Annotated in this window: 44 protein-coding genes, 11 tRNA genes, 2 rRNA genes, 1 pseudogene, 1 riboswitch and 1 other annotated feature; of the genes and pseudogenes, 25 read left to right on the forward strand and 33 right to left on the reverse strand. The window is 40.3% G+C overall.

Features of this window, described 5'->3' with window-relative positions; genetic code table 11:
• The first annotated feature begins 154 nt into the window (after positions 1-154).
• From G6554_RS17900 to G6554_RS17910, 4 genes and pseudogenes are all read left to right on the forward strand, one after another.
• Positions 155-337: an SE1832 family protein gene (locus tag G6554_RS17900; RefSeq protein WP_166244343.1), complete on the forward strand. Its 183-nt coding sequence runs from the start codon at positions 155-157 to the stop codon at positions 335-337.
• Between the two features lie 65 nt (positions 338-402).
• Positions 403-696, forward strand: coding sequence for an RNA polymerase alpha subunit C-terminal domain-containing protein (locus tag G6554_RS17905; RefSeq protein ID WP_166244345.1), 294 nt, complete (start codon positions 403-405; stop codon positions 694-696).
• A 19-nt stretch (positions 697-715) separates the two neighbouring features.
• Positions 716-805, forward strand: a pseudogene (locus G6554_RS26365) (DUF6530 family protein); the annotation flags it as partial.
• Positions 806-859: 54 nt separating this feature from the next.
• Complete coding sequence (locus G6554_RS17910) at positions 860-1,219, forward strand: GIY-YIG nuclease family protein (protein ID WP_166244423.1); 360 nt, start codon at positions 860-862, stop codon at positions 1,217-1,219.
• Between the two features lie 52 nt (positions 1,220-1,271).
• Here the strand turns inward: G6554_RS17910 and G6554_RS17915 are convergent, their stop codons facing one another.
• A complete protein-coding gene (locus G6554_RS17915) occupies positions 1,272-2,519 on the reverse strand; it encodes a GGDEF domain-containing protein (RefSeq protein ID WP_166244347.1) in 1,248 nt (415 codons plus the stop codon).
• Positions 2,520-2,734: 215 nt separating this feature from the next.
• Between G6554_RS17915 and yedE the strand changes: the two genes are divergently transcribed.
• Positions 2,735-3,964 (forward strand): selenium metabolism membrane protein YedE/FdhT, encoded by a 1,230-nt coding sequence (gene yedE, locus G6554_RS17920; RefSeq protein ID WP_166244349.1) that lies wholly within the window; start codon positions 2,735-2,737, stop codon positions 3,962-3,964.
• Positions 3,965-4,033: 69 nt separating this feature from the next.
• Positions 4,034-4,213 carry a sulfurtransferase TusA family protein gene (locus G6554_RS17925; protein WP_308110987.1) on the forward strand — a complete coding sequence of 60 codons (180 nt, stop codon included), beginning with the start codon at positions 4,034-4,036 and terminating at the stop codon, positions 4,211-4,213.
• 81 nt (positions 4,214-4,294) lie between these two features.
• Here the strand turns inward: G6554_RS17925 and G6554_RS17930 are convergent, their stop codons facing one another.
• Positions 4,295-4,459 (reverse strand): hypothetical protein, encoded by a 165-nt coding sequence (locus G6554_RS17930; protein ID WP_166244351.1) that lies wholly within the window; start codon positions 4,457-4,459, stop codon positions 4,295-4,297.
• 409 nt (positions 4,460-4,868) lie between these two features.
• On the opposite strand from G6554_RS17930, the gene G6554_RS17935 reads away from it, so the two are divergent.
• On the forward strand, positions 4,869-6,311 hold the full coding sequence (locus G6554_RS17935; protein WP_481747925.1) for a L,D-transpeptidase: 1,443 nt from the start codon (positions 4,869-4,871) through the stop codon (positions 6,309-6,311).
• A 688-nt stretch (positions 6,312-6,999) separates the two neighbouring features.
• Here the strand turns inward: G6554_RS17935 and G6554_RS17940 are convergent.
• The gene (locus G6554_RS17940; protein WP_166244355.1) at positions 7,000-7,641 is read right to left on the reverse strand and encodes an FMN-dependent NADH-azoreductase; all 642 of its coding nucleotides are present in this window, start codon (positions 7,639-7,641) and stop codon (positions 7,000-7,002) included.
• Between the two features lie 85 nt (positions 7,642-7,726).
• Here G6554_RS17940 and G6554_RS17945 point away from each other — a divergent pair, with 85 nt between their 5' ends.
• Complete coding sequence (locus G6554_RS17945) at positions 7,727-8,662, forward strand: helix-turn-helix transcriptional regulator (protein WP_166244357.1); 936 nt, start codon at positions 7,727-7,729, stop codon at positions 8,660-8,662.
• A gap of 235 nt (positions 8,663-8,897) precedes the next feature.
• Here the strand turns inward: G6554_RS17945 and G6554_RS17950 are convergent, their stop codons facing one another.
• From G6554_RS17950 to G6554_RS17970, 5 genes are all read right to left on the reverse strand, one after another.
• On the reverse strand, positions 8,898-9,536 hold the full coding sequence (locus tag G6554_RS17950; RefSeq protein WP_166244360.1) for a hypothetical protein: 639 nt from the start codon (positions 9,534-9,536) through the stop codon (positions 8,898-8,900).
• Between the two features lie 27 nt (positions 9,537-9,563).
• Complete coding sequence (locus tag G6554_RS17955; RefSeq protein WP_166244362.1) at positions 9,564-9,953, reverse strand: hypothetical protein; 390 nt, start codon at positions 9,951-9,953, stop codon at positions 9,564-9,566.
• A 114-nt stretch (positions 9,954-10,067) separates the two neighbouring features.
• A complete protein-coding gene (locus G6554_RS17960) occupies positions 10,068-10,937 on the reverse strand; it encodes a cation diffusion facilitator family transporter (protein ID WP_166244364.1) in 870 nt (289 codons plus the stop codon).
• A gap of 174 nt (positions 10,938-11,111) precedes the next feature.
• On the reverse strand, positions 11,112-11,522 hold the full coding sequence (locus G6554_RS17965; protein WP_166244366.1) for a MarR family transcriptional regulator: 411 nt from the start codon (positions 11,520-11,522) through the stop codon (positions 11,112-11,114).
• 86 nt (positions 11,523-11,608) lie between these two features.
• The gene (locus G6554_RS17970; protein WP_166244369.1) at positions 11,609-12,343 is read right to left on the reverse strand and encodes an SDR family NAD(P)-dependent oxidoreductase; all 735 of its coding nucleotides are present in this window, start codon (positions 12,341-12,343) and stop codon (positions 11,609-11,611) included.
• Positions 12,344-12,630: 287 nt separating this feature from the next.
• On the opposite strand from G6554_RS17970, the gene G6554_RS17975 reads away from it, so the two are divergent.
• Complete coding sequence (locus tag G6554_RS17975) at positions 12,631-13,425, forward strand: GNAT family N-acetyltransferase (RefSeq protein WP_166244372.1); 795 nt, start codon at positions 12,631-12,633, stop codon at positions 13,423-13,425.
• A gap of 84 nt (positions 13,426-13,509) precedes the next feature.
• Here the strand turns inward: G6554_RS17975 and G6554_RS17980 are convergent, their stop codons facing one another.
• Positions 13,510-14,850 carry a sodium-dependent transporter gene (locus G6554_RS17980; protein ID WP_166244374.1) on the reverse strand — a complete coding sequence of 447 codons (1,341 nt, stop codon included), beginning with the start codon at positions 14,848-14,850 and terminating at the stop codon, positions 13,510-13,512.
• Between the two features lie 58 nt (positions 14,851-14,908).
• Positions 14,909-15,129 (reverse strand) — a binding site (T-box leader).
• A 232-nt stretch (positions 15,130-15,361) separates the two neighbouring features.
• Here G6554_RS17980 and G6554_RS17985 point away from each other — a divergent pair.
• Complete coding sequence (locus G6554_RS17985; protein ID WP_166244425.1) at positions 15,362-16,651, forward strand: NCS2 family permease; 1,290 nt, start codon at positions 15,362-15,364, stop codon at positions 16,649-16,651.
• 44 nt (positions 16,652-16,695) lie between these two features.
• Here G6554_RS17985 and add read toward each other — a convergent pair whose 3' ends face one another.
• The 3 genes from add to G6554_RS18000 all read right to left on the reverse strand — a co-directional run bounded on the left by add (position 16,696) and on the right by G6554_RS18000 (position 20,009).
• On the reverse strand, positions 16,696-17,691 hold the full coding sequence (add, locus tag G6554_RS17990; RefSeq protein WP_166244376.1) for an adenosine deaminase: 996 nt from the start codon (positions 17,689-17,691) through the stop codon (positions 16,696-16,698).
• Between the two features lie 68 nt (positions 17,692-17,759).
• Positions 17,760-17,860: riboswitch (purine riboswitch) on the reverse strand.
• 36 nt (positions 17,861-17,896) lie between these two features.
• Positions 17,897-19,474, reverse strand: a complete 1,578-nt coding sequence (locus G6554_RS17995; protein WP_166244378.1) for a Na+/H+ antiporter — start codon at positions 19,472-19,474, stop codon at positions 17,897-17,899.
• 244 nt (positions 19,475-19,718) lie between these two features.
• Complete coding sequence (locus G6554_RS18000; protein ID WP_242637755.1) at positions 19,719-20,009, reverse strand: SRPBCC family protein; 291 nt, start codon at positions 20,007-20,009, stop codon at positions 19,719-19,721.
• 213 nt (positions 20,010-20,222) lie between these two features.
• Between G6554_RS18000 and G6554_RS18005 the strand changes: the two genes are divergently transcribed.
• From G6554_RS18005 to G6554_RS18015, 3 genes are all read left to right on the forward strand, one after another.
• Positions 20,223-22,259: a Na+/H+ antiporter gene (locus tag G6554_RS18005; RefSeq protein ID WP_166244380.1), complete on the forward strand. Its 2,037-nt coding sequence runs from the start codon at positions 20,223-20,225 to the stop codon at positions 22,257-22,259.
• Between the two features lie 141 nt (positions 22,260-22,400).
• Complete coding sequence (locus G6554_RS18010) at positions 22,401-23,483, forward strand: branched-chain amino acid aminotransferase (RefSeq protein ID WP_166244382.1); 1,083 nt, start codon at positions 22,401-22,403, stop codon at positions 23,481-23,483.
• Positions 23,484-23,637: 154 nt separating this feature from the next.
• The gene (locus tag G6554_RS18015) at positions 23,638-23,919 is read left to right on the forward strand and encodes a YggT family protein (protein ID WP_347564325.1); all 282 of its coding nucleotides are present in this window, start codon (positions 23,638-23,640) and stop codon (positions 23,917-23,919) included.
• Positions 23,920-23,959: 40 nt separating this feature from the next.
• Here G6554_RS18015 and G6554_RS18020 read toward each other — a convergent pair whose 3' ends face one another.
• The 6 genes from G6554_RS18020 to G6554_RS18045 all read right to left on the reverse strand — a co-directional run bounded on the left by G6554_RS18020 (position 23,960) and on the right by G6554_RS18045 (position 32,061).
• Positions 23,960-24,925 (reverse strand): quinone oxidoreductase family protein, encoded by a 966-nt coding sequence (locus G6554_RS18020; RefSeq protein ID WP_166244384.1) that lies wholly within the window; start codon positions 24,923-24,925, stop codon positions 23,960-23,962.
• 475 nt (positions 24,926-25,400) lie between these two features.
• Complete coding sequence (argH, locus tag G6554_RS18025; protein ID WP_166244386.1) at positions 25,401-26,891, reverse strand: argininosuccinate lyase; 1,491 nt, start codon at positions 26,889-26,891, stop codon at positions 25,401-25,403.
• A 70-nt stretch (positions 26,892-26,961) separates the two neighbouring features.
• Positions 26,962-28,653, reverse strand: a complete 1,692-nt coding sequence (locus G6554_RS18030) for an ABC transporter permease (protein ID WP_166244388.1) — start codon at positions 28,651-28,653, stop codon at positions 26,962-26,964.
• A complete protein-coding gene (locus tag G6554_RS18035) occupies positions 28,650-29,753 on the reverse strand; it encodes an ABC transporter ATP-binding protein (RefSeq protein ID WP_166244390.1) in 1,104 nt (367 codons plus the stop codon). The genes G6554_RS18030 and G6554_RS18035 overlap by 4 nt, the downstream gene beginning before the upstream one ends.
• Before the next feature lie 13 nt (positions 29,754-29,766).
• Positions 29,767-30,870: an extracellular solute-binding protein gene (locus G6554_RS18040; RefSeq protein WP_166244392.1), complete on the reverse strand. Its 1,104-nt coding sequence runs from the start codon at positions 30,868-30,870 to the stop codon at positions 29,767-29,769.
• Between the two features lie 15 nt (positions 30,871-30,885).
• Positions 30,886-32,061: an ROK family transcriptional regulator gene (locus G6554_RS18045; protein ID WP_166244394.1), complete on the reverse strand. Its 1,176-nt coding sequence runs from the start codon at positions 32,059-32,061 to the stop codon at positions 30,886-30,888.
• Positions 32,062-32,428: 367 nt separating this feature from the next.
• On the opposite strand from G6554_RS18045, the gene G6554_RS18050 reads away from it, so the two are divergent.
• From G6554_RS18050 to G6554_RS18065, 4 genes are all read left to right on the forward strand, one after another.
• Positions 32,429-34,933 (forward strand): NEW3 domain-containing protein, encoded by a 2,505-nt coding sequence (locus G6554_RS18050; RefSeq protein WP_347564326.1) that lies wholly within the window; start codon positions 32,429-32,431, stop codon positions 34,931-34,933.
• A 160-nt stretch (positions 34,934-35,093) separates the two neighbouring features.
• A complete protein-coding gene (locus tag G6554_RS18055) occupies positions 35,094-35,684 on the forward strand; it encodes a guanylate kinase (protein WP_166244398.1) in 591 nt (196 codons plus the stop codon).
• A gap of 281 nt (positions 35,685-35,965) precedes the next feature.
• Positions 35,966-36,349, forward strand: coding sequence for a MarR family winged helix-turn-helix transcriptional regulator (locus tag G6554_RS18060; protein ID WP_207342971.1), 384 nt, complete (start codon positions 35,966-35,968; stop codon positions 36,347-36,349).
• Positions 36,350-36,361: 12 nt separating this feature from the next.
• The gene (locus G6554_RS18065; RefSeq protein WP_166244400.1) at positions 36,362-37,570 is read left to right on the forward strand and encodes an MFS transporter; all 1,209 of its coding nucleotides are present in this window, start codon (positions 36,362-36,364) and stop codon (positions 37,568-37,570) included.
• Positions 37,571-37,620: 50 nt separating this feature from the next.
• On the opposite strand, the gene G6554_RS18070 is transcribed toward G6554_RS18065, so the two are convergent.
• Positions 37,621-38,442: a VOC family protein gene (locus G6554_RS18070; RefSeq protein ID WP_166244402.1), complete on the reverse strand. Its 822-nt coding sequence runs from the start codon at positions 38,440-38,442 to the stop codon at positions 37,621-37,623.
• Between the two features lie 116 nt (positions 38,443-38,558).
• Here G6554_RS18070 and G6554_RS18075 point away from each other — a divergent pair, with 116 nt between their 5' ends.
• On the forward strand, positions 38,559-38,753 hold the full coding sequence (locus tag G6554_RS18075; RefSeq protein WP_166244404.1) for a hypothetical protein: 195 nt from the start codon (positions 38,559-38,561) through the stop codon (positions 38,751-38,753).
• Positions 38,754-38,873: 120 nt separating this feature from the next.
• On the forward strand, positions 38,874-40,319 hold the full coding sequence (locus G6554_RS18080) for a DEAD/DEAH box helicase (protein ID WP_166244407.1): 1,446 nt from the start codon (positions 38,874-38,876) through the stop codon (positions 40,317-40,319).
• 55 nt (positions 40,320-40,374) lie between these two features.
• Here G6554_RS18080 and cudC read toward each other — a convergent pair whose 3' ends face one another.
• Positions 40,375-40,908, reverse strand: coding sequence for a choline uptake/conversion transcriptional regulator CudC (gene cudC / locus G6554_RS18085; RefSeq protein WP_166244409.1), 534 nt, complete (start codon positions 40,906-40,908; stop codon positions 40,375-40,377).
• 252 nt (positions 40,909-41,160) lie between these two features.
• Between cudC and G6554_RS18090 the strand changes: the two genes are divergently transcribed.
• The 6 genes from G6554_RS18090 (at position 41,161) to G6554_RS18115 (ending at position 47,845) form a co-directional block, all read left to right on the forward strand.
• Positions 41,161-42,450, forward strand: a complete 1,290-nt coding sequence (locus G6554_RS18090) for a quaternary amine ABC transporter ATP-binding protein (RefSeq protein WP_166244411.1) — start codon at positions 41,161-41,163, stop codon at positions 42,448-42,450.
• Positions 42,420-43,271 carry an ABC transporter permease gene (locus G6554_RS18095; protein WP_166244413.1) on the forward strand — a complete coding sequence of 284 codons (852 nt, stop codon included), beginning with the start codon at positions 42,420-42,422 and terminating at the stop codon, positions 43,269-43,271. The genes G6554_RS18090 and G6554_RS18095 overlap by 31 nt, the downstream gene beginning before the upstream one ends.
• Positions 43,271-44,173, forward strand: coding sequence for a glycine betaine ABC transporter substrate-binding protein (locus G6554_RS18100; protein WP_166244415.1), 903 nt, complete (start codon positions 43,271-43,273; stop codon positions 44,171-44,173). The genes G6554_RS18095 and G6554_RS18100 overlap by 1 nt, the downstream gene beginning before the upstream one ends.
• A gap of 123 nt (positions 44,174-44,296) precedes the next feature.
• Positions 44,297-45,259 (forward strand): LacI family DNA-binding transcriptional regulator, encoded by a 963-nt coding sequence (locus G6554_RS18105; protein ID WP_166244417.1) that lies wholly within the window; start codon positions 44,297-44,299, stop codon positions 45,257-45,259.
• 213 nt (positions 45,260-45,472) lie between these two features.
• A complete protein-coding gene (locus G6554_RS18110) occupies positions 45,473-46,267 on the forward strand; it encodes a Cof-type HAD-IIB family hydrolase (protein ID WP_166244419.1) in 795 nt (264 codons plus the stop codon).
• Between the two features lie 117 nt (positions 46,268-46,384).
• A complete protein-coding gene (locus G6554_RS18115) occupies positions 46,385-47,845 on the forward strand; it encodes a M20 family peptidase (RefSeq protein WP_166244421.1) in 1,461 nt (486 codons plus the stop codon).
• A gap of 82 nt (positions 47,846-47,927) precedes the next feature.
• Here the strand turns inward: G6554_RS18115 and G6554_RS18120 are convergent.
• From G6554_RS18120 to G6554_RS18180, 13 genes are all read right to left on the reverse strand, one after another.
• Positions 47,928-48,001: transfer RNA gene (locus G6554_RS18120), tRNA-Ile, on the reverse strand.
• 6 nt (positions 48,002-48,007) lie between these two features.
• Positions 48,008-48,081, reverse strand: a tRNA-Gly gene (locus G6554_RS18125).
• A 20-nt stretch (positions 48,082-48,101) separates the two neighbouring features.
• A tRNA-Gln gene (locus G6554_RS18130) sits at positions 48,102-48,176 on the reverse strand.
• A gap of 16 nt (positions 48,177-48,192) precedes the next feature.
• Positions 48,193-48,268 (reverse strand) — tRNA-His (locus G6554_RS18135).
• Between the two features lie 42 nt (positions 48,269-48,310).
• Positions 48,311-48,387: transfer RNA gene (locus tag G6554_RS18140), tRNA-Asp, on the reverse strand.
• Between the two features lie 3 nt (positions 48,388-48,390).
• A tRNA-Met gene (locus tag G6554_RS18145) sits at positions 48,391-48,464 on the reverse strand.
• Positions 48,465-48,484: 20 nt separating this feature from the next.
• A tRNA-Ser gene (locus G6554_RS18150) sits at positions 48,485-48,577 on the reverse strand.
• Positions 48,578-48,598: 21 nt separating this feature from the next.
• A tRNA-Met gene (locus G6554_RS18155) sits at positions 48,599-48,675 on the reverse strand.
• A gap of 31 nt (positions 48,676-48,706) precedes the next feature.
• Positions 48,707-48,783: transfer RNA gene (locus G6554_RS18160), tRNA-Pro, on the reverse strand.
• 7 nt (positions 48,784-48,790) lie between these two features.
• Positions 48,791-48,867 (reverse strand) — tRNA-Arg (locus tag G6554_RS18165).
• A 23-nt stretch (positions 48,868-48,890) separates the two neighbouring features.
• Positions 48,891-48,965 (reverse strand) — tRNA-Glu (locus G6554_RS18170).
• Positions 48,966-49,005: 40 nt separating this feature from the next.
• Positions 49,006-49,122 (reverse strand): 5S ribosomal RNA (gene rrf, locus G6554_RS18175).
• Positions 49,123-49,201: 79 nt separating this feature from the next.
• Positions 49,202-49,378 (reverse strand): 23S ribosomal RNA (locus G6554_RS18180); the annotation flags it as partial.

Consider the following 49,378-nt stretch of genomic DNA (forward strand, 5'->3'; position numbering starts at 1 on the left):
GGATTAATGATATTAATGATATTAATTATATTATTTCCTGAACCAATGTCAAGGAATTTTCAGAAATCTTTACTCATACATACAAAAAAGGGTTAAATAAAAATTGGTTTGGTATAATCATACTAACTTACATTAGAAACAAAGGATGGGGAACATGAATAAAAGAGAAATTGAATATAAAATCCGCGAATTAAAATTTGAATATGTCAGACTGCAGAATGACTTAGAAAAGTTGGAAAACGTCAAAGGGATTCTTTCTCCTTTAGAAAAACAATTAGCTGACATCGAGGCTGAACTCCATTCACTTAACGAAGCATTGCGAAGAGGAGATTTTTAGACCAGATCATTATCGTATCGGGGATCATTGGACTACGGAAAGAAAAGGAAAGGAGACCTATTAAAATGGCATCATCCGAAAGAACTTTAAGGACTTGCAACAAAGGACACAACTATTATAAAGGCAGTGATTGCCCAACTTGTCCAACGTGTGAGCAGGAACGGAAACCTGCTGATGGTTTTCTTTCAATACTCTCGGCCCCCGCAAGACGAGCATTAGAAAACAATGGGATTACTTCTTTACAGGTACTATCTACATATAGCGAAAAAGAGATTTTGCACTTTCATGGTATGGGGCGTGCTTCTTTACCTAAACTTAGGGATGCTTTGAAGGAAAATGGATTATCATTTAAAAACTAAAAGATAACAAATACCACCAGTGGTCCGTTTATCAGGTGATGCCATGACAGTGGTCGTATGTACGGACAATGAAAAAATGGATGAGGATATCAAATTATTCTGCAAAAATTTTAAAAGACATAGGGTATTAAATATCCTTTATGAACTCGAGGGGAGAGGTATCATGGATAAGAACAGGCGTAAGGAACTAAAAGAGGAATACAAACAGGTGAAAACCTACATGGGAGTGTACCAAATCACCAACAAAACCAACGGGAAAATTTATATTGATAGCTGCCCTAACTTAAAAAATAAGTGGCTTACTCTACAGGCACAGCTCGAAATGGGTATGTTCGCCAATTTTCAAGTTCAAAAGGATTGGAAGGAACTTGGGAAAGATGCATTTGATTTTGAGGTGCTAGAAAAGAAAGATGCAAGCGATGTTAACGATCCACGCTGGGAAGTTAAGCAACTTAAAAAGCCGTGGCTGGAGAAATTACAGCCATTTGGGGATCGAGGATATAACAAGCCAGCAAGGGATTAAAATACCGTAATTTCATGGCGAACAGTGCTAGTCACTATTCGCCATTTCCAAACTAACTTATACTATTGAATTGTTCTTCAAAATACTCCACACGATTCCGTCCCCGGGATTTAGATTTGTATAGGGCATGATCTGCGTTCTCAAGTAACTGTCCCACTTCTGCTTCATTGTGAACATACCCCGAAGCAATGCCGATACTGACGGAAATTTGGTTGGCAACCGGAGAATATTCGTGAGGAACCTGCCTTTTCCAAACAGCCTCCCTGATTGCTTCTGCCACCTGATACATTTCTGGAAATTCAAGATCAAATGCAGCAATCACAAATTCCTCCCCGCCAAAACGAGCAGTAAAACTAGTAGTAGCGTCGATACAGGTTTGGATTGTTTGAGCAACGATTGTGATTACTTTATCACCTTCAAGATGTCCATAATTATCATTGAATAATTTAAAGGCATCAATATCCAGCATCATCAAGGATAGATTTTGCTTTGTATTGGAGTGGCCCAGCCTTTCACGAATAAATTGCTGAAACCCTCTCCGATTTGGAATTTTCGTTAATTCATCAATGATTGTCAATTGCCTAAGTTGGTGATTAACTTTTGCCAATTCCTTATTCATTTTTTCATTTTCTGCTATTTTAGCCGCAAGATTATTATTCGTCTCTGTTAATAGCAATTTATGATAAAAAGTGGTTGAAACACTGATATATAACATTCTTGAAGCCAACCAACAAAAAAATAAAAAGACAGTGAGATTAATATAATGCCCCATGACAATCACATTTGAAGGTTGAAAAATAGGTAAACCGATAAATATCACAGCGATTGGTAATATATACAAAAACAAAATGGTTCGATTGGAAGCGTGAAATAGAATCGATACACACATAAAGTTAACCGCAAAAGCCATCACATGCCCATAATCTTTTTGGTCAACAAGTGTGACAACCGCTCCCCAAACCAAAAAGAAATTCACAAATCCTAATAGTCCGAAACGAAATCTTTCATATTGTCTCTTTGTACACTCTGGCCTTTTTTCAAACCAACGCATATAGAGAAGCATTGTTATACTCATAATGAGCAAAATGAAATATAACACTAAATAGGTATTGATCTCAAAGTGACCGTTATCCACTACCGATGAAGATACATTCATCATAATCAAAATAACTTCAAATAGAATAACAATTTTCGCAAAAAGCTTACAGCGTTGAAGATTTTCTTTAAATAAATGCTTTTCCAGTAATTTTTTTTTTTCAAGAGAAACTGGGGGGATACTAAAGGGAAAATTCATTCTCATTCTCATCATAATCCTCATGTTTATATGTTTATTTTTCATTATACAAGATGAAATGCAAGGGGAACCAGTTTTTCGATTTGTTTCGTTCCTCGCGTTTTTTTCTTTATTTATTTGTTCACACTTTACCGTCAAAATACTATTGATGTTCATCTGAAAATTAATTAAAATTATTTATTGTGCATATAAAGTTTTTTTATGAGGAGTTGAGAATTTCGTTGAATTTATATCGGAAAATCTTTAAAGAATATTGGAATCCCTACATAGCCGTTAGTATTGCCGGTTTGGTTAGTGCTTTGTATTTCGGGATTACCGGGACTGTCTGGGCCGTAACAGGGGAATTCACTAGATTAGGAGCCCATATTTTGGGCTGGTTTGGTATAAATGTATCAGATTGGGCTTATTTTCAATTAGTTGGCTTCCAAGGGACACCACTAAGCCGTACAGACGGATGGATTGTCATTGGAATGCTCATTGGTGCACTTATTACAATTTTACTCAGTAACAGCTTTAAAATCCGCGTTCCGAAGCAAAAGCGCCGCTTAGTTCAAGGGTTTATTGGCGGTATTATCGCAGGGTTTGGAGCACGCCTAGCACTTGGTTGTAACTTAGCCGCCTTTTTCACTGGTGTTCCCCAGTTTTCTTTCCATTCATGGATATTTATGCTCGCAACAGCAATCGGGACCTACTTTGGTGTGAAGGTAGTAAATACGAAATGGTGGCGCGGAAAGCCCAACATACAAATGGGTGCAATTAACCCCATTGCGGCAGCGAAAACTCAAAAGTCAAACATTCAACCGAAGTTAGGACTACTTCTATTTATTCTCTATTGCGGTGTGATCGTTTACTTTTTCGTTGTCGGTAAAAATCTATTAGCTGTCGCTTCGATTGCGGGTGCACTATTTGGCATTCTAATTGAGCGCGGACAGATTTGTTTCACCTCAGCCTTCCGCGATTTATGGATTAGCGGACGTGCGGTTATGTCGAAAGCAATCGCAGTTGGTATGATGATTAGTGTAGTCATTACCTTTTTCTATATTCAAAACGGTGCTGTTGCCCTTATTAAAGTGGCTGCCCCAAGCACTGTTATTGGCGGACTACTATTCGGCTTCGGCATTGTTCTCGCTGGCGGCTGTGAAACAGGTATGATGTACCGCGCGATGGAAGGTCAGTTGTTATTCTGGGTAGTAGGAGCAGGAAATATCATTGGTGCCACTATTTTAGCATACGGCTGGGACCACCTCGGAATTTATAATGCCCTTACGGCCAATTGGACTAAGGTAAATTTAATCGAATTATGGGGACCTGCCGGAGCCTTAATTGGTACACTTACGATGCTGGTTATCTGGTTTATCCTTTCAAACTGGTGGGAAAAACGATTCCGCTATGGAACTGGGATTAAGCAGCAAAAAGCAGCAAAGGTTACTCATCAAACAAAGGAGGCATAAAAATTGTCACAAGTAATGGACGTTAATTACACTTTAGATATTCGCGGTGAGCCATGACCATATCCTGTCATTTATGCGCTGGATGCGCTAAAAAATATGAAGGTTGGGGAAACTTTGCTAGTCATCGCCGATTGTCCACAATCATTTAGAAGTGTCCCAGAAGAAGTAGTCAAGCATGGTTACCAGCTTATCGCTGAACCGACAAAGGTCAACCAGGATATCTACTTCTATATTAAAGTAACAAAGTAATCAAAACTGTGCCTGCTTCCCATCAACGCCTACCACAAAGTGGGAGCAGGCATTAAAAAGCTTAGGAATCAAATCCTAAGCTCACTCAAAGCATTGTTTAATAATACTCTCGATTTGATCCGCTGTTATTCCATCGACTGCCTGGGCTTCCAATTGTTCAAACTTTTCAAGAGCTTCAGCAAGATGATCTCTTTCTTCTTCCTTCATATTATCGCCCATTTTAGATATTTTGTTATTTTGTGACAATCATACTCTTCCCTATCTTTCAACAAAATATTTAGTAAATGGTTCTTGCCTCCCCCTAAAATTTCAATTATTAATGGTTTATTCATAATTTGTTCATCTTTAGGGGTTAAGATAGATTCATGAAACGGACATGAACTTTTCATAGCCTTTCAACCCCCTTTTAATATATACTTTTTAATCCGGCATATGGCCGGATTTTTTTTTGCCCTCATACTCCACACAAAAGCCGAACAAAATATTAAATTTCATGCAATTACAAATAGTGACAAATTCCACACCAACCAATCTAGTAGTATAATAGTAATAACTTAAGAGTAAGGTAAATCAATCAAAAGTCATTGACGAAAATCCACCAGTTTAAAGTTGGAAAGATGGATAACTGAGTTACCAGGTAGCGGAGGGAATGTTTATGAGTACGGTAAACGAAACTGTTGTAGAAATGGATACTAGGCGGGCTAACCGATTTAAACGGCTTGGAAACCGTAATATGATTATCATTGGAAGTATCATTATTATTGCACTTATCTTTGCAGGTATTTCCTATTATCAGCTAACCCGTTTCAATTCGCAGATTACGATTAATGATACAAAAGTCGGCGGGCTAACGGCTGATCAAGTGATCCATAAATTAAAAACAGCAAAATTACAAAACAGAGTATATATTGGAAGTCAGCAAATTTTAGATGAAAAAGATACACAGATGCTTTTTACGGATCATGACTTGCCTGAAGTGAAAAAATTATTGAAAAGCCAGTGGACCCTTTTTCCTTCCTCAAAGGCAAAAGAGTATTCGTTGTTACCCAAAAATGCAGATCAGTTTCGAAGTGAAACGATGAAAAAGCAAGTAGAAGAAAAGCTGCTTACCATGAATCAAAGCTTAAAGGCCCCCGTAGATGCAGCGGCGAAATTGGAACAGGGTAAAATTGTCATCTCCGATGGTGTGAATGGTGAACAGTATGATATTGCTACTCTATTAAAGGAGTATACAAGACAGAAATACACGAGTGATATCCATTTAAAACCGGTATTCTTACAGCCCATTGCAGCGGACAGCCCGATTATCAAGGAAGAGGAGAAAATACTGCAGGACCTACTCGGCCGTAAAGTTGATTATAAGGTGCAAGACAAAGTGCATACGTTAAACGCCAGTGAATTAATTAAAAACGCCTCGGTGTCAAAAGATAAGCAGATTTCCATCACCCTAACTGACATTAAGAGCAAAATAGATGAAATTAATCGTTCTCAATCCACCTTAAATAAAGATTTCTCTTTTACCACCCATTCGGGTTCTGTCATTTCGGTAAAGGGGCAAGGCTATGGCTGGGCATTAGATAGTGAGAAAGAAACAGCACGGATTCAGGAAGCTTTTGAAAAAGGAGAGCATGCGCTTCCCGCTTCAAATATTTACGGTAAAGGCTGGAGTAATGAAGGAATCGGCTATGAAACAACTGCGAATAACGGCATAGGCGACACATATGCTGAAGTGTCGATTGCGGAACAGCGGATCTGGATTTATAAAAACGGGCAATTAGTCCTCACAACCAATGTGGTGACAGGGAAGCACAGCACCCGTGAAGATACTTCACCTGGCGTGTGGTATATCCTTTATAAACGACCACAGTATACACTTAGGGGAAGCGCAGTGGGGAAAGCCGATTATGCCGTTAAGGTTAATTATTGGGCTCCGTTCACAAACAGCGGTCAAGGGTTCCACGATGCCAGCTGGCGGTCAAACTGGGGAAGTAACGCCTATCTGACGGCGGGTTCAGGGGGCTGTGTCAACACGCCTCCAAGTGTGATGAAAGCCGTGTATGATAATCTCAGTACATACGAGCCGGTTGTCATTTATTAAGAAAGACGGGTCTTGTACTTCCTACTATGGGAAAGTGCATAAACCCGTCTCTTTTTATTCGCAAAAGACTTAACTACCTATACTAACGAGTTCTCTTTTGAAGTGGAAAATCAGGTTAAATAACTTACGAAATAGTATGGTAATTCGCAAAGTGATTCGTCAATAGATAGGTATGCGAATTCATTATCGGAGAATTTCTGTCTATTGTAAATTTTGAGGCATAATAAGCAGATATAAGCGGAGATATTCCGATTAACACTTGTTAATAAGGGAAAAACCAAGGATTTGGATAATATAAGCGGAAAAACTCCCCTTATTTCGAAGGAAATATATGTATTTCCCAAATCAAACGGAATTTTTCCGTTTATTTCAATCACAAGGGTATCAGGTGATCATTCACATCTATTTTAGCCAATCCATTATCAGATAGAGAATATCTATTCGCAAGTTGTTATTTACTATGCGATTTATCGTGCGGTTTTATATACTAATTTGCCCAAAACATTGATATAGCAATAAAAAACAGGATGCTAAATTCGTCGCGATTTAGCATCCTATTTGCGTTACGATTTGCGGTTTTTCACCCTAAAGGAGAACCAGTTACGCCCTACGATACCAGCTATCAATGGGTGGTAAAGCTTCAAAGGCAAAGGACTTCCTCCAGATAATGCAGATACAACAATGGCGATTATTTTTTGTAAAAATGTCTAAAAGCTTTTTCAAGATTTATATTCGCACGCTCCCACACCTTATCAGCAGACAAGATATCAGTTCCTTGAGCGCGAACCAAATCAAACTGGCTAAAACCCATGACATTAGTAAACATCTCTTTTAGATAATTTGGGGCAAAATCTAATGCAGTATAACGGTCGTTATTTGTATAGATACCACCTGAAGCTTGCAGTAGAAGCAATCGATAGTCATCAGTCATCAGTCCCACAGAGCCAGATTCTGTGTATTTAAACGTTTCACGAGCGATGAGGATGTTATCCATGTAGTCTTTTAGTCGAGATGTAATGTTAAAGTTATGCAGCGGCGTTGAAATGACGATACGATGATAGTCCTTGAATTGTGTCAATAATGCAGCAGATTGTTTGGCAATCACTGCTTCAGTTGGATTTAGTGCTATGTCAGACTGTTGTTTATTCCAAATAGCAAGTAATCCATCTGCTTCAATTCTTGGAATATCCAAATCATAAAGATTAATGATTGTCAGTACATTGTCTGGGAATTCATTCTTATACTTATCAATAAATTTATCTTGCAATTGAACAGAAAAGTGATTGTGGTTTGTAAAATCAGGATGGGCGTTAATAAGTAAAGTTTTCATATTAAATCTCCTTTGTTTTTGATAAACTAAGTATACTGTTAAAAGGTGACAATATAAGACACCATTAAACAAAGGCGGAGAAAAAATGAAAAAAGCGGAACGACTCAATCAAGAACTTATTTTTTTGAGCAATAAACACGAGTTTCAATTAAAAGACTTGATGAAAGAGTTTCATATTTCTAAAAGAACGGCACTAAGAGATATTGAAGAATTGGCTAGGATGGGGTTGCCTTATTATACAGAGAGCGGTAGATATGGAGGTTATAAATTAATTAACCAAACCTTGCTACCTCCAGTTTATTTCAACAATGATGAGATTCGAGCTATTTTTTTCGCATTGAATGCCTTAAACCTTCTCTCAAGCACACCGTTTGAAAAATCATATACACATATCCGACAGAAATTATTCGCTACTTTACCTAAGAGTCAGCAAGATTATCTTGAAAGGATGCTTGAGGTGGTTCGGTATTATGGTGTTGCTCCAATTAATCCGCCAGAATATCTTGCACTTATCTTAACTGCTATTATGCAAGAAAAAATTGTTCGAATGATATATTCTCAATATGAAACAATCAAAATTGATCTTCAGGTCTATGAATTGTTTTATCGCAATGGCATTTGGTTTTGTAGTGCTTATGAAGTAAAGCAAGGAATATGGGGAACATATCGCTGTGATTATATGTCTGAGTGCGAAATTCTTGAAGAAATGGAACATACCTACTCACATAAAGAACTGAAGAAATTTCAAGAGGATCACGAAAGGAATTACCATAACATCCCTTTTCGTGCTCGATTAACTTCGTTTGGAAAGGAGCTATTTTTAAAGCATCATTATCCAAATATGATGCTAGAAGAGAAAGAGGGTATCTCTTATCTGACTGGTGGCTATAATGAAACTGAACTCAATTATATGACGCATTATCTTTGTTCATATGGAAAACATGTAAAGATTGAATTTCCAGAACAGCTCAAGGAAAGTTATCTCCAACAACTTGAAGAAATAAAGTCACAATATCTGTAATCAGTTTCTATCAATGTGCAATGACGATAATGGTTTTTCTATAATTAAACACGGGGACGGATCTACTGTATCATAATAATGAAACAAGAGATCCGTCCCCGTGTTTTTTTAATGTATTGAGGAGGGCAATACTAGTGAGCAGATATTTTATGCAAAAAAACCTCATTTACTTATGATATGGTTCACCGTCTCACAGCCCAATTCGCCGGTTTACAACTTCGCCCCTAAAAAAAATTTAAACCGGAATATTTAACTCCAGTTTCCCTTCATGGTTAGTCATTTCAACCACCTTATCTGAGAACAAATAAGGAGTATCGAAGCGATCCTGCTTTTTGATATCTATATAGTGGTTATTGGCAGTCAGGACTGGGAATACAGCGTTCGTTTTCTTAAAAAGATTTTGAGTAACCTCTATTTCGGCCATCAGGATCATCTGTTTACTAGAAATGGCAAAAAAGAGCTTTCCAATTTCCCTATCACCATCAATAATGGGGATCTGCTGGAGGATGGAAATAAGGCATGTGATAAGATCATTCATTTTTTCGTTTGTCAGACCGGTCAACTGCCAGTCCTCCAAAGCTTTGTTTATGCCGTTTTTCATTTCCTTAAATGAAAATACATCTTCAATCCGAAGGGCTGAGTTTGTCTTTCCGAGGTTTGAAAACTTTTTCCTCGTCTCAAAAAGATGGTCCTTGATATACCCTTGATACAGTTCCCGCTGCGCAACAAAATCAGCCAGCTCATTGATGCAGTGAATCTCTTTATTCCGATGACGGATTAATAGCAAAAAGGCATAGATATCCTTCTCATCAAACGTATTATTCATTAACTTATGATAGTAATAATTTAATAATGATTGCTCTTTTGTATCCATTTGTTTGCTCCTAGAAGTAATAGATTCCTATTGATCATTTTTCCCCTGCTGTGCCGATAATTCCTTTATCTTCACAATCCAATCCTTGAAACTTCCAAATTCACTTGAATCAAATCCAAAGAGTGATTTTATTTTTTGAACAGATTCGCTTTCTTGTTCAGCAAAAACCCCGTCCGAATAGATTAGTTGAAAGAGTTCAGCTAAGACAATATTTTTGGATCGTTCCGTTTTAAATATCTCAAGAATATCTTCCATGGCAAGATTCTTTATTTTATATTTTTCAAGGCCCATTTCCTTTTTATATTTGGTAAGGAAAGAATTTTCATATATCGACAAATTCCCATCAATGACGGCAATGAGTTGTGCCAGTTCAAGAAAGGCCTCCCTCTCCTCTTTGTGAAGTTCTGCTAAAAACATTACACACTCTCCTTTAAATCTTGGTCCTATTTATACGGATAAAGACAGAAATAGTTTCAATGCTAGTTGAGCGAGAGCTGTTTTTGAAAAGTGCTAAATAGTCCATTAGGAAAATTAAATTGGCTCTACATGTACATGAACATCGTAGACTCCATAATCTTTCATCATGACTTTTTCAACATGTGTAGCGATATCATGGGCAGCGCGAATATCTATGGTCGATTGAACGAGGATCACAACATCAATGACCTCATTACTACCATAGTTTCTTCCTTTAATATCTTTTATTCCTTTCACACCGTCTACTTTTGTAATGACTTCTTGATATAGATGAATTTTATCTTCATCGAATCCGTCTGAAAGATCATGAGACGTGTCTTTAAAGATATCCCAAGCTGTTTTACAAATTACTAATCCTACAAGCATAGCTGTAACAGTGTCCATCCAAGGCATATTTAATTGGGCACCAAATATACCAGCTGCCGTTCCTATACTGACCCACGCGTCAGAAATATTGTCTTTAGCGGCAGCCAGCACTGATTTACTCTTAATTTTAGCAGCTAGTTTTTTATTATAGCGATAAACAAAATACATGACGATGGCTGAAAAAAGCCCTGTATAGGCAGCCAGCATGTCCGGGGACTCTTTTCCGCCGTGGAATATAGAGGCAAATCCATCCTCAAATACCTGTATACCGACGGCCAACATAATAAAGGAGGCGACCATGGAGGCAATCGTTTCACTTTTCCAATGACCATATCCATGATCACCATCGGGGGGTCTTCGGGAAAGCTTGAGTCCAACAAATACCGCAAAAGAAGCAATGATGTCGGTGGTATTGTTTAATCCATCTGCTTTTAATGCAGCAGAATCACTTATATATCCAATTGCTAGTTTTATAATGGAAAGACATATGTAGGCAAGCATACTTATGATTGCTCCACGTTCACCAAGCTTAAGATTTTGATATTTTTCAGTATCCATCCTTCTTGCCTCCCACCACTCTACATCCCTATGATACCAACACAAATATAAGTGGGTCTAGCGCAACCTTATTGCATCGTTAAATAAAAGTAGACTAGCAATTATAATGTTTCATACGGGAAAGATTTCTTGTAATGGTGGAAATAGTAGAAATGGTGCCTGTCACCATTTACCCTATATTAACTTTGTATAGATATTTAAGAGCTGCTGTTGTTCTTCGACTGATAATTTTTCAAACAGTTGTTTTCGGAGCATTTTTCCTTCTTCTTGCGCTTTCGTTAAAATCTTAAGCCCTTTATCCCTGATTTCTAAGTAAAGAATCCGTTTATCTACTTCATCTGTCACGCGAACAGCAAGATCCTTTTGGATTAACTTTTCGCTTAAATGTGTAATCGAGGGCGGGGCTATACCTAAGGCTTTCGCAATATCTGATGGCCTGCTTTTTCCATAATTCTTCAAGTGACTTAAAACTAAGACATGCGAGATGCCAATATTTTCATTGAACATTTTATTCCATTCGATAATCAAGCGATTGTTCACCTTGTCCATCATATGGATGAGTTCAAAGATAGATGGATTTTCCACGATACCCCTGCTTTCAAAAAAGTTTACCCTTCTAACTATATAGGAAAGGTCCCTTTTTTGAAAAGGGACCTCTTTCTAAATTTCAATTATTGTGCGGAATAGCCGCCATCAATGACCAGTTCAGCTCCAGCGATATAGGCGGATTCATCACTTGCCAAGAAAAGTGCAGCATTCGCAACATCTTCCGGTTTTCCAAGTCGTTGCAATGGTGTCATGGCAACTAAGTGTTTCATGATTTCCTTCGATGATTCTAGGACTTTCGTCATCGGAGTCTCAATCGTTCCAGGGAAGAGGGTATTGACACGGATTCCGAAACGGCCATATTGGGTTGCTGCCGCCTTTGAAATCGCACGAACCGCGCCCTTTGACGCTGAATAATGATTAAAACCCATCCCGATTTGTGCGGTATAAGACGAGATGTTTACAATCGATCCCTTTTGTTGTTCCTTCATATATGGAACCACATGCTTCATACCAAGAAATGGCCCAAATCCATTGATCGTCAACATTTTCTGCCAATCATCAAGGCCGATTTCCTCCACTGGCTTTTCAGAGGAAATCCCGGCATTGTTAACGAGAATATCAATTCCTCCAAAACGTTCTTTGACTTCCTTTAACAGTTGCATCCAATCCTCTTCGGAGGCAACATTCAGTTTCATACCATACACATTTTCTTTCTGACTTGCTTTCTCTAGCGCGGCTTCATTAATATCAGCTGCAATAACAATTGCTCCCTCTTTACTAAACAGGTCTACCATGCTTTCTCCGATTCCAGATGCTCCGCCAGTAATAATCGCTACTTTATTTAATAATCGTTCCATATGGTTCCAGCTCCTTTATTTAACCTTCAAGTCTATTAATGAAGATTCCCTTAATTATTTCTATTTACACCATGCGAAAAGTATTTAGACATCTAAGTAAATGATAACCACTGACCCTAAGTATGTCAAGAAAAGCAACCTACTAATTTACCTCCCATTTCCACTACCTTAAAGGTAGTAATAGTGCCTGACACCATTACTACTGCCTTTGTGTTACTTTCTGGAAATGGAACTTGAAATTTTTTAATTGTGTGTATATTCTATTTAATAGCAAGGGGGAATGTACTGTGATTAGAAGGCTTACAAAGCAAGATCATGATCAGGTTCTCGCTTTTTTAAGTGAGGAGCCGTCTATTAATCTATTTATTATTGGGGATTTAGAAGTATTTGGGTACTCTTCGGAATTCCAGGAAATTTGGGCTGAGTTTGATGAACTGAACAACACAATTAAGGCCGTTCTTCTAAGATTTCATCAATCCTTTATTCCATATGGTAAAGGAGAATTTGATTTGGAGGGCTTTGTTTCAATTATGAAACAGTACAAAAAGCCGGTTTTATTATCGGGAAAGTCTGATATAGTGGAGAAATTCGAGGCCTTCGATGACCTACAGCTTGGTAAGAAACAGGTGACATTCTTTGCAGAATGTCTGACGGATGAATTTCTTAGTACCATGGATGAGTCCACCACGATTAAAAAGGCTACGATCAAGGATGTCGATCAAATCATTGAACTTCGCGAATCGATTGAAGAATTTCCTATTAGAAGTGATGCACGGGATATTTTAGTTCAATCAATGGAATCCCATACAGCAAGAACCTATTTTACTGTTGATCACAATGTCATGACTTCATGTGTTTCAACAACAGCGGAAACTTCCTTGTCCGCTATGATCGTCGGTGTCTGCACTCGTAAGGAGTATCGCCGTCAAGGCTTGGCAACAGCAATCATGCAAAACCTATTTCAGGATGTCCTAGACGAAGGCAAAACTCTCTGCCTCTTTTACGATAACCCTGAAGCAGGCCGCATCTATAAGCGACTTGGTTTTAAGGATATCGGAAGCTGGACCATGTACCGCGGGTAAGGGTAAGAAAATACTAGACAGGCACCATTAATGGTGCCTGTCACCCTTTCTACCACCATCGTATTATTAATGGTGCCTGTCACCTTATCCTCTAATAACATGGTAGCAAACAAACAAAATAGCGATGGGTGCTACATAGCGAATGAGGAAGAACCAGGCTTGAAACATACCGAAGGGTACTCCTCCTCCTAATGCTAATTCTTCATATAGTGCAGATTTTTTAATTTTTAGCGGCACAAATATCGAGATCAACAGTGCGCCGATCGGCATTAATACATTACTAACTAGATAATCTGCTGCATCAAAGATCGTCTTGCCAAACACTTGAACATCACTTAAAACACCATAGGATAGTGCGGAAGGGATCCCAAAAATGAAGATGGCAAGCCCAATGATCCACGACCACTTTGCCCTTTTCTTATTCTCACCCTTTGCGATAACTGAAACAATAATTTCCAGCATGGAAAAGGCCGATGTTAGAGCTGCAAATAAGAATAAAACGAGGAAAGCAACAAAAAAGACCATTCCAAACGGCATTTGATTAAACACATTTGGTAATACGTTAAAAAGTAAAACAGGCCCGGCATCAGGCTTTAATCCAAATGAAAACACGGCTGGGAAAATCGCAAGACCTGATAAAACAATGATAAAAATGTTCATTCCAACAATCGAAAAAGCAGAACGAAAGAGACTCTCCTCCTTCGATAAATAGGAGCTATACGTCACCATCACCGAGACACCGACACTCAAGGCGAAAAATGATTGGCCTAAGGCAAAAAGGATGGTTTCCGGTGTGATTTGCCTGAAGTCCGGCTTAAATAAAAAGGTAACACCCTCCATCGCACCGTCTAGTGACAAGGAGCGGATAATTAGGACAATAAAAAGGATAAAAAGAACGGGCATCATGATCTGACTCGCTTTTTCAATTCCTTTTTGAACACCCTTTGCCACGACGACAATCGTAAGGAGCATAAAGATCAACTGCACCCCGACGCTAGTCATTGGCTTTGAAATCGTTTCACCGAACAACTGTGCATATCCCGTCTGATCGAGCCCATTCAACTGACCGGAAACAGCTTTCCATATATAACTAATAATCCACCCGCCGATGACACTATAAAATGAAAGCAAAATAAAACAGGTGACAATTCCTAAATACCCAATCCAATGCCACTTGGAATGCGGCGCAAGTTCTTTATACGCTTCTATGGCGTTCCTCTGTGTTTTCCTTCCTACTACGAATTCAGCTATCAGCAAGGGCAAGCCCAAAAATAAAGTAAATAGAATAAAGATAAAAAAGAATGCCCCTCCACCGCTTACTCCGGCAATATAAGGAAACTTCCATATCGCCCCCAGTCCAATGGCGGAACCGCCTGCTGCTAAAATAAACCCAATCTTAGATGACCATTGCTCCGTATTTTTCAACTCATTCCCTCTTTTCTTAACATTCTTAAAAAAACAAAAAAGCCGTCCTACGTCTAAACGTAGGGACGACTATATCGCGGTACCACCCTAATTGAGAATTGGCTACCCCATTCTCCACTTTGCTGTCCGTATCGAGGACAAACCGTCTTTCCCTTCCACTGGTCGAAAAAGATACTCCAGGCATGAATTTCATCTTTCTATTTGATACTAGTTTTCACCGGCCACTAGCTCTCTAAAACAGGGATAAAAAGACTACTAAAAACCTATCAACGCATGTTCTTAATAATTTGTAATAATTAGAATAACGTAAATCAGTAAAAATGTATACACATTTTTTCACGGATGGTACTCTTCTTTCCGAATCACATGACAAAATGATTCCGATCTCCCTGCGATTTCCTATCCTTCCTTGACCCGTTTCTGTGATATAATGATTTCCGGCATAAGTTGAATCGAAACATTAGCTTAATGCGGGTGGGAGAGGGATACACGAAAGTGTGTGATTACAAATATGAGGGGAGTTTTCAAACTTAAACAGCACGGAACAAGCATAAAAAAGGAGGTTATCGCAGGGTTTACATCATTTTTTTCCATTATCTATATTATTGCCGTAAATGCCAATATTCTTCAAGATGCAGGGATACCGCTTGAGGCCGGAATAATCGCAACCGTTCTAGCGTCACTAATTGGCTGTTTGTTGGTTGCGTTTATCGCAAACGCACCTTTAATTCTCGTTCCAGGAATGGGGATTAATGCTTTATTCACCTACACGATTGTCGGTTCGATGGGGCTGAATTATACGGAAGCTTTAGCAGCCGTTATCGTATCAGGGATTCTCTTTGTGATTGTCGCCTTTACAAAATTATCAGGTATTTTAGCAAACGCGATTCCATCATCATTAAAAGAATCGATTTCGGTCGGAATAGGCTTATTTATTGCCTTCATTGGCCTGCAAAAGAGTGGCATTATTGTCGAGAATCCAACAAACTTTGTAGCGCTTGGAAATTTGTCTTCACCAATTGTTCTGGCGTCGATTATTAATTTAATCCTCACTTTATTCCTATTTTTGAAGAAAGTACCGGGGAATTTCTTAATCAGCATCATCGCGGGTACGATTATATCCTACTTCTTTGGGATTGTTCATTTTTCAGGAATGGATACAAGCTTTATCTCCTTCGCGGACTACAAGGATGTGTTTATGAGTTCTGATTTTGGAAAAATGGCGACTATTCCCTTTTGGGCAGCGGCCTTTTCACTGGTTTTAGTCCTCGTTTTTGAAAATATCGGTCTGCTTCATTCCCAAGTAAACGGAATGCTGCAAGCACCTGAAAAAAACGGAAAGTCGCTAAAAGCTGTCTCCATTTCCACCATTGTTTGTGGGTTTTTTGGCACAAGTCCAGCTGTTTCAACGGTTGAAACAGCAGCAGGTATTACGGCGGGTGGAAGAACAGGTTTAACTTCTGTTGTAACAGGTATATTGATGCTAGCATCTCTTTTCTTTATGCCTTTTATTAAATTAGTACCGAATACAGCAATCGCCCCTATTCTTATTATTATTGGTGGGTTAATGCTGACAAATATAACGAATATCGACTTTACGGATTTTACCGAAGCGTTTCCGGCTTTTCTCGTGATCATCATGATTCCATTAACCTATAGCATTGTCGATGGAATAGCCTTCGGATTCATCGCTTACCCGCTAGTCAAGCTATTTACAAATAAACAAAAACAACTTACCGTTTCCATGTTTATCATATCCATATTATTCTTAACCAACTTCCTGCTGCACTCAGTCGGATAGGTAAAAAAAGGAAAATGGTGTCAGGCACCATTTTCCTTTTTTTGTTATTTTAAATAAGTTTTCAATTTTTCTTTTGTTTCCGGATCTGCAAAGCTTGCTTCTACGCTATTTAGGTAGATTTGTCGGTAATCCTCTCCATCTAGGTGAAATTCCCGGAAGATTATATTGCACTCATTTTCCATCGTTGTATTAGATACCGTCCGGTTATCCGTATTAATGGTTACCTTTATTCCATCCTTGTGAAAGTCATTTATCGGATGCTCAGAATAGCGATTGACTGCCTTGGTTTGTACGTTACTTGTTGGGCACATTTCGAGGGTAACATTTTTTGCCTTAACAAGGTTATAAGCCTCTTCACAGTCTTTAATAAAAACACCATGGCCAATTCTTTCCGCACCAAGAAGCTCAACTGCTTCCAAAACATTTTCGCCAATTCCTGTTTCACCCGCGTGGATGGTTACTCTGTATCCATACTCTCTTGCTAACGCAATTGGTTCGACAAACCTTCTGCTAAACCCTGCTTCCTCAGATGCACATAAGTCGATGGCAGCCACACCTTTTCCAAGGAATTTCTTCCCCTTTTCGACAACCTCAAAGGCACTCTCTGCCGACATCGTCCTCATACATGACAAAATTACGTTTCCTTTGATCTCATATCGATGTTCAGCATCCTTCATGCCATCTATTACACTTTGAATAATTTCTTCCACATCTAGACCCTTCGCGGTGTGCAGCAACGGGGCAAATCTTACTTCCATATATTTCACATTTTCCAGTGCCGCATCCTCAAAGAGTTCAAACGTTATTCGTCTTAGATTCTCTTTTGACTGCATAACCAGATTGGGAATCGTAAATCTTTCTAAATACTCATCCAGCGATTCACATTCTAGCGGCGCAATAAGCTCTTTTTGAAGCACATCTAAATCTAAGGAAGGTAACTTAATTCCCTCTCTCTTCGCGATATCAAGGATTGTATTCGGTCTTAGACTGCCATCTAAATGGCAGTGAAGTTCAATTTTAGGTAATGTTGCTATATTCATGGGTCGTAACCTCCAATTTTATTATTTAAATTATGCAAAAAAAAAATTCCTGATTACGAAGAAAATACAGGAAAGTGTATTTTCTTCGTAATCAGGAATTTAGTGGTTCCTGGTAGAGACCTCCAAACCATATCATTGGAGTTATACGAGAAATTATTTATAAAGGAAGGATAAAAGAAATTTGGTTTATTGTCAAGTAGGTCAGTTAATGGGTTTCCCCTAATTCCACGAGATGGTTTGTAATCTGTTCATGTTCTTTTGCGGCCACTTCATTTGAAATTATGTCTTCTCTGAGCAAAATATCAATGGCTTCGTACTGTGCATATAAGGAATGCTTTTGTAAAGTAGATTGTTGTTTTTCTTTTAGATCAGGAAATTTTTGAAAAAGGAGCTCCATTTCACTCTTCAATTTTGCCAGTTCTTGATCATATTGATCGACAATTTCCTTTGATACAGTTTCTGTTATGAACAAGTTCTTTTTCACCTTATTTATTTCTTGAATGGCCGTTTCAAATCGGTGGCCGCGGGCGATTAGCTCTTCATACACTGTATAGCCTTCTTCTTTTTTATTTACACCCAATAAGGATAACAGAGGTTTAACAGAAAGTCCTTGTACGACTAATGAGAACAGCACCACACTAAAGGCCAAAATGAGAATTTCCTCACGATCTGCGAAATCTCTAGGCAGACTAAGAACAAGTGCTATTGATAATGACCCCTTTAGGCCTCCCCAATTAATGACATGCTTCCATGAGGCCGGAAAGTTTTTGATAAACAATAAGCTTATGTAAACGGCAAGACTTCTAGCGATTAACACAATCACAATCGCTAAAATAACCAAACCCAATTTATCCGTCAGCTTGATCCTTGTTATTTCTAGCCCTACCATTAGAAAAACAAGCGAGTTTGCCAGTAATGCCGTCACATCCCAAAAGTTATTTATATTTAACTTTGTCGTTGGACTCATCCCAATTTTTGCTCCATAATTCCCCAAGATAAGTGCCGCAACCACAACAGCAATAACCCCTGATGCATGGACACTTTCTGCGAGTAAAAAGGAACCGTAAAAGAGAATCATGCTAAAGATAATTTCCAAGGGATAATCATCAAAGTATTTAGTTAAATGAGAAAATCCGTAACCAAGGGCACCCCCAATGATGAGACCAAGCGAGATGACCTTAATAAATTCCCATACTCCAAGTCCCACTCCCTCGATTCCAAGGTCCACATATGTCAATAAATAAAAGGCTGATATTTTAAAAAAGACAACCGCTAATCCGTCATTAAATAGGCTTTCACCTTCGATTACTGTGGCCAGTCTTTTGTTTACACCGACGCTTTTAAAAATCGATAATACACTCACTGGATCGGTTGCACTCATTAAGGCCGCAAAGACAAACGCTGCCGGGATAGAAAAATCTAAGAGCCACATCGCTAGAAAACCGACGATGACAAATGACAGCAGTGTCCCGCCAAATGCTAAAGCTAGAATGGGCTTTTTATTTTCTTTAAGGTGGGAGAAGGGAAGTTTCAATGCCGCTTCTCCTAAAAGAGATGGCAAAAATAATGTGATAATTACAAAGTTAAAAACCTCTCCTTGGGTAATCAATTGTTTTAATGGTTCTATTACCGGAATATTGACTAGTCCGATGATGGTTCCCACAATAACGAGTGCAATCGGGTAAGGCCTTTTAAACTTTTTGGCGATAGCTGTGATTCCGGCGGCAATCATCACTAAGATAAGTCCGAGTTCAAATATATAGTGTAAATCCAAGTCTTGCACTGGTGAAATTCCCCCTTTTGAATATAGTTCTCCAATTCATTTGGGATAATTATAAGTAGTCGATATGGATTTTATGATTGCCGTCTTTATCATTTCTAATTACTTGATTCAAGAATATCTTTAATTTTTTGCAGATCTTTCTTGTTTGCTCTTTTCATCATGGGAGACATAAACGGTGCAAAAATCTTTGAAAAACCTGAAGGATTTCCTTTATTTCTTAAGGTCATTCGCGTGCGATTCCCCTCTAGTGGGTTCCATGTATAAATGGTCTCCCTCGGAAAGGCCCTTGAGCAGTTTTCATAACTAGTTTTTCCCCTGGATTCAACTCTGTAATTTCATATATATAGGCAAGATCTCGACCAAGAAATTGGGCTTTAAAGGCAACTTTGGAGCCTACATCTAGAGACTTCTCTGTTTGCCATTCGGCCGAACGAATATTGACATACCAATCCGGGGCATTGTCAGGGTCTGCTGCATACTTTGAAACTAGGTCAACGGGACGATTAATAATTATTTTTGTAAAGACATTAACCAAATCACTGCGCCTCCCCTTTTGAACCTAAAAAACAATAGTGTATCTATATCCGATATCTTCTCCATTTAGCTACTGTAAATACCGGCTACCACCCTTTCATTTACTGGAGCACTATATTTCCATATCCCAGTAACGAAAATCAAGAAAAAGTTCATATAACGGGTGTAAAAAATTATGACTATTACACAAAATACACTCGAGAGGAGTTACGCCATGGAATTTTTTCTACTCGTTCTATTACTACTTGCCATCATCGGCTTATCTAGTTTTATCAATCACTTTTTACCCTATATACCGGTACCGCTAATTCAAATTGCCTTGGGCGTTTTGCTCGTATCACTTCCATTAGGAATTCACATCCCGATGGAGCCTGAACTGTTCTTCGTTCTCTTTATTGCCCCCTTACTTTTTCACGATGGAAAAAATGTTTCGAGGCAAGCATTATGGAAATTACGGAAACCGATTTTATTGCTCGCACTCGGCTTAGTATTTGTTACCGTATTCGCCGTTGGTTACTTAGTCCACTGGCTAATCCCGTCCATTCCACTACCTGCAGCATTTGCATTGGCTGCCATTCTTTCTCCAACGGATGTCGTTGCAGTTGGTGCCATCTCAAGCAGGGTAAAAATACCAAAAACGATTATGCATGTGCTTGAAGGAGAAGGACTGATGAACGATGCCTCTGGTTTAGTGGCGTTTAAATTTGCGGTAGCCGCAACCGTAACCGGCATTTTTTCATTAGCAGAAGCAAGCTGGAGCTTTTTAGTCATTTCCATTGGTGGTTTGGCGGGCGGTTCCATTCTTGCTTTCCTTATTATTCGCTTAAAAATTTCGATACGCCGGTTGGGCATGGAGGATGTAACGATTCACATGCTGATCCAGCTCCTTACACCTTTTGTTATTTTTTATATTATCGAGCATGTTCATCTCTCAGGTATTTTATCGGTAGTAGCAGCAGGAATTGTGCATACCATATACCGGGATCGCGACCAATCGCCCGCGATGCAGCTGCAAGTGGTTTCCCAAAGTACATGGACGGTACTCATCTATATTTTAAATGGCTTAGTTTTTGTATTGTTAGGGTTGCAAATACCCAGCGTTTTAAGTGAAATTATTAAAGATCCGTTGTTTAACAATTGGGTGGTAAGCAAATACATTATGGTTATTACTGCGGCACTTTTACTGCTTCGCTTCCTTTGGGTTTGGACAGCCTTGCAGTGGGGATCGCTATTTAAAAAGCACCCCCAATGGCCATCGATAAAATATAGTAGTATTATTACTGTATCTGGCGTTAGGGGAGCTGTCACTCTTGCTGGTGCTTTTACCATCCCCTATGTGCTTGCGGATGGTAGTCCATTTCCTGAGCGCTCGTTAATCATCTTCATTGCTGCCGGTGTTATATTGGTTACGCTACTAGCAGCAAGTATTTTCTTGCCAATTCTTGCGAAGACGGAAAAGGAAAATATAGAAGAGTTGAAAGTGGAAATGGAGACGTCGGCTAGGCTTCGAACCATTGATGCCGCCATTCATTCGATTCGCGAAATGATGAATGATGACAACCGCGGGGCCGCCGTATCGGTTATCACTGCCTATAATCAAATCCGAAATCAACTTACAAATGCAAAAGGCGAAAACTCTGAGAAGCTGAAATTAGCAGAAACGGAAATTCGCATGCAGGCCCTTGATGCGGAAGCCTATTACGTTGAACAATTGCATAAATCTGGACGGATTGACCGGGAAACTTTGTATGTAACGGAGGAACATATCCAACGAATGAGGCTGGCGGTAACAAATCGAATGCATTATCGAAGATTGTTCTTTTGGTCCCTAATGAAAAGGGGGGTGTACAGGCTTTTACAACTACTTTCTCCTAAAAATACGGAACGGCTTAAAGGTCGTCAGCTAAAGGCAAAAAAGCTGATTCAACTAAAAGTCAACATGGCCAAAGCCGCCATTCAGTATTTAAAGGAACATATGACTCCGGAAAATGAACATATCTATCTGGTTATTCTTGGGGAATATAATGAAATGATGATGAAATTTAAGCTTGCGAAAAAAAGCGCGGATCCTCGCCAATACACCGAATGGAAAAGAGAGTTCCGTGCTAAAGCGTTTCAAGCAGAACGGGATGAAATTCAGAATCTGTACGAAGAGGGAGAAATCACCACCGATGTCCTCCGCAAAATTCGTAAACAGATTAATATCAGGGAAGCCTATTGGATGGAAGAAAAGAGCGTCCATGCCCATTAAATGCCCCCCTCCTGCTCAAGCATGACCGCTTGACCTATATTAAAATAATGAATATTTAAAAAACTCCCCACATTTATCTTGAGTTTTTTCTAAATAAAGCGTACTCTAAAAAATAAACAGAACTTGAGATGAGGTGTGATCATGCAACAGGAAATTGCTTTTTTTCAAAGAGAAGTTTTAAAGGAAAAACCCGATGCGGCTTCACTAGGTTTCGGAAGATATTTTAGCGATTACATGTTTGAGATGGATTATCACGGTGAAATCGGCTGGCATAACCCCCGGATTGTTCCATATGCACCGTTAACACTGGATCCTTCCGCGATGGTTTTTCACTATGGACAAGCCATTTTTGAAGGAATGAAGGCATATAAAGCAGCCGATGGTTCGACTCAACTTTTCCGTCCAGAAAAAAATATGAAGCGATTTAATGATTCATGCGACAGGCTATGTATTCCCCTAATCGACGAGGACTTTTTATTACATGCCATTAAACAATTAATTTTCACAGAAAAGGATTGGGTACCTGAGGGTACGGGGACTTCCCTTTACATTCGCCCGTTTATTTTCTCAACAGAACCCTACCTTGGAGTCCGTCCTGCTGACCAATATAAGCTACTTGTCATCCTTTCGCCGTCTGGGGCCTATTACGGTGACCAATTAAGCCCTGTAAAAATTAAGGTAGAAGAGCAATATGTTCGTGCTGTTATTGGCGGCGTCGGCCATGTGAAGACTGCTGGTAACTATGCCGCCAGTATGAAGGCACAAGAAAAGGCTGATGCGGACGGTTTCGCTCAAATCCTATGGCTCGATGCGAAAGAGAATAAGTATGTCGAAGAAGTCGGTAGTATGAACATTTTCTTCAAAATCAATGGTGAAGTCGTGACACCACGATTAAATGGCAGCATCTTACCAGGTGTAACACGTGATTCAGTAATTGAACTACTAAAATATTGGAATATTCCTGTTCGCGAAGTAAAAATCTCAATTGAAGAGGTATATGCTGCACATGAACGCGGTGAATTGGAAGAAGTCTTTGGTGCAGGTACTGCCGCTGTTATTTCACCCGTTGGTGAATTATATTGGAATGATCGTTCCATTACCATTAATGATTATAAGATCGGCCAACTTTCACAGCGTATTTATGATGAAATGACCGCCATACAGCTTGGAAAAAAAGAAGATCCATTTAATTGGATTGTTAAAGTGGCACCGGTTGAAGTGTAAAAGAAATCGAATGAAATTCCAAAAGATCCAGTGAGCAGAAACTGGATCTTTTTTATTTCACCATAAAAACCATGGTTTTATTGAAACCTTATTGGGACATAATCGTATATGTACTATATTGAAGTTTAAAAAATAAAATAAACGGGTGATCTTAGTGGGCTCTACCATTTTACAATTTGGACAGTTTCTATTTGATGTATATTATTGGCTCATCCTGATAGCCATTTTTGGTTCCTGGTTTCCTCAATTTCAATCATCTAAGGTTGGAGTATGGGTGTACAAACTAGTCGAACCGTACTTAAGCCTTTTTAGGCGGTTTATTCCGCCACTAGGGGCAATTGACTTTTCACCCATCATCGCATTATTTGCTTTCCGATTTATAAGTAGATTTGCGCTAGAAGGTCTCCGCCAATCATTGAATATGATCGGGGCCTAAGAAAATTGGGCGAACAGTCATTGGCACTGTTCGCCCTTACTTATGGAATTAGCAGAATTTTACCCGTACTTTTGCGGCTTTCGAGCAAGCGATGTGCTTCCTGGCCCTCTCTTAATGCAAATACCTTCGGCGCGGTTACTCTTACTTTTCCCTCTTCCATCCATCGGAATAACTCGGCTGCGCGATTCTCTCGTTCTTCTCGAGAAGTGAGGACATTCCATAAATCCCCGCCAGTCAGTGTTTTTGACGTATCCATTAACATTCTAGGATCAATCAGAACCGGGTCTCCCCCTGCCATTCCAAAAAAGACAACTGATCCTCCGATCCGAGTTACTGCAAAACTGTCTTGAAGCGTTGAACCTACTGATTCATACACCACGTCGACGCCTTTATTGTTTGTTACCTCTAACACGTCTCGCATCCAATCATCTTTGTACAAGAAAACCTGATCTGCGCCAGCTTCCATCGCAGCCGTTGCTTTTTCCACAGAGGAAGTTAACCCCATTACTTTCCCACCCTGCAGTTTAACCATTTGAAGGAGAAGCTGTCCGACACCGCCTGCTACTGCATGAACTAACACATTATCATCCTTTTTCACTGCATAACTATCCCGTGTTAAATAATGCGCCGTCAGGCCTTGTAATAATACAGATGCTGCCTCATTTAACGAGATGGTTTCCGGGACCGGAATGGCTTTTTCAGTTGGAACGGCGACTAACTCAGCATTGGCGTATGGAACATCGGCAAATGCGATCCGGTCTCCAACACCTATTCCTCGGACATTTGCACCCTTCTTTTCTACGATACCAGCCCCTTCGTAACCCAAAATATAAGGGGGCTCGCCTGCAAGATGATAATTTCCTTTTCTTCTATATATGTCTGCAAAATTCAAGCCAATTGCTTTCATTCGTACCAATATTTCATCAGGCCCGATGACCGGATCGGCAATTTCACGATATTCCAGTACATCTGGCCCGCCAAATTTATTAAACACTAGTGCTTTCATATGTTTGACCTCATTCTACGTTAATTTTTCATTACGATATTATTTAATATAATTAAGACACGAAATGCAAATGAAGCAGTTGGATGGTTCTTTTACCTAATTTGGAGGAAATCACGAAGTAACCACCTTCGTTTGCCAATGAAGGACTAATCTTTTATTAATCACTGAGATTAGTCCTTCATCCAGGTTATGAAGGATTTATCTTTTAAAGAATCACTGAGATTAGTCCTTCATCTAGGCTATGAAGGACTTATCTTTTAAAGAATCACCGAGATTAGTCCTTCATCAAGGCTATGAAGGACTAATCTTTTATTAATCGCTGAGATTTGTCTTTCATCCAGCTAATGAAAAGCGATTCTACTAAAAATGGCTAGTTACGTCACTATCCGTGGTTATATAAAAGGCAAAAGGCCCGCAAAATGCGGTGCCTATATATTATGGATTTTACTTTACTGATATAACCAATATAGAAAAGTCAGATAGAATAATCGACTAATTTTCCCCTTTTAATCACTAATTTTTCAACAAGACTTTCATAATCCTTCATCTCAATCCCCAGCTTCTGCTTCCTCTCACTAATCATGCGGACGACTTCTTTTGGGCTGGGGCCGCCTTGGATGCTCCTGATTTCCACAAAATACTCCGGTGAAATAACTTTTTTCCATTCCTGCTCCGTTAATGCCACGCCGACAAACCCGCTAATCATATCGTTTATCTCATCGATAGTCCACTCATATAATTCCTTCCCGGCACTGATTGTTTTCTTTGAAATAAAACTGGCTATGGAATGTGCTTTTCTAAAGGAAATACCATAATCACGCGCTAACGTATCCGCTAATTCAGTAATCGTCACACTTGATTTATGCGCCATTTTCTTCGTATGTTCGTCATTTACCTTTAAAGTCGTAATCACGGCATACATTAATTTCATGACCCGATTAGCATTCGTAAAAGCACGATATAAATGGGGCTGCAGATCATCCTCTGTATCGACAATATCACCAAAAGGCGTATTATGAATCATATTCATCGCTGCTAAGGCATCCCCATAAGCACTGCTGGCAATCGAGCGCGAATGCTCAATCGAAACTGGGTTTCGCTTCTGCGGCATGATACTGCTGACCTGCACATAGGGATCGGCCACATAGAAGGAACCAAATTCTCTTGTCACATGCTGCAGGAAATCCTGAATCCATCTGCCCGTGTTTACCATGCAGGTCATTAAAGCCGAAGATGTTTCTAACAAATAATCGGCGCCGCCAATCGAGTCATAAGAGTTTTCAATGATTTTATCAAATCCTAACAGCTCACACGTCCGTGCACGGCAAATCGGGAAACCCGTTGTGGTCAAAGCAGCAGCGCCTAGTGGCGATTGATTGACCGTTTCATAGGCTGACCACAACCGTTTAATATCTCGCTGCAGGACATCATAAATCGCCAATAAATAATGGCCTAACGTAGTAGGCTGGGCTGGCTGGGTATGGGTATAGCCAGTTATATACGTTTCCGTATGCTGATCCGCCTGTACTAATAAGGCATCACTTAGCCGATAAGCACTTTGCAGCAACTCCACAAAATGCTCCCTTAATACTAATCGGTACATGGCCACACCCATATCGTTTCTGCTTCGGCCAATATGAATTTTCCCCGCTAATTCCGACCCGATTTCTTCACCAATTTTTGCCTCCATCATGAAAAACAAGTCCTCAAACTGCGGCTGATAAGATAGTTGACTCACATCTGTTTTTGCTACTTTATTAATGCCCCTTAGCATCTCTCTTGCTTCATCGGTTTTTATAATGTTCTGTTCTTCAAGCATGATGACATGGGCACGATGAATATCAAACATCGAATGGAATAAAAAATCCCGCTGATCGTTAAATACTGGCTTTAACAGCTCTTCTACATACGTTTTACCTGGAAAAGCTGTTCCTTCATTTTTGATAAATTCCTCTAGCTTACTCATCTTTTCATCTCCAATTGATTCAACTAATAATCAGTGAAAAATTGCTCCCCCACTGATTATTAGTTTCATTTTAAGACAATGATTGTTCGGCTTTTACACCGAAAAATTTATTTGAAATAAACAGAACAACTGCTATTAAGGCAATTTGAATCATTCCGTATGCTGCAGCCTGCCCCATATTAAACATTCTCAGCTGGTTCATGATTTCAATCGATATCGGCCGATTGGAGATTGTGTACAACAATACAGAGGTAGGAAATTCTCCGACAGATTCGACGAATGCCAACAAGGTCCCCGATAGGACACCGGGCATGATAAGCGGCAGAATCACCCTTCTAAAAGTATAAAACCAACGGGCTCCTAGATTTCTAGATGCCTCCTCTATAGAATCGTCCAATTGTTCAAGAACTGCATTGGTCGATCGCACTACTAATGGAATGTGGCGCACAAAATAGGCAAGTGGTAAAATCCAAAACGTACCGACAAGTATATTTCCGAATGAAAAAATAGTGGGCTCATTAAAAGCAAAGATGAGATTCATCCCGATAACGGTCGCAGGCAGTGCCCATGGAATCATGACCAATATGTCAACAAAATTCTTTCCGACAAATTTCCGCTTCACCAAAAGGTAGGATGTTAATACCCCAAAAATTAAATTTCCAGCCGTCGCGATAAACGCAAGTAGTAAACTATTCTTTAATGGCTTAAAGATATTTGGATCCTGTAATAATAATCGATAGTTTTCGAAATTAAACACAGATGGATAGGTTTGCCACGTCCAGGTTCCATCCGGCACTAACGAAAGGAGCAGAATGGTGAAGTGCGGCAGCAATAAAATGATAACGCCAATAATGCCAATCAAAACCATGATCCATTTCATTACCGGATTTTTCACTTCACTGCGATGGGCTCCAATCCCTTTTGTGGCCATGCGGTAATCCTTCCTGTTTTGATACCAGCGCATAAATAATAGAAAGGCAATCGAAACAATAGACAAGATAACCGATTGTGTGGCAGCCACCTCCATATCCCCATTTAACTTTGAAAAATAGATTTGTAGACTTAATACACGATACCCACCGGCTAAAAGAAAAGGCGCACTGAAGGATGCCATTGAAATCATAAAAACGAGTAATGATGCAGCAACAATCGCCGGGGTCAATAAAGGAAAGGTTACCTTCCAAAACACTTTCATACGGCTGGCACCCAAGTTGTAGCCTGCCTCCTCAAGGCTCGGATCAATTTTGTTAATTGCCGACGATACGGTCATATAAAAATAAACATACATCGTATACGCATGGACAACTAAGATCCCGGAAACCCCGCCAATTTTAAAGGGTACTTTTTCAAGTCCAAGTAAGTCCTTTATCGCATTAGGGATCAATCCTGATTCCCCATATAAAAACATAAAAGCCATGACACCGACCAATGATGGAAGGACGATTGGCATGATGGCCGCTGCGGAAAAAAAGCTTCTTCCGGGAAAATCATAACGATTAAAAATGAATGCGAGAGGAATGCCAATGAATGCACTAACTAGCACGCTTAATATAGAAATATAAACTGAATTCCATAAGGCTTCGAGATTGGTTTTTGATTCTTGACTAAAGAAATCCTGGTAGTTCGCTAACGATGCGCCTCGCTCTGTTTGTAAACTTTCAATAAACGTCCTAATGGAAGGATAAAGAACATACGCAACCAATACTAAAAGAACCGGAATCAGCAGCAGGATAGTAAACCTGGTATCACGATTTTTGATCATGGCCCGTCACCACTTACAACCGGAATAACACGGATTTGGTCCTTCGGCAATTGTACCCAGACATCCGCACCAGGCTTAAGATTATTTGTCCTGTTGTTTAATAGATTGACTTGAAGAAGAAACCCTTCAACATTCACACTTAGATTGATTACTGAGCCAAAGAATTCAACTTTCTCAATTGTCCCTTTTAGTAGGTTGAAACCATCTGTCTGCTTTTCAAAAACTTTAATCGCCTCTGGTCGAATCGATATGGAAAGATTACCTTTTGTGTCCGGATTAAAATTGTAAGGATGATTATGTACAACCAGTTCTTCCGACTCAGAGCCAAATTGGGCGGATACATGAACATTGTCTTGTTCAACCCTTTCAATTTTAACCGGCAATAGATTGATTTCCCCTATGAAACTAGCAACAAAGTCATTTGCAGGTTCATTATAAATTTCAGATGGTTTTCCTACTTGGTGGCAAACCCCAAAATTAAATACGGCAATTCGGTCACTCATGGATAAAGCTTCCGCCTGGTCATGGGTGACATAAATCGTTGTGATTTTATATTCTTTTTGCAGCCTTAAGATTTCACTTCTCATCTCATCTCGGAGCTTCGCATCCAAATTACTCAGCGGCTCATCAAGGAGAAGAATTTCTGGTTCAATGACCAATGCCCTTGCTAAGGCAACACGCTGCTGCTGCCCTCCACTTAACTGACTCACTTGACGATTTGAATATTTTTCAAGCCTTACTTTACCAAGCACGTCTTGCACGCGTGTCTTCAGTTCATTTGCAGAGATTTTTCTTACTCTTAAACCAAAAGCTACATTTTCAAACACCGTCATATGAGGAAAAAGGGCATAGTTTTGAAAAACCATGCCCGTATTTCTTTTTTCAGGAGGAACGCGCGTCATATCTTTATCCCCAAAACGGATAATGCCTTTTGTTGGATAATAAAAGCCAGCAATCATCCTAAGCGTCGTGGTTTTTCCACACCCGCTCGGGCCAAGGAAAGTAAAGAATTCCCCGTCCTTAATTTCCAAGTCTAAATGATCTACTGCGATTACTTTTCCAAACGCTTTTTGGACATGATCTATCTTTATGGACGCCATTTCCTAACACTTCCTATTGTTTGATTTCTTTTGCCCCGCTCTTTATGTTTTCATCCCAATACTTCATCCAGCTGTCACTTTCTTTTTGGAAGACTGCCCAGTCTATATCCATCTTCTTAATTTCTGTATCGGTAATCCACTTTGGAAGGTCCTTAACATCTGTTCTAGTTGGGATTCGGTAAAATTCTTCTGCCAATAATTTAGCGGCTTCAGGCGTATTGACAAATTCATAGAATGCTTCAGCAGCTTTTGGGTGGGGCGCATCCTTTACAACCGCAATTCCTTCAGTCAGGACAGGCGTTCCGCTTTTTGGAACAATAAATTCAAATGGATAGTTCTTATTTTCCTTCAACATAACCACATCAGGCATCGCCCAGACAGAAATAGTACCTTCCCCCTTCGCCACTTTGTTATACATCATTTCAGGGTTAGCAGAATATTCCTTAGTATTGGCATCCAGCTTTTTCAACCACTCATAACCTTTAGCGGGATCATTTGAATCTTTGAAATCACGGTAAATCATCGCTGAGAAGATTGTTCTCATTGTTCCTGATGCAAGCGGATAACGAATAATGATTTTATCCTTCCATTTTGCATCTAGTAATTCATCCCAATCCTTGGGGGCATCTTCTTTTTTAACCTCTTTGCTGTTATACATAATAACTTCTGGTGTTTGGCTTGTTCCAGACCAATTCCAGTCAGGGTCGTGGAAGCCGGCGTCAAGACTATCCGCATAGGATGGCGTATAAGGCGCCAACAGTCCTTCGTCCTTTGCCTGATCAAAGTTTACCGAAGGTGCTCCCCACCATACATCTGCTTGTGGATTATTTTTTTCAGAGCGAATCCGGTCAAGGACCTCTTGTGAACCCATGTCGAGCCACTCAACATCTACGTTGTACTTCGCTTCAAATTGTTGTTCGAATTTAGATAAAATGTCTTTTCCATGCGGTGAATAGACAACAATTTTCTCTTCTAGTTTTGCTTCATCTTTCTTGTCTGCCGGTTTCTTTGAAGGTGTGGTAGAAGTTTTCTCCGTGTCACCGCCGCAGGCAGCGAGCAAAAGTGATGCAGATAATGTTAAGGCGGTAATAATCGATACTTTTTTCTTGTTTTTCACAACAAATCCCCCTTGTTAAGAAAAGTTAATAATACTTTCGTGTTCCCGTAAAAATAATGAAACAGCTCCTAAAACTCCGGCATTATCGCCTAATTGTGAAGTTTTCAATTGTACTGAACTTGGAAGATAGTGGTCCACAATTTTACGGAGCTTCGGTATGATAAATTCCGATGACTTTAACACACCACCTCCCAAAATAATCACCTCTGGATTTAATAAACTGGCAGCATTTATAATACCATAGGCTATATGCTCAATTGCCCCTTCAACTACCTTAAGGGCAATCTCGTCTCCTTTTTTTGCAAGCGTAAACGCCATTTCACCTGTCAGTCTTTCTGATTTAGCTTGTTCGTATAAGGAATGATTTGGATCTTGCTGCACTAATTTTGTAAGTTTGTCTCCCATTGCTTTTCCGCCCGCTATACTCTCTAAATAACCGTAGCGGTGGAAGATGGGCTGAAATTCATTTTTCATATTATTTTTATCGGTAACCATATATCCCATTTCACCGGCAGCATTGGCGGAGCCACGATAAAGCTGATTATGAATAATAATACCGCTGCCAATTCCGGTTCCAATGGCGATGAATAGGACATTTTCCTTCTGTTTGGCATTTCCCAGCCATTGTTCCCCAAGTGCGGCCACATTGACATCATTATCCACGTAAATAGGAAAGGAAAAATGCCGTTCAGCTTCTTTAATGAAGGGATACCGAATCCAATTTAAACTTGGCGCTTCAACAACGATTCCAGTCGCTTCAGTTATCCCAGGTACTCCTACGCCCATACCCAAAATCTTTTGTGAATCAATGTCATTCCTTTGAATCATCACACTGATTTCCTTTGCCATCTTTTTTAAAAGGCCAGTATTTAAGTACTGTTCTGTTTGAAAACTGCTTGAGGCAACTATATTTCCGTTTAAGTCACTGATGACTATTTTTACTTTCGTACCACCTATATCCGTCCCAATGATATAAGCTGCCTTTTCGTTAAAATATAAATGAATCGGTCTTCTCCCCCCTTGTGAGGTCGATTCACCAATCCCTTTTTCGAAAATCCACTTTTCCTGGATCAGTTCATCCACTAAAAGCGAGACTGTCGGTTTACTAATTTTCATCTTTCCGGCAATTTCCGCTCTTGAAATTGGCGCATGTTCCAAAATACATTGTAGTATTCTTTTTTTGTTTTGCATTTTGTTCTCATTGGTACTCATTGCATCACGGCCTTAATATTTTGTTAAGTTAGTTAATTTCTATAATTAACTAAAATATAACTCAAAAGGAAACCGTTTACAACCACTATTTATAATTATTTGATTATTAGAGCAACTCTTACTAAGTAGTCTAATATAACTACACCTAAATTGCCTATAGGGCGAAATAACTGTTTTAATATTCTGAATATGGTGGGTATTTACTTTTTTGGACTGAGGTGCTAATTATTAAGTGTAGAGGTTTTCTACAGTTAGTTAAGAAATTTAACTAACTTATTAACTACCAGGATCAAAGGGAGGGGGCATTGTCGGGATTATTTTTTTAAAAATGAAAGGGGTTGCAAAGGTGAAAAAGTTCTTTCTTGGATTACTTTCTATTCTCTTGTCAGTATCATTACTGCCATTTGGTGGAAGTGCTGCGGAGGCACAGAAACCAGATGTTGATCTTTGGAATGCAGTAAAACCACTCGAAACGACAGTTACTTTTCTTAATACAGGCGCGCATCCCGATGACGAGAGAAGCGATTTCTTAGCCTATTTATCTAGAGGGCTCGGTGTAAAAACGTCAAGTCTAATCGGTAACCGCGGTGAAGGCGGACAGAATGAAATTGGCGATGAATTAGGAAATGGTTTAGGTATTATCCGCTCACGAGAAATGATTGAAGCCGCTAAAATTACCGGTGTCAAAGCCTATCACCTTAGTGAAACAACTTCCGATGCTATTTATGATTTTGGCTTTTCAAAAAGCCCTGAAGATACATTAGCACAATGGGGAGAGGACCTAACATATGAGCGCTTAATCCGCTTCATCCGTACGTATCAACCGGATATTGTTATGCCCTCATTTCGTAATGTAGATACCCAGCATGGGCATCACCGCGCGATAGAAATTTTAACTGAGCGTGCCTTTAAGGATGCGGCAAATCCAACTATTTTCCCTGAACAACTAGAAGAAGGATTATCCGTATGGCAGGTTAAGAAATTGTATTTGCCTGCTGAAACCAAGGAGCAGACAGAAACATCCATTGAAATTGGTATGTTTGATCCAATTTATCAAATGTCTTATCCACAGTTAGGTGAGCAGTCCCGTTTTATGCATAAAAGCCAAGGAATGGGTAATAACATTCCTGTCGCACCAAGACAGGTTAACCTAGAATTACTTTATAGTGCTGTTGGGGACGATGCAGATCTCTTCGCTAATATTCCTTATAATTTTAAGGGGTGGTCTCAGCAGCTTCCAAAAACGGAAAATGACCTAAAAGTGCACTTTACAAAACTTCAAAGCAAATTAGACGCTATTGTTGCATCCTATCCAAGCAAGGAGCAAGTATTTGAGCAATCACAGAGCACATTAAAAGAAGTGCGCAATTTACAAAATAAAACAAAGCAATCCAAGCTTTCCGCAGCGTTAAAAAATGATTTACTTCATAAGCTTTCTGTAAAGGAAGAACAGCTACAAGCAGCAAGTTTCACTGCATCGCAATTGGATGTTAAGGCTTCTTCCGAATTCAACATCTTAACAAAAGGTCAAACAACGAATGTTACCGTGACAGTAAAGAATAACGGAAAAGAAAAGCTGCACAATGTCAGTGCTAAGTTATTAGTTCCGGATGGCTGGAAAGTCTCCTCAACGAATAATGCGGCAAATTTGGCATCAGGAGAATCAAAACAACTTTCCTACCAAGTAGTGGTTCCGGAAGATGCCGAATATTACCATGCTTATAAAACACCGGCCATTCAAGCAGAAATCGCTTACGAATCCATAGGTACAAAAACTGGTCAAATCAAGGATTTAAGCGGTACAATCGCAGTTCTTCCGGATGTTGGTCTTACCTTATCTCCTGAAGATATTGTCGTGAATACAGCTGATATCCAGGAAGCAATCCCTGTTACTCTAAAGGTGAAAAACTACCGTGATGGTGCTGCCCAATCATCTGTAACCTTAAATGCGCCGGAAGGATGGAAGGTTTCCCCAAGTAAAGTGGATGTTAATCTCAGCAGCCAATTGGAAGAGAAAGCTGTCGATTTCACATTAACACCGCCGCAGGATATTCAAGCTGGTGACTTTAAAATCACCGCGGAAGCAGCTGTTAACGGTAAAACTTTTAATTCCACTGTTCAAACCATTAACTATGACCATATCGGTACTTTCTATTATGAGTACCCGGCTCAGGTGAATGGCGTGGCCTTTGAACTTTTGAAAAATGATAATTTGAAAATTGGCTATGTTGAAAGCGGCTTTGATAAGGTCGCAGATTATCTAAATAACGCCGGTCTAAATGTGACAAAACTGACCGAGTCCGATTTAGTAACAGCGGATTTAAGTCAATACGATAGCATCGTTGTTGGAATTCGTGCCTATCTGTCACGGGCTGACTTAATCGTAAATAACGAACGTCTCAAAGAATACGTTTATAATGGCGGCCACTTAGTTGTTCAATACCATAAACCTGGTGACGGCTGGAATGCCCAAACGACTGCTCCATATCCATTAACAATAGGCAATGTGTCCATTAAGTGGAGAGTAACGGATGAAAATGCAAAGGTAACGGTATTACAGCCAGACTCCCCTCTTTTCAACTATCCGAATAAGATCACCGATAATGATTGGTCTAATTGGATTCAAGAAAGAGGATTGTACTATCCAATGGCATGGGATAAGCAATACGAAACATTTGTTAGAATGGCTGACCCAGGAGAAGAACCATTCGATGGCGGAATCCTGATGGCTAAATATGGCCAAGGAACATACCTATATACCAACCTTGTTTTCTATCGTCAAATTCAAGGTCAAGTTCCAGGCGGCTACCGTATTTTCACAAACCTTATCAGCTACGGATCTTCTAACTAAATGAATAAAACAGTCCCTATAGGTCATGCCTCAGGGACTGTTTTCTTTCTAATAATAGATTATTCGGATAACGTTTTGTATAATGATAGTATCAACCCTTCACCTTTAGTAAAAAGTCTCCGCAGATAAAGGGGTATGTAAAAATAAAAGGAGGCCCTCTATGTTTAATATCCAAGGAAAAGAAAAGATCTTCGTGTACACTGGTCCCGATGGCTCTGGCAGAAAAACAATAAGCAAAATGGTTGCTACCGCTTTTGATATGGAAACTGTTCTTTCATACACCACTCGTTCTCCCCGCCACTATGAAAAGGATGGCGAAGACTACTACTTTGTTACAGAAGAATCCTTCACACAAATGAAAGCGCAACAAGAATTTCTCGAAAGTGTCGAAATCGATGGCATTCATTATGGCATTCGTGAACAAGATATTGTGGAAGCCTTTCAAAACCATGATTACGTCTATTTGACATTAAACCCGGAGGGAACGGAAAAGTTAAAAACGATGTATGGGGATGGGGTCGTCCGAATCTTTATTTATGCCAATCGTGATACCGTTATCCGTCGCCAAAAGGAACGGAAAGATAGTGATGAAGTGATTGAGCGGCATATGAGTCATTATGATGAAATCATGGGCTATAAAAACAGCTGCGAACATGCCTTTGAAAACTTCGATTCCCCGCAGGTTGCATACCAAGTCAGTGAATTAATTGAAACCTTTTTAGACAGAGATCTTACCGTTACGGATTATTAAGAGAAAGCGGAAGTGCCTTGGACGCTTGCGCTTAACCTTTCCCAAAGTCAAAATTTGTACTTATATCCCATAAAATTAAGGCGGACAGTGCCAATCACTGTTCGTTTTTTTGTTGTATGTTTTGGGTATTCCAATTATTACCACACGATGGACATATACCGACAAATGTGATACACTCTAATAGTTACCTTGAGTAACCATTACTTTCACTAACTATATTTTTTTTAAAAAAAGAGGTGTCTACCATTCAGACTTCACAAAAATTCTTTCATCAATTATTGATGCTTTACAGGCCCTTTGAAAACAGGTTAAATATCCATCTCGCTGAACATCAGCTTTATAGAGCCCAGTGGACCATTTTGTACTACTTCGCTACTATCGGCCCGACTACGCTTGTAGAGCTATCTCATTATATGAGTGTCGAGAAACCAACCGTTACTAGAACGATCAACCGCTTAGAAGAACTAGGATATGTTGAGCATATTCCTGGTAAAGACAAACGGGAAAAAAGAATGCAGCTTTCAGAGTTGGGAAGGCATGTATATAATGACGTCCGTGTAACGATTGACCGATTCGAACAAGAAAGTTTAAAAGGGATCTCGGAGGATGAACAAAACGAAGCCATCCGGATCATGGGGGAAATACAGAAAAACATGGCAAGATAAGGGGATATGAAAGTGAAACAAACACGACCTAAATTATGGACAAAGGATTTTATCATCGTTTCCACGATCAACTTTTTAATCAATCTCATCTTCTATTTATTAATCGTAATCATTGGTAAGTACGCAGTTGATCAATTCCATGCTTCTACAAGTCAGGCTGGACTTGTTACAGGAATTTTTATCATCGGATCATTAATTGGAAGGCTTTTTACTGGACGCTTTATTGAGTCGCTTGGCCGCAAGAAAACATTATACATTGGTCTACTGTTTTTTATTTTAACCACCCTTTTATATTTACTAAATATGAATATTAGCGTTCTACTCATTACCCGTTTATTGCACGGTATTGCCGCCGGCATAGTAGGTACCGCCACAGGAACCATCGCAGCCCAGATTATCCCGGCAACCCGTAAAGCGGAAGGAATCGGCTACTTCAGCATGAGTGCCGCACTGTCTACTGCCATTGGTCCGTTTATCGGCCTTTATATGACTCAACATACAAATTTTCAAACTATCTTTATTTTCTCAGTTGCCTTAAGTGTTGTAAGCTTTATCACCTCCATTTTTGTTTACGTGCCGGCATTAGAAGGAATCGCACAGGTCTCTGGACACAAAGGCTTCAAGCTTTCACATTTTATTGAACCAAAGGCACTGCCAATTTCCATTGTCACTCTCGTGATCGCCTTTTGTTATTCAAGCGTCCTATCCTATATCAATTTCTATGCAATTGAATTGAATCTAGTTAGTACTGCTAGCTTTTTCTTCCTAGTATATGCCATTGCTGTCTTACTTTCACGCCCATTCACAGGCCGCTTGATGGATGTAAAGGGTGCGAACTATGTTATGTATCCGGCCTTTATTATATTAGCAGGTGGAATGGTCATTCTAAGTTCTGTAAACACAGGTATTACATTGTTAATAGCCGGTGCTCTTATTGGACTTGGCTTTGGTAATATCCAATCCAGTACCCAGGCCGTTGCGGTTAAGCTGACTCCTCCCCATCGTATGGGATTGGCCACTTCAACCTTTTTTATTTTCCTTGACGCTGGACTTGGCTTTGGACCCTATTTACTTGGATTCATCATCCCGGTAACAGGCTACAGTAAACTGTATGTGATCCTTGGGGTTGTTACTCTTGTCTCTTCCATTCTTTACTACTTTTTACATGGTAAAAAGGAACAGGCTGCAAAGGCAGAAATTAATATATCAAATGCAGCGTAACGTATTGAAAATGGCGAACAGTGCGGTGTCACTGGTTCGCCATTTTTTCTTTACAGACTTGATTGAAATCTCCAGAATCCATTCATCCATTCAAAAATCCCGCTTTGTCCATTCACAGTCAAGTTTACTAAGAAAGGGATTTCCCCTTTTTCTTTTAATACAGTTGCGGCGATTCCCTCTCCAAGTGGTTCACAAAACAACAGCTTTGTTCCAGCCAATTCTAATTTCCTACACCGCGCATTAATAGACGAATCTACAAATTCTTCCCCTTGGTTAAGATCAAATAATCTTCCCCACTTGGTTAAAGTTTGCTCCAGATTATGAACAACAAAGCCGACACTTTCAAACAGTAAATTTCCGGCAGGATGTGATCCAACCAATCCCTGTTCCTTAAATTCTAAAAGTCTCTCCTCATCTGACTTTTCCCATTGAATAAAAAATGGCAGTTGAAGTTCATTCGCCGTGGTTTCCGGAAAAAGCAACGACCACTTAATAATTTGTCCATCCCCACGAGTTCGTTCACCGGGAAACGGGCCATAGACCTTGAACCCCTCTGCCTTCAGCTTTAATGCTAATTGATCTATTTGATTGGTACGGATGGCTATTCTAGCTGGCCCCTCCTGCCCCTTCCTTGCCAATTGCTCGATGATATGTGTAATTAGACGGTTTTCTACCTGTTTCTCCGCTACTGACAAAGTTTCAATCCCTAAAAATTCAATATAGCTTAGACCAAAGTACGTTAGGGAATTATAGGTGCCCCAATTTTCATGACGGCCGCCCATAATGGCATGAACCCCTCTATGTTTTAAAAGGGGAATGGCTTCCACTGGATTGTTTGCAAAAAAGACTAAATGATCAAAGGAAAATGACATGCTGTTACTCCTTTCTTTATTATCGGCTGACTGAATATTTCCGGACAATTTGCATAAGTACGGCTTGAAGAAAATATGATTACAATAAGCATCCTATACAAAGGGGTTGTTCTTACATGGCTGTTTTTAATAAAATCGCATTATTTTTTGTTATTTTGTATTCTGTCTTCATTATGATAAATACTTATCTAGGAGAAAGTGAACGGATTGGGTCCAATGTAATGTACTTTTTAATGAATGGCTTTGCCTATATTGTATCAGCAATGGAAGTGGAAAAGGAAAAACAGATTGTTTTTGTAACGGGAGAATAAATAAAAGCCGATTTGATTCGGCTTTTCCTGTATAATGAAACCTATTCGCTTTTGTATATGATCTTTCTTTAAGAGAAATCCTATTGATAAGGCGAATAATATAAAAAATGAGGTTCCTATATGAGTAAAGGAAGTTTTGGAGAATACCCTTTAAGCAATGAAATAGCAAGGGCGCTTGCAGTGTTAAAATATGAAGCACCTACGGAGGTTCAACAGAAAGTGATTCCCCCAGCATTGGAAAAGCACGATCTTATCGTCAAATCCCAAACTGGGAGCGGCAAGACAGCCGCCTTCGGAATCCCACTATGCGAAATGATAGAATGGGAAGAAAAAAGGCCACAGGCCTTAATTCTTACTCCTACCAGGGAGCTTGCGGTTCAAGTTCGCGAGGATTTGACGAATATTGGCAGGTTCAAGCGAATTAAAGCAATGGCCGTTTATGGGAAAGAACCTTTTTCAAAGCAAAAGGAAGAATTGAAGCAAAAAAACCATGTTGTCGTGGGAACACCAGGGCGTGTCATCGACCATATTGATAGAGGAACGCTAGATTTAGGCCAGATTCAGTTTCTAGTTATCGACGAAGCTGATGAAATGCTGAATATGGGTTTTATAGATGAAGTGGAAGCAATCATAAAAGAACTTCCATCCACCAGAGTCACAATGGTCTTTTCCGCAACATTGCCGAAGGATGTTGAGGGCCTCTGCCACCAATATATGAAAGAGCCCTTTCATATTGAAATTGAAGCAACCGGCATTACTACGGACACCATTGACCACCAAATAATCGATAGTAAAGCAGAAGAGAAACTTTCCTTGCTTAAAGATGTTACTATCGTTGAAAACCCCGACAGCTGTCTTATTTTTTGCAACACAAAAGAACACGTTGAAACTGTATTCGCAGAATTGGAAGTAGCCAACTATTCATGTGAAAGATTACATGGGGGATTAGAACAACAAGATCGGTTTGCCGTGATGGACGGGTTCAAAATGGGTAATTTTCGATACCTAGTGGCAACCGATGTGGCTGCACGAGGGATTGACATTGATAATGTGACACTTGTGATTAATTATGACGTCCCGATGGAAAAAGAAAGTTATGTCCATCGTACCGGCAGAACCGGACGAGCCGGAAATAAAGGAAAGGCCATTACATTTGCCACACCTTATGAAGGGAAATTCGTTAAAGCCATTGAAAGATATATTGGCTTCGAGATTCCTTCAATGGAGGCCCCAAAACGATCGGAAGTGGTTGGTGGCAAAGCAGCCTTTGAAGAAAAGGTCAGCGGCCGCCGCGTGGTGAGAAATAATAAAACAGCCCGCATCAACCAAGATATCATAAAACTCCATTTCAACGGCGGTAAAAAGAAGAAGATTCGTGCGGTCGATTTTGTTGGGACCATCGCGAAAATCCCGGGAGTTTCCGCTGAAGATATCGGCATTATTACAATCCAAGACCATTTATCCTATGTGGATATTCTAAATGGAAAAGGCTCACTAGTACTACAAGCCATGGAAAGCGCCACAATCAAAGGAAAAAAGCTAAAAGTCAGCATAGCCATTAAGTAAAAAGGTGCCTGACACCATAAGTACTACTCTCGTAGTAGTAATGGTGTCAGGCACTTTACTTCCTTTTGGGGATGAATTGGAAGATTTCTTTGGATTCAAAGCTGTCGACTAGGCGGTTTAGCCAATCATAGTATTCAAGGGCATCGGTAAGCTTTTCCATGTCTCTTGCTGCTTCTGTTTTCACCTGGTGATCAACGTTTTGATCATCTATAAGGGTTTGTAATTCGGCAAGGGATTTCTCCATTGCTGAAACATTGATGGAGATCCCCGTTCTCCATTTGATTGAAAAGAAATCAATGAAGGTTTGATACCAATCAGGCTCAGCTTGATACAAATCCTTCCTCACCCCTTTTTTCCAAACCTTGCCAACCATTTTTAACTCTAACAGGCTTCGAACCGAGGTGCTCATACTCGTTTTACTCATTCCAAGTTCTTCTTTCATTTCATCCAGCGTCAAAGGATCCTCTTGAAAATATAAAGCCCCGTACAATCGTCCAATTGACTCGGTCACACCGTATAAGTTCATATTTTGAGAAATGGCCTCAATCACCCGCTCGCGGGCATGCTCCAATTTTTCTTCACCATTCATAACAATTTCACATCCATTTATCTACATGTACTTACTAAAGATATCATGATTTTTTCAAAAGTAAAGGATGCACTCAAAGGGGATTTGGGAGCATTCATGAGCAATTGTAAGAATAATTACGATTCAGTATGTACAGTTTTTTCTGTACGTACTTTACGGCGAAATATGCCCAATTACCAACTTTGCCCTATATATCCAATAAAACTACAATTAAATGGTACCGCTGTTAAGAATTTAAATCGAGGTGAATACATGAACAATTCGCATAAAAAGATCAGCGTGCAAAACGTCACAAAGATCTTTGGAAAATCAAAAAAGGCCATTCAGCTCTTACAGGAAGGCGAATCGAAACAAAACATTTTAAAGAAAACCGGTGCAACCGTAGGTGTTAATCAAGCGACCTTTGATGTGGAAGCTGGCGAGATTTTTGTCATAATGGGGCTGTCCGGCAGTGGAAAATCCACGTTAGTCAGGATGCTCAATCGGCTGATTGATCCCTCGGCTGGCCAGGTATTGATCGATGGCATCGATATTGTAAGGATGAATAAAGAACAGCTAAGAGAAGTACGACGCAAAAAAATGAGTATGGTGTTTCAAAAGTTTGCCCTTCTCCCCCACAGAACCATTTTAGAAAATACGGAGTACGGCTTAGAAGTGCAAGGAATAGCAAAGGAAACACGCGTCGGCAAAGCAATGGAAGCATTAAAACTAGTAGGACTAGAGGGGTATGAGCACCAATATCCGAAGCAACTAAGCGGTGGTATGCAACAACGGGTTGGATTAGCGAGAGCTTTAGCTAATGATGCCGACATCTTACTAATGGATGAGGCATTTAGTGCGCTAGATCCTCTTATCCGAAAAGACATGCAGGATGAACTCCTTGAACTTCAGTCTGCCATGAAAAAAACAATTGTGTTTATTACTCACGATTTAGATGAAGCCCTTCGAATCGGCGACCGAATCGCATTGATGAAGGATGGCTCCATTGTTCAAATCGGAACTCCTGAAGAGATCCTCATGAACCCATCAAACGACTATGTTGAGAGATTCGTAGAAGATGTTGACTTATCCAAAGTATTAACGGCAGGTCATGTAATGAAACGGGCAGAAGCTATCTCTGTTGAAAAAGGCCCACGGGTTGCCCTGCAAATGATGAGGGATTTAGGGATTTCGAGTATATATGTCGTTGATCGTAAAAAAACCTTGCTCGGGGCAATAACAGCTTCCGAGGCAAAAGAGGCAATCGATCGAAACGAAAGTTTAATGACCATTTTACAGTCAGACGTTCCAACTGTTCTACCAAGTACGCTGCTGACTGATTTATTTGAAAAAGTTTCAACTGCCTCCATTCCAGTAGCAGTAGTCGATGAAAAAAGACGATTACTTGGCATTCTCGTCAGAGGTGCAGTGATTGGGGCACTCGCCGGCAATCATCATGCCGATGAAAATTTGGAACAAGCAAAGGCAGAGGTAGCAGCCGACAACAACATAAATAAGGAGGTGAAGATCACATGGAACAATGGTTCCCAAAAATTCCAATAGCTGATTGGGTTGATGTTCTTGTTAACTGGCTAACAGTAAACCTTGAATTCGCCTTTGATGGAATTACTTCTGTCCTTCAATCCGTTGTCGATGGAATGGTTTCAGGGTTTGGCTACATTCCTTCCTATTTATTTATGATTCTCTTAACGTTGCTTGCCTGGAAAGTTTCGAATAAAGGAATTGCACTTTTTACATTCATTGGTTTATTCCTTATTGCCAATCTAGGCTATTGGGAACCAATGCTTGAGACATTAGCACTGGTGTTAACCGCTGTTTTCATCTCCATTGTATTAGGAATACCATTAGGAATTTGGGCCTCCCAGAAGCAAATGGTCAAACAAATCGTGACTCCGGTGCTGGACTTTATGCAAACCATGCCAGCCTTTGTCTACCTTATCCCAGCTATTTTCTTTTTTAATATAGGAGTGGTTCCAGGTGTTGTCGCTTCCGTTATTTTTGCGATGCCACCGACAATCCGACTAACCATTCTCGGTATTCAACAAGTACCAGCGGATATTATTGAAGCAACAGAAGCCTTTGGATCAACCACAGCCCAGCGCTTACTCAAGGTGCAGCTGCCACTGGCAATGCCTACTATCATGGCTGGTATCAATCAAAGTATTATGCTTGCACTATCTATGGTGGTTATCGCATCAATGGTCGGTGCTCCCGGATTAGGTGCCGATGTATACCGCGCCGTTACCCAAATACAAATCGGTAAAGGGTTTGAGGCCGGGTTAGCGATTGTGGTAATCGCCATTATTCTAGATCGTGTAACTCAGAATATTGGAAAAAGCAAAAATCAAGGAGGAGCTGCTTAATGATGAAAAAATGGTTAGTTATGTTACTTACAGGATTAATGATAATAGGACTTGCAGCCTGCGGGTCAGATAAAACCAGCAGCAATGAAGGCAAAGATGAAAAAGGTACGGCATCTGTTGGCGATAGCGTTGATTACAAAATCATCGGGATTGATCCCGGTGCCGGTCTCATGAAGGCCACTGCCAAAGTGGTCGATGCGTATGGTTTAGATGACTGGAAAGTGGTTGAAGGCTCAGGTGCCGCCATGACAGCTGCATTGAAAAAAGCCTATGCTAAGAAAGAACCCATCATTATCACTGGCTGGACACCACATTGGATGTTCGCTAAATTTGATTTAAAATACTTAGATGATCCAAAAGGGGTTTATGGAAAAGAAGAAACAATTAATACAATCGCAAGAAATGGCTTAAAGGACGATCTTCCTGACGCCCATAAGGTACTTGATCAATTCAATTGGACTCCGGACGATATGGCAGTTGTGATGAGTGCCATCCAAGCGGGTGAAAAGCCAGAAGATGCTGCCGCTAAATGGGTGGAGGAGAATGCAGACAAGGTGGCCGAATGGACAAAAGATGCGGACAAGGTCTCAGGTGACAAAATTACTCTCGGCTATGTTGCATGGGATAGTGAAATTGCCAGCACGAATGTGGTTGGAAAGGTATTAACAGATCTAGGCTATAAGGTGAAACTTCTTCAGGTAGAAGCTGGTCCAATGTGGACTGGGGTAGCTGATGGAAGCTTGGATGCCATCGTAGCCGCCTGGTTACCTTCCACCCATGAGGACTACTATAATAAGTACAAAGGTAAGTTTGAAGACCTCGGTGAAAACCTTACAGGTACAAAGCTTGGCCTAGTTGTTCCAGCTTACATGGACATTGACTCCATTGAAGATTTAAAGTAATTGTTGAAAAAGCTGATTCAACTATCCTTCATTTCGGATAGTTTGGGTCAGCTTTCTTTTTCCTTCATTACTTTATGTACTATAATCAATGTAACCAACCTTAGTAAAAAGGTGATCAATCAAATGACAAATATTAGAGAGTTAGCCAAGATGGCCGGCGTTTCTGTTTCAACGGTGTCACGGGTGATGAATAACCATCCATATGTAAGTGAAGAAAAAAGGAATGCAGTTTTAGCAGCTATTCGGGAGAGTAATTATCAGCCAAATATTAATGCCATCCATTTGAGTATGGGAAAAACATTTCTTGTCGGAGTGGTCGTACCCTATATCGATCATCCCTATTTCGCTCTGTTACTGAAAGGAATGGCGATTGAGGCATTGGAAAATAACTATAAACTGGTTTTATTTCAGAGCAATTACGAAGAGGCAAAAGAGTTTGATGCATTAAAAATGCTGAAACAAAAGCAAATCGATGCGTTAATTATTTGTTCGAGAATCTGCAGCTGGTCCACGGTTGAAGAATTTATGCCCTATGGCCCGATTGTTTTATGTGAAGATACCAGGGGGAAAAACGTATCCTCCACCTATGTTGACCACTACAAGACCTTTATTTTTGCATTAGAATACTTATATCAAAAGGGACATCGAAAAATCGGCTATAGTATTGGTCGTAAAACAGGATCAAATAGTAAATTCAGAGGAATGGCCTTTAAGGATTTTATTAAAGATTATCAGCTGCCATATGAACCTGCTTATATTTTTGATGAATGCCTTTACTTTGAAGACGGGGAACGGGTCATTTCACAGATCAAACAAATGGACGATCCCCCTACCGCTCTGCTCATCACTAGTGATGAGGTTGCAGCCGGTATAGTCACCTGTGCGCAGCAACAAGACATTTCAGTACCAGGTGACCTTGCCCTCATCGGTTTTAATAACCAGCCCATTGCCAAAATGATGAACATCACGACGATTGAAATTCCGCTGGTAGAGATGGGACGGAAACTTTTTTTGCAAGGAATGGTTGATTGTGAGGCCACCTATCAAGAAATTCCGGTTACCTTAATTGAGCGGCGGACGGTTTAAAATAGGGCTTTCGACAGTATGGGGGCCTTATCCGATAGTAATGGAGCCTTTCCATTCCCTCGCCCGAAAAAACTTCCCTCATAACCCTTGACCTGAAACGCGTTTCATAAAATATGCTTGTTAGGTAAGAACAATACAACACGTAATCGGCGTGATCTGGGTCCGTTTCCTGAGCGTAACGATGGTGTTGTATTTTACCGGAGGTGTATTGACATGAAAAAACCAATTGTGTTTTTTGATATTGATGGAACATTATTAAATGAAGAGAAGAAAATTCCTGCTTCTACGAAAAAGGCCGTTCGCTTGCTCCAGGAACAAGGGATTCATACCGTTATTGCTACAGGCCGCGCACCCAAAATGTTCTACTGGATTCAAAAGGAATTAAATATTGATTCTTATGTAGCGATGAATGGGCAGTACGTGGTATTTGATGGGCAAGAAATTTACGCCAATCCGATTGACCGAGATCGATTGGAAACCCTTTCGATGATGACTGCCAGCAATGGTCACGGGATGGCCTACTGTAGTCACCTTGATTATAAGGTGAGTAAAAGCAACCATCCGTTTATCGAGGGTGGGTTTGATTCCTTGATGCTCCCATATCCTGAGGTGGACGAAGAGTATTTTAAACAGTTGCCTATTTTTCAAGGGCATCTTTACTGCGGGCCGCAAAATGCGCAGATGTATTTTGACCATTTCCCTGATTTCAGTTTTATTAAATGGGATGCCAATGCCTATGATATCCTTCCTAAAGGCGCTTCCAAGGCAGTCGGAATTCAAAAAATGTTAGAGATTTTGGATATAAAAAAAGAAAACAGCTTTGCTTTTGGCGATGGGTTAAATGACTTGGAAATGCTTACCATGGTAGGGACAGGTGTCGCAATGGGCAATGCGGTTCCAGAGGCAAAAGCGGCGGCGGATGTCATCACCACCTCCTCTTCACATGATGGGATTCTAAACGGGCTTATCAAGGTGGGACTTTTGGAGAAGGACGTAACATTAGTTTAATATCGAAAGGCGCGAACAGATTTCAAAACTGTTCGCGCCTTTATTTCCAAAAAGTTATCCCACTATTTCAAAAATTGTTATAATAGGAAAGCAAAGGGAGAAATGGGGGGGATTTTTTTGAAAAAACGAAAACTGATGTTACTTATTCTAAGTGGTTTACTTCTTCTCTTTATTATTGTAACCGGTTTCAACACAATGACGGTAAAATCGAAACAACCCGCACCGGATCCAACAAATGTGGCCATTGATGAAGCGAAGGCTGTGGAGCATCTATCAAAAGCCGTCACCTTCAAAACCGTATCCTATCAAGACCGAAGTAAGTTTGACTTTAACCAATTTGATGAATTTATTGCCTTTTTACGGGAAAGCTATCCCTCGGTTCATCATCAACTAGAGTTTGAAAGGGTAAATAAATATGCACTTGTCTATAAATGGAAAGGTTCCGATTCTAGTAAAAACCCAGTCGGTCTGACAAGCCACTACGACGTTGTCCCTGTTTTAAAAGGCACAGAAACGAAGTGGGAGCAGGATCCTTTCAGTGGAACCGTTGTAGACGGCAAGATATGGGGCCGGGGGACCTTGGATGATAAAATTGGCGTTATCGGCATCTTACAAGCAGTCGATTATTTACTTGCGGAAGGCTTCCAACCGGAACGAGATCTGTACTTCATGTTCGGATTTGATGAAGAAATAGGTGGTGACGAGGGAGCGAACAAAATCGTTACTACTCTTGAGGATAGAGGAATCACCTTTGACTACGTGTTAGACGAAGGTGGAGCGATTATCGAAGACATGGTTCCTGGCGTTGATCAGCCAGTGGGTGTTGTCGGTATTTCCGAAAAGGGGTCGGCAACTGCGGAATTAACGATTGAAGGTAGCGGCGGTCACTCCTCCCAACCGAAGGATCACACCAATATTGGTCGAATTTCCAGTGCGATCGCGAAATTAGAAGATACCCAGTTTACTGGCGACCTGAGAGGGCCTGGTGAAGATCTATTTGAATTTGTTGCACCGGAAATGAGTTTTCCGATGAAGTATGTTTTTGCCAATAAAGCCATTTTTGAGCCTGCCATTGAAAAAATTTTATTAGGAAAGCCAGCAACTGCAGCATTGATTCGTACCACCATCGCCCCAACTATTTTTCAAGCTGGCGAGCAATATAATGCTTTACCTGAAAAGGCAACGGCCATTATTAACCTTCGCCTTATGCCCGGGGATTCCTTAGCAGATGTAAAAAGATTCATTGAGGATACGATTGATGATAAGGATATTAAAGTAACGGTCAAAGGCAGTGAAGCTTCAAAGGTCTCCTCCACAAATGGCTGGCAATTTACGTCCATACAGCAGGCAGCTAGAAATGTATATGGTAATGCAATTGTTGCTCCTTACCTCATGTTTGCCGGTTCTGACGCAAAGCATTATGATAGTATTTCGAAAAACACCTATCGATTCTTACCTGTTCAAATTACTCCTGAAGATTTAAACAGAATGCATGGGACAAATGAACATATCAGTATTGAAAACTATATCAATGCGATTATGTTTTATGTGGAAGTAATGAAGGAGTCGAGTAAATAAGCAAAAGGATACCGTTATACAGCGAAGAGGTGTCTAACCACCGATAACTCATCGTATCGGGGTCAGACACCTCTATTTATAATGGGCCTAAATGGACTCGAACCATCGACCTCACGCTTATCAGGCGTGCGCTCTAACCAGCTGAGCTATAGGCCCATATAATGGAGCGGGTGATGAGAATCGAACTCACAACATCAGCTTGGAAGGCTGAGGTTTTACCACTAAACTACACCCGCATAATAAAAGGATATGAAATTGGCTGGGCTAGCTGGATTTGAACCAACGCATGTCGCAGTCAAAGTGCGATGCCTTACCGCTTGGCTATAGCCCAACAATAATTTGAAATATGGGGCGGCTGATGGGAATCGAACCCACGAATGCCTGAACCACAATCAGGTGCGTTAACCACTTCGCCACAACCGCCGTAATCTATATCTTAATAGTAGTTGCCTACTAGGAAAAAAATGGCGGTCCGGACGGGACTCGAACCCGCGACCTCCTGCGTGACAGGCAGGCATTCTAACCAACTGAACTACCGGACCATATTGCGGGGACAGGATTTGAACCTGCGACCTTCGGGTTATGAGCCCGACGAGCTACCAGACTGCTCCACCCCGCGATAATAATAATAATAAAATATGGAGGAGGAAGAGGGATTCGAACCCCCGCGCGGTTTGACCCGCCTGTCGGTTTTCAAGACCGATCCCTTCAGCCAAACTTGGGTATTCCTCCATTTTTTTTAAAAAACTTCATTGGTAGCGGCGAAGGGAGTCGAACCCCCGACCTTTCGGGTATGAACCGAACGCTCTAGCCAGCTGAGCTACACCGCCAAAATACATATAATCTTGAATAACCTACGACTGGTCGGGAAGACAGGATTCGAACCTGCGACCCCTTGGTCCCAAACCAAGTGCTCTACCAAGCTGAGCTACTTCCCGAAAATAATGGCGCGCCCGGAAGAAGTCGAATCCACAACCTTCTGATCCGTAGTCAGACGCTCTATCCAATTGAGCTACGGGCGCATAGTCTTACATTAATGAAAATATGGTGACCCCTACGGGATTCGAACCCGTGTTACCGCCGTGAAAGGGCGGTGTCTTAACCGCTTGACCAAGGGGCCAAAGTAAATTTCGGCAAAATAATAGCCCCAAAGGGGCTTAGCCTGGCAACGTCCTACTCTCACAGGGGCGCATGCCCCAACTACCATCGGCGCTGAGAAGCTTAACTTCCGTGTTCGGTATGGGAACGGGTGTGACATTCTCGCCATTGTTACCAGACTATATTATCTGAGGAATCATTCCCTCAAAACTAGATAATGAAGAAGAAGTTTTTGTAAAAACGAGTTTTCTTATTATTTAGGATAAGTCCTCGAACGATTAGTATCAGTCAGCTCCACATGTCGCCATGCTTCCACCTCTGACCTATCAACCTGATCATCTTTCAGGGTTCTTACTAGCTTGCGCTATGGGAAATCTCATCTTGAGGGGGGCTTCATGCTTAGATGCTTTCAGCACTTATCCCGTCCGCACATAG

It is taken from the genome of Bacillus sp. MM2020_4 (assembly GCF_011250555.1).
Taxonomy (GTDB): domain Bacteria; phylum Bacillota; class Bacilli; order Bacillales; family Cytobacillaceae; genus Neobacillus.

Coding starts and splice junctions, on each gene's coding strand:
- G6554_RS17900 (WP_166244343.1), top strand. CDS start 155: ATGAATAAAAGAGAAATTGAATATAAAATCCGCGAATTAAAATTTGAA.
- G6554_RS17905 (WP_166244345.1), top strand. CDS start 403: ATGGCATCATCCGAAAGAACTTTAAGGACTTGCAACAAAGGACACAAC.
- G6554_RS17910 (WP_166244423.1), top strand. CDS start 860: ATGGATAAGAACAGGCGTAAGGAACTAAAAGAGGAATACAAACAGGTG.
- G6554_RS17915 (WP_166244347.1), bottom strand. CDS start 2,519: ATGAGAATGAATTTTCCCTTTAGTATCCCCCCAGTTTCTCTTGAAAAA.
- G6554_RS17935 (WP_481747925.1), top strand. CDS start 4,869: ATGAGTACGGTAAACGAAACTGTTGTAGAAATGGATACTAGGCGGGCT.
- G6554_RS17940 (WP_166244355.1), bottom strand. CDS start 7,641: ATGAAAACTTTACTTATTAACGCCCATCCTGATTTTACAAACCACAAT.
- G6554_RS17945 (WP_166244357.1), top strand. CDS start 7,727: ATGAAAAAAGCGGAACGACTCAATCAAGAACTTATTTTTTTGAGCAAT.
- G6554_RS17950 (WP_166244360.1), bottom strand. CDS start 9,536: ATGGATACAAAAGAGCAATCATTATTAAATTATTACTATCATAAGTTA.
- G6554_RS17955 (WP_166244362.1), bottom strand. CDS start 9,953: ATGTTTTTAGCAGAACTTCACAAAGAGGAGAGGGAGGCCTTTCTTGAA.
- G6554_RS17960 (WP_166244364.1), bottom strand. CDS start 10,937: ATGGATACTGAAAAATATCAAAATCTTAAGCTTGGTGAACGTGGAGCA.
- G6554_RS17970 (WP_166244369.1), bottom strand. CDS start 12,343: ATGGAACGATTATTAAATAAAGTAGCGATTATTACTGGCGGAGCATCT.
- G6554_RS17985 (WP_166244425.1), top strand. CDS start 15,362: ATGAGGGGAGTTTTCAAACTTAAACAGCACGGAACAAGCATAAAAAAG.
- add (WP_166244376.1), bottom strand. CDS start 17,691: ATGAATATAGCAACATTACCTAAAATTGAACTTCACTGCCATTTAGAT.
- G6554_RS18005 (WP_166244380.1), top strand. CDS start 20,223: ATGGAATTTTTTCTACTCGTTCTATTACTACTTGCCATCATCGGCTTA.
- G6554_RS18010 (WP_166244382.1), top strand. CDS start 22,401: ATGCAACAGGAAATTGCTTTTTTTCAAAGAGAAGTTTTAAAGGAAAAA.
- G6554_RS18020 (WP_166244384.1), bottom strand. CDS start 24,925: ATGAAAGCACTAGTGTTTAATAAATTTGGCGGGCCAGATGTACTGGAA.
- argH (WP_166244386.1), bottom strand. CDS start 26,891: ATGAGTAAGCTAGAGGAATTTATCAAAAATGAAGGAACAGCTTTTCCA.
- G6554_RS18030 (WP_166244388.1), bottom strand. CDS start 28,653: ATGATCAAAAATCGTGATACCAGGTTTACTATCCTGCTGCTGATTCCG.
- G6554_RS18035 (WP_166244390.1), bottom strand. CDS start 29,753: ATGGCGTCCATAAAGATAGATCATGTCCAAAAAGCGTTTGGAAAAGTA.
- G6554_RS18045 (WP_166244394.1), bottom strand. CDS start 32,061: ATGCAAAACAAAAAAAGAATACTACAATGTATTTTGGAACATGCGCCA.
- G6554_RS18055 (WP_166244398.1), top strand. CDS start 35,094: ATGTTTAATATCCAAGGAAAAGAAAAGATCTTCGTGTACACTGGTCCC.
- G6554_RS18060 (WP_207342971.1), top strand. CDS start 35,966: ATGCTTTACAGGCCCTTTGAAAACAGGTTAAATATCCATCTCGCTGAA.
- G6554_RS18070 (WP_166244402.1), bottom strand. CDS start 38,442: ATGTCATTTTCCTTTGATCATTTAGTCTTTTTTGCAAACAATCCAGTG.
- G6554_RS18075 (WP_166244404.1), top strand. CDS start 38,559: ATGGCTGTTTTTAATAAAATCGCATTATTTTTTGTTATTTTGTATTCT.
- G6554_RS18080 (WP_166244407.1), top strand. CDS start 38,874: ATGAGTAAAGGAAGTTTTGGAGAATACCCTTTAAGCAATGAAATAGCA.
- cudC (WP_166244409.1), bottom strand. CDS start 40,908: ATGAATGGTGAAGAAAAATTGGAGCATGCCCGCGAGCGGGTGATTGAG.
- G6554_RS18090 (WP_166244411.1), top strand. CDS start 41,161: ATGAACAATTCGCATAAAAAGATCAGCGTGCAAAACGTCACAAAGATC.
- G6554_RS18095 (WP_166244413.1), top strand. CDS start 42,420: ATGGAACAATGGTTCCCAAAAATTCCAATAGCTGATTGGGTTGATGTT.
- G6554_RS18100 (WP_166244415.1), top strand. CDS start 43,271: ATGATGAAAAAATGGTTAGTTATGTTACTTACAGGATTAATGATAATA.
- G6554_RS18105 (WP_166244417.1), top strand. CDS start 44,297: ATGACAAATATTAGAGAGTTAGCCAAGATGGCCGGCGTTTCTGTTTCA.
- G6554_RS18110 (WP_166244419.1), top strand. CDS start 45,473: ATGAAAAAACCAATTGTGTTTTTTGATATTGATGGAACATTATTAAAT.